Raw genomic sequence first — 57,671 nt, 5'->3', positions numbered from 1 at the left:
CTTCTATCAGCGACACACCCAAACGGTCTTTGACGCTGCCCCCTGGATTAAAATACTCTAGCTTGGCAAAAATGCGGCAGCCGTTCGGAATTTCACTGTGTGTCAATTCCAACAGCGGCGTGTTGCCGATCAACTGCTGAATTTCAGTAACATATTTCATCGTTATTCTCCTTAGATCGCTTCATCTGCGAAAACTTGGCGCCATTGGTCTTTTTTCTCCAGCATTTCACGTGCTAACTCTTTTGCCCCTTCAAGGCTATGGCTTGCAGCCCAACCGCATTGCACTTCGTTGCAGGCCGGCACTTCGTCTGCTTCGATAACGTCTTCTAATGTATTTTCCAAAATGCGGAGAACATCTTCATAATCGTCGTGATTGATGACAGACAAGTAGAAGCCAGTTTGGCAGCCCATCGGCCCAATGTCGACAATGTCTTCCGAATGGTTGCGGCTATGTTCAGCCATCATATGCTCAAGCGAATGAAGCCCAGGCATATCCATGTGTTCTTTGTTCGGCTGCTTGAAACGAATATCGTATTTGCGGATCGTATCGCCTTTGGCTCCAGTTTTTTCTCCTGCCAAACGTACATATGGTGCTACTACTTTTGTGTGGTCCAAGTTAAAGCTTTCAACATTCATTTTTTTCATCTAAATCGCTCCTTATTTTTTAGTTGCGTCAATCAGAAATACGTAATTGTTCATCCTCGACAATTTTACCGTAAACCCTGCATCCGTGGCCAGCTTTTCCATGACAGGAACCGTTGTGTAATATTCACGGTTCAAGTCCTCTACTAGATTAGCATGACCTCTTGTTTGTTCAAATGCAACGATTTCCTTTTTAGCACTCTCTGAAGCAAACAAGGTATCCGCAAAAACCACTTTACCGCCTGCCGGCAATTGCTCCGCATAAATTTTGAAAGCTTGTGCTTTTTCGGCATCCGTCAAGTGATGGAACGCGTATGAGCTGACAAAGCTTTGCGGTTTGATGCCTGCTTGAAATTCTAAAAAATCACCGTCAATGAGCGTCAGGTCCGCTAACTTTTCTGCCGTTGCTTTCCGCATGGCTTCATTTGGTTCAACGCCCACCACTTCCAGCCTTCTGGCCAAAAGTTTTTCGGTCAAATTGCCGGTGCCAACACCAAACTCTACAACCGGTCCAATTGTTGCATCAGCTACTGCCTGCAGAATCTCATTATATTTTACGAATACATCCCTGTACTCCTCGTCTTTTCCACTGACTGAATCGTCATACGTATGAACCCACTCATCAAATATTTCCACAAATTCTCTTCCCATAAAAATGCTCCTTTTTGTTTATATTCAACAAAACCAATAGAGTTACTCGGCTTTATTTATAACATATTGCGGCAGCAGTTTCAACTATATGAAACGGTTCTTGAATAGAGGTTTTCCAAAGGCTTTGCTGCTCAGATTCCGCAAAAAAAGCCAGGCTATTTGCGCCTGGCTTGCCGTTTCGGGCAATATCACTGAAGAATTCATTGATTCGAAAAGGAAGTTGGTATTTCTTTAGAAAAGATGGATGGAGCTCCGTTTACTTATATTTTGAGAATCGGTGGAACCTCTTCTTTTTTGCCGATGAGCGTCACCAGCAATTTTTCAAATTGCGGCAAGGAAACTTGGACAATTCTGCCCGTCAGCAAGGCGACCGCAATGGTTCCGATGCCAACAGGTCCCCCCAGCAGCCAGCCGAGCAACGCAACACCCACTTCGATGCCTGCCCGAACCACGCTGATGCTGAGCCCTGTTTTATTGACCAGCAGCATCATCAGGCTGTCCCGCGGTCCAGCACCAATTTTCGGCGATACGTACAAGCCTACGCCATACCCCGAAACAACAATGCCAGCTGATAAAATTAGGATTTGCCCGACCAGCGTCTGAATATCTGGAATGAGGAAATTAAAAATATCAATAAAAATGCCAACCAGCAGCATGTTCAAGAAGGTGCCAACTTGTGGGATTTTCCGTGTGAAGAAAGCCGTACAAGCGATCAGCGTAAAGCCAGCAATGACAGACCAGGTTCCGATCGTCAAACCGAAATTCAAATACAGCCCGACATGCAGCACATCCCATGGGCCAATGCCCAACTTGCTCCCTTTGATGGTCATGGTAAACCCAAGAGCCAGCACAACCAATCCGACAATAAAAAACAACCAGCGGTAAAACAGCGAACGCTTCATCCAAATCCTTCTTTCTTCTATTGTGATATGAAAAATCCACCCATTCAAAAAGAACGGATGGAAGCTTCATTGACTTGGCGCTGTCAATTCAGCAAATTGGCCATTTGTTACAGCTGTCAGTCTAGCTGGAGCCAGTTTAAGCTGCATGCCGATTTTGCCGGCAGACACGATCATTTCAGGCAATTGCTCAGCTTCGGCCGAAACAAAAGTCGGAAACGGTTTTTTCATTCCGACCGGCGAACAGCCCCCTCGGATGTATCCGGTCAATGATAGGATATCCTTGACCGGTGCCATCTCGATTTTCTTTTCGCCGACCGCTTTAGCTGCTTTTTTTAGATCCAGCTCTTCCACAACCGGGATGACGAAAACATAGGCCTGCTTCGATGCACCGATTGCCACTAAGGTTTTGTAGACCAGTTCGGCAGAAAAACCGATTTTAGCGGCAACGGAAACGCCATCCACTTTGCCGTCTTCCGTGCTGTAGTTGAGCAATTCATAAGGAACATTTTCTTTGTCGAGCATGCGTGCTGCATTGGTTTTTGCAATTTTCTTAGCCATGGCGAATTCTCCTTGCTTCGAAGTTCTTTTCTCCTCAGCATACCACCCTATTCAGTTTGGCCCAATAGCTTTTTCAGCGCATCCGCCATCGCGGTATTTTGCGGCGCCTCGTCTTGCTGGTTCAAGTATTTATTAACGTCTTTTTTATTGGCTTTGGATTGGCCGGATTTTTTGCGTTTTTCAAAGGCTGACAGTTTTTCGCGGTGTCCGCATTTGCAGACGAAAATCTTGCCGTCTCCTTCACCTTGCATTTCCAGCTTTTTGTGGCAATTCGGGCAGCGCGCATTGGTCTGCATCGCCACTTGTTTTTTGTATCCGCAGTCGCGGTCCTGGCAGACGTTCATCTTGCCGCGTTTGCCGTTGACTTCAAGAAGCGGTTTGCCGCAATCCGGGCACATTTTGCCGGTGATGTTGTCATGCTTGAATTTCTTGTCGCTCTTTTTGATGTCCGACACTGACTTTTCGGCAAAGGCGATCATTTCTGTCATAAATGCTTCTTTCTTCATTTGGCCTTTGGCGATTTTGGTCAGTTGCTGTTCCCAGTCGGCTGTCAGCTTCGGCGACTTCAAGTCTTCCGGGACAAGCTCCAGCAGTTGGCGGCCTTTCGATGTAATTGTCAGATCCTTGCCTTTTTTCTCAATCAAGAACGTATTGAACAATTTATCGATAACATCGGCACGCGTCGCAACCGTTCCGAGCCCGCCCGTCTCACCGAGTGTCTGGATCAGTTCTTTGGATTCGCCGCTCATGAATTGCGCCGGGTTCTCCATGGCGCCAAGCAGTGTTCCTTCATTGAAAAAAGCGGGCGGCTTGGTTTTCCCGTCAGTCAGGGCGATGCCTTTGATCGCCAGCTTCTGTCCATTTTCAAACGGCGCAAGCGTCGTATCGTTGTCGTCTCCTTCATCCTTGTAGATGCGTTTCCAGCCTTCATTGCGGATCGTGTTGCCTTTTGCCTGGAAGGTTTCCCCGCCGGCAGTCAGCTTGACCGTCGTTTGGTCATATTCGTACTGCGGGTAGAATACCGCAAGAAAGCGTTTGACGATCATGTCGTATAATTTGATCTCTTTATCGGACAAATCGTGCAGCGGCGGCGTTTCCTCTGTCGGGATGATAGCGTGGTGATCGGAAACTTTGGCATCATCAATAACGCCTTTTTGCGGCGCCACCGGATTTTTCAAAATCATCGCAGCCAGACTGCGGTAAGGTCCCATCTGCACGGCTTTGACGCGGTCTTTTAATGTATCGCGCATATCGCTCGTCAAATGCTTTGAGTCGGTCCGCGGATAAGTCACAATTTTATAGCGTTCGTATAGGCTTTGCAGCGTATTTAGCGTCTCTTTCGCCGACCAGCTGTAGCGCTTGTAGGCTTCTTTCTGCAGCTCGGTCAAGTCGAATAAAGGCGGTGCTGGCTGGCGTTTCGGCGAAATTTTGATATCCGTCACTGTTCCTTCATGCGTGTTCTGAAGTTTATCAAATAGGCGGTCGACTTTGTCCTTATCGAAGGATTGCGTCGAGTTGCCGTCCGTCCAGGTGAAGGCTGCCTTATCAGTGATGGCTTGCATTCCGTAATACGGCTTCGGCTGGAAATTGCGGATCTGTTGTTCGCGTTCGGCAATCATTGCAAGTGTCGGCGTCTGCACACGGCCAGTCGACAATTGCGCATTGTATTTGACGGTCAAAGCGCGCGTCGCATTGATGCCTACGACCCAGTCCGCTTCTGCACGCGCCACAGCTGCTTCAAATAAATTCTCATAGGCACGGCCGTCTTTTAGGTTTTGAAAACCGTCTTTAATGGCTTTGTCAGTAACCGACGAAATCCACAAGCGCTTCAAGGGTTTGCGCGTATTCGTTTTCTCCAGGATCCAGCGCGCTACCAGCTCGCCTTCGCGCCCGGCATCTGTCGCGATGATGACTTCGTTGACATCGCCGCGCTGCAAGAGCGACTTGACGGCATTGAACTGCTTCATCGACTGCTTGATCGGTACCAGTTTGAACGGTTTTGGAATGATCGGCAGCGTATCCATCTTCCATTCCTTGAAGTCATTGTCGTATTGCTCCGGCTGCGCATGCGTCACCAAGTGGCCAAGCGCCCACGTGACGATATACTGTTTGCCTTCCAAATACCCGTTGCCTTTTTGTTCGCATCCAAGAACGCGTGCAATATCACGCGCCACGGATGGCTTTTCTGCTAAAACGATTGATTTCATTTAGATTCACCCTCATTTCTGATGTGGTTATTGTAACATTTTCTGATTTTAAAGGAAAAAGATGCGGCAGAATTGTATTTTTTGTTCAATGGAACGCATTTGCACACCTGTGGATCGTATTTCAGAACTAACGGAACGTATTTCATTCGCAATGGATCGTAAAGCCAGCTTTTCCAAAATTAACTCAAAATATTCTTGATTTCATTCACTGGCAAGGCTATATTAATTTCAACTCTCTTGAAAGGAATGATGTTAATGCAATTGATTGAACGCCGACGCCCCAATATCCTTATCTATTTGGAAGCCCTGCTGGCCCGCACTCCTTCCTTTCATCCAGCCTATGCCGATGTGAAAGAAAAAGTGAGGACCTGGACTGCTGGCTATGCCGGCGAAACTTGGTTTGACCGGATGTGGCTCGATTATACGAGCGATGAAAATTTTAGAGTAATCCCTGATTATGTCACCACTTCTCATCAAATGGATGCCATCTGCGTCTTCTCAAAATTCATTGCCATCATCGAAATTAAAAATATCGGTGGAGTCATTGAAATGGACGGGACGACCCGTCAATTTACTCGTACATTGCACTCTGAATCAATTGGCATGAGAAATCCGGACGATCAGCTGTATCGCCATGAAAAAAAGATTCGGCAACTGACAAATTACAAAATCCCTGTTATCGGCATCGTTGTATTTACCAATCCCTCCAGCATCCTTAAACTCAAAGCTGTAGAACGACGAGTTGTCCACCTCTCCGGATTACCATTCGTATTAGATCAACTGATTGAACAGTACACCACCTATCCTTCATTTGACGTTCCTCAACTATGTGACCTTCTAATGGCTCATCAATGTCCTCCCGCACCCTATCAGCACGAATCCATACCCTACCCATTGCAAACTGGTGTTTTTTGTTCCGCCTGTTCTTTTTCGAAAATGGTTTATTCTCGCGATTTATGGCGTTGCCTGAATTGCAGCAATAGGCAGCAGGATGCTCATTTATTGGCATTGCAGGATTATCGCCTGTTGATAGGAAGCACGATATCCAATCAGGAATTCCGAAGGTTCACGGAGATGGAATCAAGATCGAATGCAGTGAAAATACTAAAGCGCTGCAGTTTCGAAACTGTTGGCACTCATAGAAGCCTCAGATATTTGATTCCCGAAATGGATTTGCGGAATAAAACCAAATAGGCAGCAAAATCGTATTTATGACTCAGTTGGTCGTAAATGAGTTGCAACGGATCGTATTTCCAGGCTAACGGAACATATTTTAACCACAGCGGATCATAAACCAAAAAACCTCCCACAAAGGGAGGTTTTCTCAATCAATCATGGATTATCCAGCGTTTCCTTCGACAAATGCGTGCTCATCTCGGCATATTGCACGAAGACGCGTGCCAATTCGCGCAGGCGGTTGTGGACGTCTTCGTTGATGATGGTGTTGGTGTCGTCGAAATGGCTGGTGTGTGTGTAGACGTAGTTCGGTGTCACCAGGCAGCGGAAGTAGTCGAGAATCGGCTTGAGCTGGTTTTCGATGACTAAGTGATGCTGATACGTGCCGCCATTTGCAACGATGGATACCGGTTTGTAGCGCATCGTACGCGGGTGCAGCATATCAAATGTGTTTTTCAAGACACCTGGAATCGATCCTTGGAAGATCGGCGACGCGATGATGTAGCCGTCTGCATCCTCAAAGCGGCGGACAATTTCCTGCATGCTGTCATTGTATTCGCCGAGCGGCCGCCCATCGACAAACTGATGGTCGTAATCGGCCAGCTTTAAAATCTTTAATTCCATTTCAGGAGCGAATTCTTGAATATAGGTTTGCACCTGCTCCAAAATGGCGCCGGTTTTGCTCCCGAGAATCGTTCCATCGACTAATAAAATCTTCATAATCCTATGTCCTCCTCAAAATGCGTGGAATACCAGTTATTTATGTGCCAAGCCGTATCATTGCATGCAATGATCCGTTTGTTTTCATCATAACAAACCCTGTTTCACAATACGCATCGAAAAGCTTAAAAGCGAATGATTTCATGCTTTAGTCTGAGTGGCGATTTTAAAGCGCTTGTTCTCCAGGCGCTCCTGCGTACGGTCCGATTGACGGGCAGGTGACGTAAAGCTGATGATTGCATCCCCGGGCTTGGGCTCGAGTTTATTGCTTTCAGCAAAAAATTCAATTTTGCCTTGTGGCCGTTGAACAAAGAGCGGGATGGTGTCATCCGTCCATTTTTCCAGAAAATCTTCGTAGCTGAACTGCTCTGTCAATTGCGTCTTGCGCATTGTGTAGCCCTGCTCGGCTTTTCTTTCCAGCTCATGGATGTTCCACTGGTCCCCGAACAAAGTCCGGCCGCTTAAAGAAGAATGGAAATCGGCCGGGTCCCCTTCATGAATAGCCGTCTGGTACAAGTTTGTACGCCCTAATTCAGGAACAAAATTATTAACGACCAGCGCGTTATAAGAATCGGTTTCCGTCGCAACAATCATCGTTTCATACGCTGTCATTTCCACTTCATAATCAGTATGCTCTGACAGGATCTCCCCTGCATAGGTCGTCAAACCGACTTGCCGCGCTCCTTGCAGGCTGCCCCAGGAAGGATCTACAATCATGACATTTTTATTGAGATCAGCCAACACTTCGCCAAGCTTTACAGCAAACCGGCTGGCGCCCACAATAATGATGCCCGGCTCTTCTGCACTAGCAAGACCGAGCTTCCTGCCCAGCCAGCCAATCGTAAAACCGTGCGCAATAACGGTAGAAAAAACCAGCGCAAAAGTCAGGGCCGTCAGCAGTTCTGCATCTGCAAATCCCGCCTCAAGCAGCACTCCCGAGAAATAACCGGAAACTGTCAATGCCACGATGCCGCGCGGCGCAATCCAGCCAACCAGCGTTTTCTCCTGAATCGTCAGGTCGGTACCGATTGTCGATAACCAGATCGACAGCGGCCGGACGACAAACAGCGTTGCCAAAACAAATGAAATGATTTGCCAATTGAAGATTTCAATCAACACATCAAGACTTAACGAAGCGGTCAGCATGACAAAAATACTGGATATCAAGAGAACCGAAATATTTTCTTTAAAATGGCGCATGTCATTGATTGAAGCAATGTTCATATTGGCCATGACCATGCCCATAGCCGTAACTGCCAAAAGCCCGGTTTCGTGCATGACCATATCCGACACCACAAACGTCAGCAGGACCACTCCGAATACCATAGGCGCTTTCAGAAATTCTGGAACCTGCCCCTTCTCGAACAACATCCCCATCAATCCGCCAGCACCGGCACCGAGCGCGACTGAAAACAAGGAAGCCAAGAAGAACAGCCCAAAAGCGGCCGCTGTTTCATCGCCAATTGCGAACAGCACGAACTGGAACGCGAACAAAGCGAGTAGCGCACCAAACGGATCCACAACGATGCCTTCCCATTTCAGGATTGCAGCAGGACGCGTTTTTAATTTGGCCTGCCGAAGCAGCGGCAAGATTACGGTAGGGCCCGTTACGATAAACAGTCCGCCAATGACAAATGCCACTGCCCACGATAAGCCAGCGATATAATGTGCCGCCAGAGACCCAACAATCCAAGCGATAAACGCACCCAGCGTAACAATTCGCAATATCGGCTTGCCAAAGGTACGGATTTCCTTGAAGTTCAAGTTCAGACTGCCTTCAAAGAGGATAATGGCGACTGCTAATGAAATGAAAGGATTGAACAGTTCTCCAAAACTTTCAGCAGGATCAATGATCCCCAGAATCGGTCCCACCAGGAGTCCGGCAATCGACATTAGTACGATTGCCGGAAGCTGAAGACGCCAAGCGATCCATTGAGAGAGCACTCCCAGAAAAATAATGAGCATTAAGTCGAATAATAAACTATCGATGGCTTGTCACGTCCTTTTAATCTTTTTTGGAATTATACAGGTTTTATATAGTGAAGGAAAATCGTTAAAGATTCAACTTTTGTGATTTTGTGTTACAATGATAGAAAAATAAGGGTGATTTTGTGAACAAGCAGGAATTGGAATACGCAATTGCTGAGCTTAAGATGGACTATGTCCGCCATCAAGGCGATATCGAAAAGCTCGAAACAACTGGACACGCCGGTATGGTGGAGAAAGCAGAATTGCGTCTGGAAAAAATGGAACTACAACTTGCGGAATTAAACCAAAAACTCGCGGATCTGTAACCGCGATTTTTTTTATGATATTGGAGGAATTTATTAAATGAGTTTATTAACAGTAGAAAAATTAAGCCACACGTTCGGTGACCGGACCCTTTTCAACGACGTATCGTTCCGGCTGGTCGAAGGTGAACATGTCGGATTAGTTGGAGCCAATGGCGTCGGGAAGTCGACAATGATGAATATTTTAACGGGCAAGATCATCCACGATGATGGGCGCGTTGAATGGCAGCCACGGACACATTACGGTTACCTGGATCAGCACACACAGCTGCAGCCTGGCCGCACAATCCGCGAAACGCTGCAGGATGCATTCCTGCCTCTATATATGAAAGAAGCGGAATTGAACGATATCGCCATGCAAATGGGCGATGCCGACCCTGAACGCCTTGAAGAGCTGCTTGAGCAGATGGCGGAAGCACAGGACGCTTTGGATGCCGGTGATTTTTATACATTGGATGGCAAAGTGGAAGAGATTGCGCGCGGATTAGGCCTTGATGCAATCGGACTTGACCGCAACGTCGAAGCTCTTTCAGGTGGACAGCGCACGAAGCTGCTCCTTGCAAAGTTGCTGCTTGAAAAGCCGAAAGTACTGCTTCTGGATGAGCCGACCAACTATCTTGACGAAGAGCATATTCAATGGCTCGTCAATTACTTGAAAAACTATCCGCATGCGTTCTTATTGATCTCGCATGATACGGAATTTATGAGCAGCGTCACCAGTGTCATTTTCCACTTAGAATTTTCGCGTTTGACTCGCTATACAGCTACTTATGAGAAATTTATTGAGCTTGCCGAATTGAGCAAGCAGCAGCATTTGGATGCCTATGAAAGACAGGAAGACATGATCAAGAAAACTGAGACCTTCATTGCGAAAAACAAAGCGCGTGCTTCCACAACCGGCCGTGCCAAGTCCCGCCAGAAACAGCTGGACCGTATGGACCGCATCGACAAGCCTGAAGTTGCAGCAAAACCGCAATTCGCTTTTAAAGAAACACGCAGCCCAAGCCGTTACGTGGTCGAAGCGGAAGCCCTTTCCATCGGCTATGAAAAACCACTCCTGCCCCCGCTAACGTTCATGATCGAACGCGGTGAAAAAATCGCGCTTGTCGGCATGAACGGCGTCGGGAAATCGACCTTGCTGAAAACAATGCTCGGCAAGATCAAGCCGCTTGACGGGGATGTTCTGCGCGGTGAGTATTTGACGCCAAGCTATTTCGAACAGGAAGTCAAAGCACCAACCCACACACCGCTCGATGAAATTTGGGCCGCATATCCAAGCATGGACCAAGGCCAGGTGCGTGGCGCACTTGCCCGTACCGGTTTGAAAAACGAGCATATCTCCCGTCCCATGACGCAGCTGAGCGGTGGCGAACAAGCCAAAGTCCGCCTGTGCAAATTGATGATGGAAGAAAGCAACTGGCTGATTTTCGATGAGCCGACCAATCACTTGGACATTGATGCAAAAGCTGAACTGAAACGTGCGATGCAAGCCTATAAAGGTACCATTGTTCTTGTAAGCCACGAACCTGAATTCTATGAAGGCCTGGCAACTAAAGTCTGGGACGTTGAAGAATGGATTTCGGCCGGCAAAACGGTACAATCATAAAATACAAAAATGCCTCTTCTGGTTTTCCAGAAGAGGCATTTTTTAATAGGTCGTCAGTTTAAATAGTTTTTGGAAGCCATAGATTCCTCGCTGCCAAAAGGTGAAATCATCTTGATATTCTTCTGTCTCCAGCGTGTATAGGGCATCTTCGTTATCCCACAGGCGATCGAAATAATTCTCCATGTCTTCAGTCAGTTCACTGTCATTTGGTGCTACAATCCGGATATTGCTTTCCATATTGTAATCGTTGAATGCTCGCTCCGTATAGTTGGTGGAGCCTCCGGAAATGACTGTTTCATCTGAAGTTTGGATCATAATTGATTTTGTATGGAACTGTCCGACAACGGCATTGTACCAGCGAACCTCCAGATGATCTTCTGATTCTGATAGCATCTCGTGGACTACTGGGCGGTTTGGCAAACCCGTTTTTTCATTGCCAAATGCATTTTCATTGGCATCCAGAATCAGACGGACATTTACTCCGCGATTGGCTGCGTCTGTTAATGCATTAACAACACTGCTCTCAGAGATATAGAACATCGCCAATTGAATAGAATCGCCTTCTGCCGTTTTCTCAATATCTGAAAGCAGAGCGTCCAACACTTTTCGCTCTGTCAAGTATTGCACCTGGTACTCTCCCTCTTGTTCAGCTGCTTCAACTCTAGGAAATTCAGGCCCTCCTGAAAACAGTGATACGGCTTCTTCCGCTTCCAAAATATCATTTAAAACAGGTCCACTGACTTTAAACGCCATATTGCCATGCAGCCCACTGGCATTATGGGGATTCGCTGAACTGATGATGGCTTCTTTTTCAGTAATGACCGCTTTTCGGTGATTGGCTTTGATGTTCATCATCTTCAAGTAAGAAGATACTGTTAAATCAGGGGCATCGCTCGACATCCCATTCGGCACCCAGCCTCTGCCGCCAGCGTCAAACCACTGAAAAATGACGCGGTAAAATCCGGAATACAACGGCGTCGAGTCACGAAGCTTGTCCAAATCTGTAGTGATGACTTCTACTCCTTCATCTTCCAACGTACCTAAAAACTGATTTTCATAAGATCCATAGCCGTAATTCAACGGATCGGTAATAAAGTAAATCGGAAAATCCGGATTTTCTTCTTTTTTATCCAACAAATGGTTGGTCAAAGTTTCCGCTACTGCTGGAAAATCGGTCTCCTGATCGTTGTAATTATCAAAAAGAAAAAGATCGATGACAACAAATTCTTCTGCCTCATCAATCATGTCGTAAATTTCATTGAATATCCGCAGTTCACTTTCTGTTTCGGTGCCTTCTTTATCTTGGGCATAAGACAAGTCATAAATCATTTCGATTTGTTCGATGGCATGAAGATCCCCTTCACTTGAAACGCCTTCTGGCAAAGGCTTAAACGTCTGCCATACAATAACTACAATATAGAGGAATGCCAGAATACCGACGGAGCCCATTACAATCCGTCTTCTTCTGCTCCAATCCTGGAACTTTCTCTTTTTCATCATCTTTCCCCCTCCTGTTTATTATAACCAGTAGGAGGATAAAATTCTTATAATATTTTCCATTAAAAAAACCAACCGGAAATCCGGTTGGTTTAAGTCGCTACCACATATTCACGCGTCCGGTCATCTTCCATCAGCATGTCTTTTAATCGCTGTTTTCCACGGAATAGACGGGATTTAACCGTGCCGATTGATACTTTCATCGCATCCGCAATTTCTATCAACGAATATTGATGAACATAAAAGTAAAGAATAGTGGTGCGGTAAATAGCATCCAGTTCTGAAATCTTGTGGCGAATCATGACAGAAACGTCCTGTTTCTCCAATAGTTCAGCAGCACCTGCTGAATCAGAAGGAATCAAATCCAGCAACGAGACATCCAAGCCTTCCGGCTGTTGAATCAAATGCTTGCTGCGTCTTACGTTTTTGCGGTAACGATCACGGAATGTATTCATGCAGATTGTTGTCAGCCAAGCTTTTACGTGATCTACTTCAGCAATAGAAGATTCGTAGCGTACAACTTTCAGCCAAACTTCCTGCATCAAATCTTCCGCTTCAGCTTTATTGCGTGTCAGTTTTAAACATAAATGATAGATGTACCGATTGTATTCTGTGTATAGCGTTTCCATGATCGTGCCCCCGTCCGTTCTGCTTGTCCAGCGAAGGCATTTTGCTTTCGCTTTCTCTTATAACCTTATATTGACGGAAGTGGAGCTTTCACTCTATCGCTTCTACTTTCATTTTCCTTACAAAGGTGTAATAAAAGGAAAAAATCCCCTGTCCCAAGACAGCGGATTTTCTATGCTAAAACTTCTTCTTTATGATCTATTTTCATAATTGTTAAGCGGACAATGCGGTTACGGTCCATTTCGTTGACTTCAACCTGAAGATTTTCATACGTAAACTGTTCGCCTTCATCTGGCACATGCCCCAATTGCTGCATGACAAAACCGGCAATCGTATCGTGATCGTTCGGCACTTCCACATTGAACATGTCGTTGACATCTTCAATTTCGAGGCGGCCATGGCATGACAGCAAAATATCCGTCAGCTCAAACACCAGTTCGTCGTCTTCTTCATCTGTCTCGTCTTCGATATCCTGGCCGATCATTTCCTCAATAATGTCTTCGTGAGTGACAATACCGAGTGTTCCGCCGTATTCATCCAAAATCACAGCCATATGCTTTTTCTTCGCCATCATCAGTTTAAAGACTTTTTCTACACTGACTGATTGAACCACAAACAATGGATTGTCGTCCATCAGTTCCTCCAGCGTCAAATTCGGATTCATCGACCATTCTATCAGCTTTTTCGAGTAAAATAATCCAACAACATTATCCATACTTTCCTCATAGACCGGGTAGCGCGTGTAGGAAGAATCCAGAATCAAATCACGTACCTCTTCATAAGTAGAGTCGAGAGCAATCCCCACTGTGTCGGTGCGGTGAGTGGACATGACATCCGATACATCTTTATGAGGGAAATCCAAAACCCCTTTGATGCGCTCAGATTCATCTTCCTCAAACGTTCCTTCAGTGGAAGCAATATCAACCATGGTACGCAATTCTTCTTTCGTCATGCTCGCTTCTTTCACTGTGCCTTTTGAGATAATGCGAATGAATATGTTTGTGAATTGCGCCAATAGCCAAGTTAATGGCTTTAAGATGACTACCAAGAAGCTGATAACAGGAAGCACAATATAGGCCACTTTATCAGAGAATGTAGCAGCAATTGTTTTTGGCAGCACTTCTCCGAAAATAATCAAAACGATTGTTAGAATAGCAGTGGCAAGTCCAACTTCCCATCCTCTTGTGATGGCAATGGTCGTCACCAATGTTGGCAGCATGATATTGGCAATATTGTTGCCGATTAAGATTGTCGTAATCATTCGGTCCGGCTTCGCAATTAACTTTTGCAGTTTCTGTGACTTAATATCACCCTGCTCTGCGCGAAGTTGGACCTTCATCCTATTTACTGCTGTCAATGCCGTTTCGCTTCCCGATAAGAAAAACGACATGAATAAAAAGATACCTAATGCTATAAACAATATTGTTTCCTCCAGTGTTATAAACACATAATTTTACGAACTCTTTCCGTATTCAACACTATACCATAGCCGATTTCCACTTGTCGAAAACCAAAACTTGGTATGTTATAATTTTTTCATACTCAAATTTAACGAATCGAGGGATCTAGATGAACGCTCAAGCCATAGACCAATACTTTAAAGACCATCGGGAATCACACCTGGAAGAATTAAAAATGTTTTTGCGCATCCCTTCTGTCAGCTCTTTATCCGAGCATAAAGCGGATATGCAAAAAGGAGCAGAATGGCTGATTGCCGCACTCGAAAGTGCTGGCCTGGAAAATGCTAAAATTGATAAGACCGATGGACATCCGGTGGTTTATGCCGACTGGCTCCATGCAGAAGGCAAACCGACAGTACTGATGTATGGCCATTACGACGTTCAGCCGGTGGATCCTCTTCACCTATGGGAATCAGCACCTTTTGAACCTCAAGTCCGCGACAACAAACTCTATGCCCGCGGTGCAAGTGACGACAAGGGCCAGGTTTTCATGCACATCAAAGCTATCGAGGCCCTTTTAAAAGTAGATGGCGAATTGCCGGTCAATATTAAATTGATCATCGAAGGCGAAGAAGAGATTGGCAGCCCCAACCTTCCGAAATATGTGGAAGAAAATCAGGAATTGCTGAAGGCCGATGTCATCATCATCTCCGATACCGGCATGCAAGGACCAGGACGGCCAGCTGTCTGTTATGGCCTTCGCGGACTTGCCGGCATCCAAATCGACATCAAAGGACCAAAAGGCGATTTGCATTCCGGACTATACGGCGGCGCTGTTCAAAATCCGCTGCATGCCGTTGTAGAAATCCTCCAGTCGTTCCGCGACCAGGAAGGATTGATCCAAGTAGAAGGGTTTTATGACGACGTCCTTGAAGTTTCCGATAAAGAGCGCGAAGAATTTGCGGCGCTTGAGTTCGATCTAGAGCATGAGAAAAAAGAAATCGGCATTGCAGAGGACTTTGGCGAGAAAGGTTATTCTTTCGTTGAACGTACGTGGATTCGCCCGACCCTAGAAGTCAATGGCATCACCGGCGGCTTTTCAGGCGAAGGCATCAAAACCGTCCTGCCTGCAGAAGCCAGCACTAAAATCACGTGCCGCTTAGTGCCAAATCAGGATCCTGATGACATTGTCGCCAAACTAAAAGCGCATGTGGAGTCCCACAAGCCAGCAGGAGTCACCGTTGAGATTTCTGAGTTTGATAAAGGCAAACCGTTCCTGACACCTTATGACCATCCTGCCATTCAGGCAGCTGGCCGCTCTTACGAGAAAGTCTATGGTGTGCCGACCGCGTTTACACGAATGGGAGGATCGATTCCGATCGTCGCCGCATTCGACGAAATTCTAGGTTTGCCTGTCGTCTTAATGGGCTTCGGACTTGCATCTGAAAACTTCCATGCACCAAATGAGCATTTCCATCTGGAGAACTTCGATAAAGGGCTTCGCGTCATCAGCGATTATCTTTTTGAAGCTTCTGAATTAAAATAGTCTTTTCCATAAAGGCCTTCCCGTTATGCAGGGAAGGCCTTTATGCTCTATTCATATTTCAAAACAAGGGGGATTCCTAATGGTCGTTTACTGGCTGCTTTCGTATGTTATCGGGAATTTTTTGACGGCATGGTGGATCGGCAAATGGAAAGGCATCGATTTGCGGCAACAGCGCAGCGGCAATCTTGGGGCCAGAAACGCTGGCGCCACTCTTGGCAAATCAGCCTTTCTGCTGACCTTTCTCGGTGATGCCGGAAAAGGCGCACTCGTTGTCTGGCTTGGCTTTGTTTTTGATTTTTCTATTTGGGAAATAGCTGTGGCTGGGTTGGCCGTCATCTTGGGGCACTTATTCCCTTTCTGGCTCAAATACAGAGGCGGCAAAGGAATTGCGGCTTTTGTCGGTGTAAGCTTTTGTTTAACACCCGATTTGTTTTTGGCGATGTTCATCCTGTTTTTCGCATTTTTCCCCTGGTTTAAGAGTGCGACTTTATCCATGCTTGCCAGCTTTGCAGGCTTTATCGCCATGTCAGTCATTCTTCAAGTATGGCTCATTACCTGGCCGTTAATTGCAGCCATTATTATTATTGTGATTAAGCACAAAGGGGACATCGAAGAATCGTTCAATAGCCGGTTTCGCTCACCTTCTGTCTAGAAAGTGCAGTTTATTCGACTATTACTATCGCTAAAATATTATACATGTTATAGTTTTTATAATCTAACTATTCTAAAAAAGGGGAGTTTTTGTATGAAGAAACCGATTGCATGGGTTATAGATACGACAGGATTTGTAACAGAGGAGTTTAAAGCACATCCGGACGTTTATATTGTTCCATTAAATATTCATTTCGGTACTGAAGAATTTATTGATGACGGTGTGGATTTGACGAATGATGAACTTTATCAGCGCATTAAAGATTCCGCTGATTTCCCTAAAACCTCGCAGCCCTCAGCTGGGAAATTTTCGGAACTGTACGACAAACTGAAAGAAGAATATGAATGTGCCATTGCTGTGCACGCTTCTGCAAAACTCAGTGGAACAATCGCTTCGTCTACTGCAGGTGCTGAAATGAGTGAATTCAAGGTTTATGCCGTCGATTCGCTGGCATTGTCTTACGGTTTATCCGGCTTGATCGAGCGTGGCTTAAAGCTGCAGGAACAAGGAATTGGAGCAGAAGAGATTGCGCAGCGGCTTGAAAAGGAAACTGCGGATTTCCGGAACTATATATTAATTGGCAACCTTGCACAGCTTTATAAAGGCGGCCGAATGAGCGGCGCCCAGTATTACCTGGGCAGTTTGCTGCAGATCAAACCGATTGTCCAACTTACCCCAGAAGGTGAACTAAAGCCCATCGATAAAGTGCGGTCACATAAAAAAGCGATTCAGTATTTGATCAACCACGCCAAAAAGGATTATGAGGAGCACGGAGTCCGGAAATTCCAAATCATGCACGGACATGTGAGCAATGAAGCCGAAAGTCTTAAGCAGGAAGTACTGAAAGAAATGCCGGATGCTGACATTTTAATCGGCGATTTAAGTTCTTCGCTTGCTGTCCATGCAGGAGAAGGCACTCTCGCTTTCCAGTGGCGGCGGGAAGCTTTGTAGAATCCTTCTATGACTAATGATGGATAAAGTTATTTAGTTTTCAGACTTTTCGGCTGAACTCATTGGTCCTGACCGGATATTACACCTTTGTTCTGCTACAATAAGAGTAGAAGAATGATGGTGAGGTGGATTTAATGCAACATGTGGAACGAGAGCTTACTGAATTTGTAAAACTTTGTGATGCAAGAGGCCAATTAAATCCAAAAGCTATTGGATATGCTAAACAGCCACTGGTGGAAAGCAACCTAAGCGGCAATTTTATGCGCAAGAAAAAATGGAATTACTGGTGTGTCTTTGGGGATGAAATTTTATTTTCAGCAACAATTTCCCATCTGGATTATGCCACTGTCTGTTTTGTTTATTTCCTTAATTACGAAACGCAGCGTTTTTATGAGAAAACCGTTGTGATTCCATACACGCGCCATGTGAAATTATCTGAAAATGCATTGGATCCCTGCCATTTCCGCAGTGATTCCATGACCATCGAGTCCATTTTCAGTCAGGATGCAACACATTTAACCGTCAGCGTCAAAGAGTTTGACGGCGAGGACCTGGAAGCAATTCTGGTTATTTCACACCCCGAGGATTACGAATCCTTGAACGTGGTCGTTCCATGGAATCGCCAAACCTTTCAGTTTACAGGAAAGCATACTTCGCTTCCGGTCACGGGAATGGTCAAAATAGGCAGCCAGCGTTTTGAATTTGAAAAACTGGACAGCTTTGCTGTATTGGACTATGGGCGCGGTATTTGGCCTCGGGAATCTCTCTGGAACTGGGGAATGGCTTCTCAGCGTTCACTTGGCAAAGTAATCGGTTTGAATTTAGGTGGGAAATGGACAGATGGCACTGGAATGACCGAAAATGCTTTTTTTGTGAACGGCAAGATGACGAAAATCCATGAAGATGTTCTTTTTCATTATGATCGGGAAGACTTTAAAAAACCGTGGCTGGTCCACAGTAAATTTTCCGATGATGTCCAGCTGACATTCTCCCCTTTTTTCGAGCGTGTATCCAAAACAGATGTGCGGCTCGTCAAATCGGAAGTCCACCAGCTTTTCGGCTATTATGACGGTTATGTCCGTTACGCCAATGGCAAAAAACTAAAAATCACCCGTCTTCTCGGTTCTATTGAGGAGCATTATGCAAAATGGTAATACGAAAAGCCGAATTGGAATCCTCCAATTCGGCTTTTCATATTATTATAGAAATTTTAAGAAATCGCTTTATAATGCTGCTTTCTGCGAGCTAATCTACGTATAGAAGACTGATTCTTCATTTTTCCTCATAAGATTCTTTTAACTCAAAATGTGCCAGCATCTTTTCCGGATGATCAGTAAAGATGCCATGCACACCAATTTTGTGCAATTCTTCTGCGTAGTTTACATCGTTGACTGTATAAACATAGACAATAGCACCTTTTCGCAGTGCATCGGTGGTCATTCTTCTGAAAGCCGATGGCAGAGATATGTGAATTCGCTTCGTGCCAATGACACGTGCGTAATCATAGACATCCACCAGCACTTCAAAAGTCAAAATGGCGCTTTCCACTTGTTTTCCTTGCACCAGCGACTGTACGTCTTCATGATTAAAGGAAGAAATCAGCACACGATCCGTAAATCCACGTTTTGCTGCCAGATCAACTACTTTGTCAGCTAAGCCATCATAAGGAAACACATCTGTCTTTAACTCGATATTCAGCCTGTGATTGGTTTCTTCAAAAATATCGAATATTTCGTCCAAGGTCGGAATTTTTTCATCGCTCCATTCCTCAGAACGCCAGGATCCACAGTCCAATTCTTTGAGTTCTTTTAAAGTCATGTCTTTCACATAGCCTTTGCTGTTTGTGGTGCGATTGACTTTTTCATCATGAATGACGACAATCTCGCCGTCTCTCGTTAAGTGCACATCAATCTCGACACCTGTAATCGGCAATTCAGCCGCCGCCTGAAAAGCCGCAATTGTATTTTCCGGATAGGTGCCTGAGCAGCCTCTATGCGCGTAAATTTTCACAAAACCCCTCCTAAATATCAGTCCGTATTTCCCAAAGCTCCGGGAAAAAGTATTGATCTAAAACTTTTTTCAAATAATTGACTCCTGATGAGCCGCCAGTGCCTTGCTTAAAGCCTATTACCCGCTCTACAGTCTTCATATGGCGGAAGCGCCATTGCTGAAGCCAGTCTTCGATGTCCACTAATTTCTCTGCCAGCTGATAAAGCTCCCAATGCGCATCTACATCGCGGTAAACCGTCTTCCAGGCGTCGCGCACGCTTTCGTTGGATTCATAGACCATGCTGACATCCCGCTTCAACACTTCGTCGTCGATGGCAAACCCGCTTCGGGCCAGTTTTTGAATCGCAGCATCGTAAAGTCCTGGCGCGTTGAATGCTTGTTCAAGCTCAGCATGCAGCGGCGCATCTTTTTCATAGATCTTCAGCACATGCTTGGTTTTATAGCCAAGAGCAAATTCGATCATGCGATACTGATAGGACTGGAATCCGCTGGCATTACCCAAATCATCGCGGAATTCCATATATTCAGCAGGCGTTAATGTCGACAGAACGTCCCATCCCTGGATAATTTGGGACTGGATCCGCGACACCCGCGCCAATTGCTTGAACGCCGGCTGCAGGTCATCTTTATGAATATTATCGATGGCGGCCCGCAATTCGTGCAAAATCAGTTTCATCCACAGTTCAGAGACTTGATGGATGATGATGAACAAAGTTTCATCATGGTGTTTGCTGACTCCGTCCTGAGCTGTCAACAGCTTGTCCAGATGGAGATAGTCACCGTAGGTCATGCTTTCCTTAAAATCTGTTCGGATGTTCTTTTCGGATGCTGCGGCGATGTTTTGCCCATTTTCGTAGTTGTTCATCAAAGTCGCTCCGTTCGTTCTCGGCTTTGGCTCTGCTGCTCTCAGTTGATACCTCTTCTATAAACGGTTGACTAAGCACTGAAATCCGGGAAACACTAAGTATAAGCTATATGAATAGATAAAATTAGGCAATACTTAATAAAACCGATGCTTCTGCTGCTTTACTCTTTACACTGTGCCATGTTTCCAGTAGGAAATGGTTTGTACCCGCCGGAAGCCCGATCCCTCATAGATATGCAATGCTTGATTTTTTGTTTCAACATCCAATAGGATTTCTTTCAGCCCGCGTTGAAACGCCAAATTCCGGCTCCATTTCAAGAATTGTTTACCGTAGCCCTGGCCCTGCTGTTCGGGATGGATGGCAAAAGCCGTCACCCACAAGCTCTTCTCTTCGGTTACAAGCGTTGCAGTGCCAATCAGCTGCTGGTCTTTCTGAAGCAGCCAAATCTCTCTTTCCGGATCTATCATATTATGCTCCATAATTGGCAAAACCGAGTCATCAAACGCAGCTGTCAACAGCTCCGCCAATTCTACTGCTTGTCCCGCATATGGAACCAATGCTAGGCCGTCAGGCAGGCTGTCGTCTGGCAAAGGCTCTGCAGAAAGCAGGATTTCATTAAAATCCGGGCAATATCCGATGCTTTCCATAAATGCAGCGATGTCCACCCCATTGACGAAAGCCACCAACTCGCTTTCCGCCTGCCGCTGAGCCAACGCATGAGAAACACCATCTGCCAAAGCTGTTCCGAGTGACAGCCTGCGGTAATCCGGATGAACAAAAAGCGACCACTCGTAATGATGCAGCCCCACCATATCGGCAGCAGCGGCAAAACCGATCAACTCTTCCTGGCCTGTGTAAGCAATAACGGCAAATCCTCTTGCAGCTGCTGCTTTCCAAAGAGAAGGGTGAAGGACCGTTTTATGCTCAGCCGGCAAGCCGTCCAGCAACTGCTCCATGTCGTTGGCCGTTTGTTCATCTAGTGGAAATGAAACGATTGATAACGACAAATCCATCTTGCGACCTCCTATTCTTTCCCATTCTGTTAAAACAGTATGGGGAACTCCATAATATATAGCACCTATCACCAACTGCTTCCTTGTCTTTTATCCTATCATAGAGCGGCCCAAATCGGTATGAGACAAAAAATGTGCCGAATACCAAAAACCTGCTCCGGATTTCCGGAACAGGCCTTTGGATCTCACTGTAATATTGCTTTTACAACTTTGCATCTTCCAGCATATTGGCGTAAATGCCGTTCTCATTCAACAACTGCTGCTGCGTACCCAATTCGACCAGCCGACCCATTTCCATGACCAATACCAAATCGGCTTTTCGCACCGTATTCAAACGATGGGCAATAACAAAGCTTGTACGCCCCGCCATGAGCCGCTCCAACGCTTCCTGTATCTTCAATTCAGTGACGGTATCGATGCTGCTCGTTGCTTCGTCCAGCAGCAGAATGACGGGATCCGCAATCAACGCACGGGCGATCGACAGCAATTGCTTTTGGCCTTGGCTGATCATCGATCCGTCGCCAGTCAGAATCGTGTCGTAGCCATCTGGCAGCTTTTCGATAAAGTCATGCGCGTTGGCCCCTTTTGCCGCCTTCACCACTTCTTCATCGGTTGCATCCAATTTGCCGTAACGGATGTTGTCGCTGACAGTCGCTTCAAACAGGAATGGATCCTGCAGCACGAAAGCGATTTGTTTACGCAATGTTTCACGTGGCATTGCGGCAATCGGCGTGCCGTCCAGACGGATCTCGCCTTCATTGGCGTCATAAAAGCGCGCCAATAATTGCATGATGGTTGTTTTCCCAGCTCCGGTTGCCCCTACAAGTGCTGTTGTTTGGCCAATGCCAACGGAAAAACTGACGTCGCGAATGGTCCAGTCTTCTTCTGCCCCTTCGTATTTAAATGAAACCTGATCGAAAACGACTTCGCCTTCCAACTGTTTATCCTCATTCAAGACCAGGTCGTCTTTCTCCTCTGTCTCATCCATAATCGAGAAAACCCGTTCAGCGCCGGCTATTGCAGACAATACTGTATTAAACTGATTGGCCAAGTCGTTTAACGGACGTGTAAACTGCCGGGAATACTCGGTGAAGATGACAATAACGCCGATCGACACAGAACCATTGAGTGCCAGGATTCCCCCAACACCCGCTACAATGGCAAAGCTTCCATTGTTGAGGAAGTTCATCACTTTCGGAATAAACCCGGCATAGGTCCATGCCCAAAATCCGGCACGGCGAAGCCGCTCGCTTTTTTCACGGAATTCTTCCATGACGCGGGGTTCCTGTGAAAATGCCTTGACGATTTTCTGGCCGGAAATGGTTTCTTCGATCATGCCGTTCAGCTCGCCAATCGCTTTTTGCTGTTCTTTATAGAGCCGCCCTGTACGCTTGGTGATCCATTGAATCGAGATGTACATGAGCGGAATGATGATTAAGGTCAATAAAGTCAATAACGGACTTAATGTCAGCATGACAATGGCCGTACCGGTCAACGTCAAAATGCTGGAAAACACTTGGATAAACGACGTATTCAATGTTGCAGAAACGTTTTCAATATCATTGGTCATTCGGCTCATCAATTCTCCGTGCTGCCGCTTGTCAAAAAACGTTACCGGCAATCTCTGAAGATGCGAAAAAAGCCGTGTCCGCATGCGGAAAATCACTTGCTGGGCGATTCCCACCATCCAAAAGTTCTGCAAATATAAGGAGACGGAATGGCCAATGTAGACCAATATAAGCCACAGCACAACGATTCCCATCCCATCGAAACTCTGCGGAACAATATATTCATCAATGATAAAGCCAATTAAATAAGGACCAAGCAACGCTAAAGCCGAGCTGACAAAGACCAGCGCCAATACGACAATCAACAAGAAGCGCTGTTCGTCGACCAGCTTCCAAACTTTTAATAAGGTTGATTTCCAGTTTTCAGCACGCTCAGACTTTTTCTCTTTCTTTTTGTTCAAATCTTCTTTTGTCAAAATCGGTTCATGTCCGAAAGGGCGGCGAATGGCATCAAACATATTCATCAACCTCCTCTTCTTGTTGGGACATGGCAATCTGGCGATACAGTTCTGAGCTCTTCAACAGCTCTTCATGAGTTCCGTAAGCCGAGATGCTGCCATCTTCCAAGAGCAGAATGCGGTCAGTTCTCATTGCCGTCCGTATTTTTTGAGTCACTACAAGCATCGTTGCCGCTTCCCGGTCCAGCTCTTCCCAAAGAGCCGCTTCGGTTTTGACATCGAGCGCACTTGTGCTGTCATCCAAAATTAAAATGGACGGTTTGCGCACCAGGGCACGGGCAATTGACAAACGCTGTTTTTGGCCACCCGATAAATTGACGCCTTTTTGTCCGACCCGGGTAAAATAGCCTTTTGGAAAACGCTCCACCGTTTCGTGGATCTGCGCTTTAGCCGCTGCGTCAGCCAATTCTTCCTGCACGACTTCATCTTTTCCCCAGGACAGATTATTGGAAATCGTTCCGGTAAAAAGAAGCGACTGCTGCGGAACAATGCCGATTGTTTTACGCAGCGCACGCAGTGACCAGTCTGTGACATCTCTGCCGTGCACCGATACCGTACCTTCAGTGGCGTCGTAAAAGCGCGGCAGCAACTGCAGCAAGGAAGACTTCCCAGAGCCTGTTGCTCCCATGATGGCCAGTTTTTCATTGGCCTTCAAATGGAACGAAACATCCTGCAGCACAGGCTGTGAACTTTCAGGATATGTGAATGATACATGATCAAACCGCACTTCTCCGCGGCGGAGGGCTTTAACCTCTCCGATTTCGTCTTTTTCACGAATATCTTCTGCCAGCAGCACTTCTTCAATCCGTTCAGAAGAAGCCTTCGCACGGGCAAAAATCATGATGATAAAGGAAAACATGGTAAAAGCACCGGTCATGCGCATTGCATAGTTAACAATGGCGACCAGTTCACCAATCTGCGCTCCCCCACTGCGAATTTCAAATGCCCCGAACCACAAAACGGCCAATAACGATAAGTTCATGCCGAATAATAAAATCGGCAAAATGATTTCCATGATTCTGAAGGCTTTTACCGTATCGATCTTTAAAGAATCCGCTACTTCAGAAAAGCGGTTCGCTTCATATTTCCCGCGGAGATAAGCTTTGATCAGACGCACTGCCTGCAGGTTTTCCTGGACAATGCGGTTGACGCGATCCAGGCGTTTTTGGACAAAACCAAAATAGCTGACGCCTTTTTTGACCATGACGTATAGAAAAATGAGCAGAAACGGAAAGACGATGACCAAATAGAAGGCCAATTTTGGATTGACGACAAACGCCATAATCATGCTTCCTACTACGAGCAAAGGCGCCCGCAGCATAATCCGCAGCCCCATGTAGAGGACCTGCTGGACCATCGTAACATCACTGGTCAACCGCGTAATCAAACCCGAAGCCGGGAATTTATTGAACATTGCCAGTGAAAAGGATTGGATCCGTCCGTAAAGGGCCTGTCGAAGATCAAAAGAGAAGCTTTGCGATGCGTGCGCAGCAAAATACGAATTGACGATCCCTGAAGCAAATGCGATGACGGATAAAGCCATCAAGACGATTCCTAATTGAATGATGACGTCCTGGTCCCTTTCCACAATTCCTTGGTCGATAATGCTGGCAATGACCAACGGCTGCAGCAATTCAACCGTCAATTCCAGAAGCATTAAAATCAACGCGATAACGATGTAAAATTTATATGGTTTAGCGTATGAAAATACCGTTCTCATGGAAATGCCTCCTAAACGTTTCGAAACTCGAACCTTTGTATAGAATAGTATGCCATAATTTTCAGATATCGAATAGGAATTTCTATTTTAAACCAGAAAAACGATGCCTCTTTGGGAGACATCGTTTTTCATAGATTGATCCTTACATGTTGAACTAAAGAAACGAGATTTTATTCATCGCTTCGGCCAGGGCTTTCGCGAGAGATGGCGTAGATTGAAAGCAAGCCTAAGTTTTTCTGATATGTTCATAAAAGATATGGAAAAAATCAGTGGAGACTCCCGCGGGGTCTATTGCTCTTAGCCCAAGGAATGGAGAATAATATAAGACGTTTCTATACCTACTCCGCCTCCAGCTTATTCTTTTTCGGATTGCCGGCCAGCGATAGCCAAGTGACAAAAATCAACATAGCCAGTGCACCGAATAATTGAACCGGCGACAAAACCTGGCCAAACCAGAACATGGAAATGACCATCGCGGTCAACGGCTCTAGTGATGACAGGATGCTGGTTTCAACGGCGGTAATGTAGCGCATGCTGCTGAGAAACAAGACGAAAGCGGCTGTTCCGATGACGATGATGGCCAGGATTGCGCCAATCACCGGAAGTTCGGTGAGGATCGGCCATTCGTCTGAAAGAAAAATTGGGTTTACAAGTCCGAGAAAAATGCCGCCAAAAAGCATCGACCAGCCGACCACGAGCAACACTCCCCATTCCTGCATGAGGCGCGCAGGATATAAAGTATAGAAAGTAAAAGCCAGACCTACCAGAATGCCCCAGAAAAATGCTTGTCCACTGATGATCAGCTGATCGGGTCTGCCATTGGTCAGCAGCAAAAACATTCCCCCCAATGTTCCAGCCATACCGATTATTTGATAGCTTGGCGGAATTTTTTTGTGAGTGATGGAAACAAACAAAATAATATAGACAGGAGCCAAAAATTGCATCAAAGTCGCTACTACGGCGTTGCTTGCTTCAATTGCGGCGACAAAGCTGTACTGGACGCCGAGCATTCCCAGTATGGAGAAGATCAGCAGCGGGCGAATCCAGGTTTTATTGCGGAAGATTGCTGTGACGCGGACACCTTTCAGCTTCAGGAACAAGAGCAATAAAAGACCCGCCACGATTAAACGGATGGTTAAAAGAAACGGAACGGAAATGCCATAGATCTCCATAGTCCATTCCATTAAAGGTCCCGTGGCTCCCCATAGCATGGCCCCGATTAATATCATGGAAACTCCCTTTAAACGTTGCATGCTCCCCACTCCTTTCAATAGAAAAACCAATCCCGAAAGATTGGCCTGTAATTATTTAAAATGATAGGTTCAACATTAACCCCACATAAAAACTGATGATAAATCCAACACTTAACAACAATGACAGCCAGGCATTCAGCTGCCGGTAAAAACCTACCAGCATCAAAGCCAGCAACAGCAGGCTAAGCCCCATCAAGAGCGAGCCGTTTAAGGTCAAATCCAATCCTGCTGCAAGCGGAATGTACAAAGGGCCTGCCAATTCTTCAATCAACCACCCGCCGCCTTCAATCCTCAGCGTATCATTAACATCGTGAGGCGGTGCCTGCTTGCTCATAAAAGCGGTAAAGATAAAGACGATCAGCAGCAGGATGCTTTCTACTTTCAGCCAAGCCTGCTGAAAAACTTTTTGCTTATTGAGAAATCCGTTGATCAAAGCTGCCATCAGCACCGGTATAATGCTGAGATGCTTTAGCAGGAGCAACTGTCCATAAGGCAAAGCCCAGGAATTGGCGTAATCGGCTGGAGCCACAAAAAAGAACATGATGACAACTCCGCTGCCGATTACTGCTGCTACACAGAAAAATGCAAACGGTGTGAACCAGGCCAAAAACCGCGCCCAGTTCATCCCTTCTTTTGCAAACCATGCCACGTGAAGCAGCACACCAGCCCACATAGCCATAAAAAGAATGTGGATGGAGTGCAGTGCAAATCCAGCCCACAGGTCAAGAGTCGAAATGTGGCTGTAGAATCCGACAGTCAGAATCAGCAGGAACAAATAAAGCGCCTGGATATAACGGCTGCCCCCCAAATAAATGGTTATAGCCAGGATGATTCCGAGCAGCAAGGTGATCAGCCATCCTTGACCAACGCGAAATCCAGTAATGGCATTCAGGTAAGATTCGCTCCACCCCTGGCTGCTTTGAAGAAATACAGCCAGTTCATAGACCGGACCAAATGACAGAAAAATAATTCCAGCTGTGCTGAGCAGCAGCAAAACCTTTGAAGTGGATAGCCTCGGTTTCCGGTCCTCGGGCACAAATTGCAGCACAACGGAACCCGCCAAATATGAAAAGGCAATATACAGCAAGACATCGGCAAATGCAGTGAAAAATGTCATTTTTTCTTCATCAGCAATTTATAGATTCCGAAAATCACTAAAGCAGCAATCAGCACAAGCACACTGGTTACGAGCAGGTTGCTGCCTTCTTCAGCTACTTCCGGCGCTGCCCCTTCCTCTGAAGCCGACACAGACTGTTCTGCTGGCTCTTCAGCTTTCTCTTCTGCCGCCGGAGCTGTTGCCGGTTCTTCCTCTGCCTCCACAGAAATACTAAAAGCAATTTCTCCTTCGATGGGATGGCCGTCTTCCCCAATAATGTTCCAAAGAATGCGGTAGTTTCCATTAGCCAATGGTTTACTAAACTCACCAGTCATCGAATCTTCGGCTACCGTGATGCCGTCAAATTCTAATGTTCCGCTTTCTCCTTCGATTGTCATTGTGCTGCCTTCTTCAATTCTTGTCCCAAAAACCAATTGCACCTCATCCAAAGCTTCGGTAACAGTTTCACCTTCTGCCGGTGTCGATGACATTAAAGTTGTATGCGCTTGAACCGAAAAAGGGAAAATTAGTATCAGGGATAATATTACAAAAAATTTATTTAACATTTTCTTACCTCTATTTTCATATGATTTATGCCTATTCTCTCACGATTGTCAAGGAAAGGATAGTGAAAAATCCATGAATTTCCTTTAGAGATTATTTTGAAAAGGATGACGATAGACCTTTTCTTCTCTATAATGAAAGTACACTACGGTTAAGGAGCGTCAAAGAATGAGCGAATTGCAAGGTAAATTAGCTGACACCCTCGTTTTTAACCATATTCCTTTCCCCATCATCATCTTAGACCAAGACGGCTTGATTGCATGGTGCAACCAGCATGCCGAGCACGTTTTTCAAATAGAGTCCGAAGCGGTCAAAGGCCAGCTTTCTCCTTATATGAATCCTGAAAAAGCAGCGTTAAGCAAGCATTCATGGGAAAAACTTCTGCATACTGAGGAACCGGTTAAATTTGAAGATGTGGAAATAGAATTGGGCGATGGAATAAAGGCCTATACAACAGTTGTAGCCAAGTCCTACACTTCAAACAATGAACAGTTCGTCATGACGATCTATGAATTGGATGAAGGCGATGAAGAGGGCTCTGCCCCTAAAGAATTAAACCATTTGCGCAATGGTTTGGACGACTCTTTCATGCTGCTTTATTTTGATCAGGAATTTTTGATTACATATGCGAATCCCTTATTTTTAAAATTGAGCAAGTGGACGCCAAAACGGATCTTAGGCAAGCCGGTCTGGCACATGTTTGGAGATGGTGAAGCGGATGTCAAATTTGTCGATTCCATTCTATCCACGTTAAGAGAAGGCAATGTCTGGAACGGCGAAGCGAAAAAAGTGAAAAAAGATGGCGAAGTTTATTGGGTTGATCTGACAGCCATCCCTATGCAGCTTTCCACCGATGATACGTATTACATTTTCCTGGAAAAAGATATAACTGCCAACAAAAAAGCCCAGCAGCATCTCGAGGAAATCGCCTTTATCGATCCGGTAACAGGGTTAGAGAACCGGCACCGTCTTGAGCAAGTGGTCAATGAATATATAGAAGAAGGACGCCATTTTTCCTTCATTTTTCTGGATATTGACCGTTTTTATACTTTGCGGGATGTGTCAGACACAGACACTGAAAACGAATTGCTCATCGAATTCACGAAACGGCTGCGGATGTATTTTTCCGACTCCATTATTACACGCGCCGGGCTGCACGAATTTGCTTTGGTGACACCGTTGAGCAACTGGTTTATCGAAGGCTTTCTTCATTACCTTAAGCAGCATCCGATCTATCTGCAGGGTACGGCGGTGCCAATGACCATCAGCGGCGCCATCACCAAATATCCTGAAGACCAGCAAAGCTTTATGCATTTGATCAAAGCTTCTTATGCCACCATCAAAAAAGTAAAAGATCGGGGCGGCAGTGCCATTTCTGCGCTGACATCCGATGACCATGAACGTTTGAATCGCAAAGCTCTTATCGAAAAACGGCTGATCTATGCATTGGATCGCAAAAACTTGCAGCTCCTGTATCAGCCGCAGGTAAACTTGAACAACGGCAAAGTTGAACGAGTTGAAGCTTTGGTGCGTTGGACGGATTCAGAAATCGGCGTAGTTACACCCGATGAACTGATTCCCATTGCAGAAGAAAATGGTCTGATCAATGAAATCGGCAGCTTTGTCATTGAAACTGCCTGCAAGCAATTGAGTGATTGGGAATCTAAAGGCATTGATCTGCAAATCAGCATCAACTCTTCCATCCGTGAGTTCCGAGACAAGGACATGGCAAAAATGCTGCTCGATCAGTTAAAAATCAATAATTGCAAAGCCAGCTCATTAATGATTGAAATCACTGAGAAATTCGCTCTTGAAGCCGAGGCTGAACGTTCAATCATGACTCAGATGAAGACACTTCACCAAGAAGGCATAAGTTTTGCATTAGATGACTTTGGAACTGGCTACGCTTCGTTCCGCTATATGCTTATGCTGCCAATATCTTCATTAAAGATAGATCAAATGATTATTCAGTCCATCACCAAGCAAGAAAAAATACAAAAGTTGATCAACGGTATGATTCAGTTTGGGAAGTCGCTTGATTTCCAAGTAACAGCTGAAGGCGTTGAAACCAACGAACAATTTGAACTACTGCGCGCCATGGGCTGCGACAGCCTGCAAGGCTACATTATCGGCCATCCGATGAATGCTGCAGACCTGGAAAAGTGGCTGGGGTAAACAGAAAAGCGGAAGCTGCCATATAGCCCCGACAAGCGCTGGAAGCCTTATCGGTAATGGCGATCTTTGCCATTGCTGATAAGGGTGAAGCGACTCGAGGGGCTGGCAGCTGGAGCTAGACAACACAGAAAAGCGGAAGCTGCCGTTTAGATTCGACGGGCATAAGACGCGCTGGCGAAGCGGCATGTTTTTAGCCGCACAGCCAGAGTGGCTTATGACCCTAGAATCTGGCAGCTGGAGTCTGGACAAAGAAAAGCGTAAGCGCCCAATCGCAGAAGCTAACCTAAGATCGCGACTTCCTGTCGCAACGGTTATCTGACCCGCATCCCGCGGCCCCTAGAATCTGGGCGCTGAAGCTAGACAACACAGAAAAGCGCATAAAAAATGGGTCTGACAAACAAGAATTACTCTTGTGTCAGGCCCATTTTTCTTTGTATTCTTTTTGCCTGCCGCTTGAAGAACAGCTGCATCAGCACTTCTGCAAAGACCAGTCCCATCGCAACCGCGCCTGAAATCATCAGTGCTTCAGATGCAAATGCAATAGCTTCCAGGTAATTATGCTCAACAATATTTCGCATCGCGTTATAAGCCTTGCTTCCAGGCACCAACGGAATAATTCCGGCGATGCTGAAAATGATCATCGGCATCCGAAATTTCTTAGCCAGCAAATGTGCCACAATTGAAACCACAAATGCTCCGGCAAAAGAAGCTTGTACGGAATCTTCGAAGACAAGGAAGAACGTGCGGTAGATGAGCCATCCGCTCATGCCGACTAGCCCACAGCTGATCAATGTTCTGCGCGGCGTATTGAAGATGACGCCGAATGCGCCAGCTGCCAAAAAGCTGAGAAATGCTTCCAATGGCCAGTTCATCCGATCTCCTCCTTAAAATGATAAAACTACCGCGATCCCGGCACCAATAGCGAACGCTGTTAAAAAAGCCTCTGCCCCTTTAGACAACCCAGACACAAAATGCCCTGCCATCAAATCCCGTACTGCATTGGTAATCAAGAGCCCCGGAACAAGCGGCATGATTGAGCCGATGATCAGGGTATCCAAATCTGTCGCGAATCCGGTATAAACCGCTATCGAAGCCAGTATTCCGACCACAAAAGAGCCTATAAATTCGGCAAATATCTTCACCCGTGTTTCTTCGAGAATGGTCTCGACTATGATAAAACCGATACCGCCAAACACAAAAGCAAAAGGAAGATCAATCCAGCTGCCCCCCAATAGGATCAGGAAACAGCCACTTGCTACTGAAGCTGCTAAAATCTGCAGCCATATATTGAATCGATAATTGGTTTGATCAATAATCAGCAGTTCATCGTAAGCCTGCTGCACTGTATATTCTCCGGCCACCAATTTCCGGGAAACGGAATTGACAAGTGCTACCCGTTCAAGATCGGTACTCCGGTTATTAATACGGACAAATCGTGTCGCCAGCTCTTCACTCGGAGAAAACATGATGCCTGTCGGTGTCACGAAGCAATGAGAGTTTACCATATTTTGTGAAACGGCCATTCGGATCATTGTATCTTCCACGCGGTAAGTTTCGGCACCGCTTTCCATCATGATTCGGCCAGCCAGCAAAAAACAATCCAACGCGAGTTCACGCCTGGTCTCTCCTATTTGTGTCACATGTTTCGCCCCTCTCGCAGTCGGTTTCAGTACCCATCATAACGCACATGGACAAAAAATTAAACGCCCCGACTCTGCGGGGCGTTTAATGGACTGCGAATTATGAGCCATTATGGCTTCAGTACAACTTTTGTACAGTTGTCCTGATGGTCATTAAAGATTTGATAAGCATCACTGGCACTTTCCAATGGCACAATATGTGAAATGATTTCGCGCGGATCAAATTCTCCATTTTCGATTTTTTCATACAGCATCGGCATCAAATGGATCACTGGAGCCTGCCCCATCTTCATGGTGACATTCCGTTCAAATATATTGCCTAGCGGGAATTGGTTATACGTCAATCCGTAAACTCCGGTTAACTGGATCGTCCCAAACTTGCCAACAGCATCTTTTGCGATGTCAATGGCACTTAAAGTACCACCCTGAAGCATCAATTTTTGCTGAACCGCTTCTGACGGTGATTTTTTGCCGTCCATTCCGACACAGTCGATGACAACATTTGCTCCACCTTGCGTGATTTCGTGGATCAGGGCACCTGTATTGTCATGCATGCTGAAATCAACAATTTCAACATTGTTCATTTTTTTGGCAAGTTCCATTCTGTATGGAATTTCATCAACTGCAATTACGCGGCTGGCACCTTGCATCCAGGCAAACTTTTGCGTCATTAATCCAATTGGGCCGCATCCAAGGACAACGACCGTATCACCTTTTTTAACGCCGGCATTTTCTACACTCCACCATGCGGTTGGCAAAACGTCTGACAGGAACAACAGCGATTCATCTTCCAGTTCAGAGGATTCTGGAATCAACAGAGGCATGAAATTTCCGTAAGGCACACGCAAATATTCGGCTTGTCCACCTGAATAATCACCATAGCGTTCCGTCAAACCAAAATACCCGCCGGTGTCAAAATGAGGGTTGTCATTTGAGTTGTCACATTGGCTTTCCATTTCGTTGCTGCAGTAAAAGCATTTCCCGCAGCTGACGTTAAAAGGAAGAACGATACGGTCCCCTTTTTTTACTTTGGTGACATCGGGTCCCACTTCTTCCACAATTCCCATTGGTTCATGTCCGATTACCGTGTCTTTTGTTGTCGGCAATGCACCTTGATAAATATGCAAATCCGTACCACATATAGCAGTTGAGGTGATTTTTACGATGATATCATCTTTTTTCTGGATTTCAGGATCTTTTACATTTTTTACCTGCATATTCTTTGCTCCTTGAAACGTTACTGCTTTCATCGATATCCCTCCAGTTATAGTTTTCAGAATACTCATCAACTTCCCTATTTTTGCTAATTAAAAACATAAAAAAAAAAGAGGCACCTGTAAATATGCCTCTTGCTGCTATTTATCAAATGTCATACTGCTGATTGGTTCAAAGGTTTCCAGGCTGTAGCTTTTGATTTCACCATTTGCTACTGTGTACAGTTCTTCCCCAATATATAGAATTCGCTGTATCGCGGTATTCCAATCTTCGTATTGATCATCAGTTTGTTCAATCAAACTGGCGGCTTGGGAAATCCCATCTGGAGTAATGGTGTAAATCAACGCGCCTTCACCATCAAAATCTATATAATCACCGGCAGTTTCTTCATAAAGTGCTGCTGGAAAACCAAACAAGTTCTTTTCCTGATGCGTAAACAAAGCTTTGTGATCGTATTGAAGCGTCGAGTATGTGCCAGGCCCTCCGATAATCTCCGTATCTTTTTCTACTGGAGCTGCAAAATCGCTGACATCGAATAAGGAGATTTTCATGCCGCCTGTCACGACGCGCGGTTCTCCATTCTTTACAGGCACCAATTTCGTATCATAGCCAAAACCGATTAAATGTTCCTCGTCCAACGGATGCAGATAATTTGAGAAGCCCGGAATCTTCAGTTCTCCAAGCACTTGTGGAGAGGAAGGAACCGAAACATCGATGACAAAAAGTGGATCGGTTTCTTTAAAGGTCACCATATAAGCCTTATCTTCGATAAAGCGGGCTGAATAAATCCGTTCGCCAGGTGCCAAATCTTCTACCGACCCCACTTGATTCATTTGCCCATCCAGAACAAATAGGTGGTTTTTTGATGGAGAAGTCACATCCCACGCAATCCCTTCTGTCGTTGCTGCACGGAAATAACCATTGTGTTCATCCATCGAAAACTGATTGAGCAAAGAACCAGTAATTTGTGCAGAAGCCAAAAATTCAACCGCAGTACCATTCAAACCGAATTTAAACACTTCCGTATTTGCCTGCTGCGGCATCCAAATTGCCATTTCACTGTTGCCGCTCAGTTCGTCATCGCCTAATGGAACATAGGCAGAGGCCGTCAAATAAAGATTTTCTTCATTCATATAAAGCTGTTCGCTGCCGCCTAAAAATCCTTCCGTCGAGACATCGTTGGTTTCAGGAACAGCCAAGTCAATCGTCGTGATGACACTGTAGCTGCCTTCCATGGTCCCCGGCAGAATTGCGATGCTGTCATAAGAAATAGGCTCAAGTTCTCCACCGTTTTTTGAGTCGTAGCGATGCGGACGCAGTTCCGGTTCGTCCTGTTCTTCCAGAATCCAATAATCCGGATAGACACTGGTCACAAAATAAAGAACATTACTGCTCAGCCTTGCGCCGCTCAAATTTCCTTCAGCGCCGAATTCACGGATCAGCTGAGGCGACTCAGGATTGCTGATGTCATATAAGTAAACGGTTGTCAGGCCCAGATATGGCTGCTGGCTGCTTGGCAGATGCCAATCGTCCATCGGCATGGCGGAATAGCTGCTGCCCAGGATGATCAGTGTATCTCCCGATAGAAACAGCTGCTGCGGATAGGTTTCCTGTGTAAAAGGCAATTCCGCGGCGACAGCCATTTCCTCGGGATTCCGTACATCTGAAATCATCACGCGCGATTCGCTGATCGAGTAAATATATGAACCATCTGTCTTTACTAAATCAGCTTCATCCACTCCCTCCACCTGATTGTTGGTGGTTGAATGGTCGCCTCCCACCCCTTCACTTTCGCCAGATGCAGAGTCAGCGGATTCTGCAGTTTCTTCTCCACTTTCAGCAATTGTGCCCCCGTATTGCTGGTTGTTCTGCTGCATTTCCATCAGCTGTGCAAAATAGTTCCGCAGCTCTTCTTCATCCGTAAGCTGCTCTAATTGATCCTGCACAACAAATGAAATTTCAGTACTGACCAAACTTTTCATGAAGTTGTTTTTTAATGCTGCTCTTTTCACATGCAACTGGTATTGGCCGGTGGCAATTTCAGGTATTTCCAATGTCTTGCCATTTTCAAGGATGATCATTTCCACATCGACCCGTCCACCTTGTGCATCTGTGAGATAGACATCGCCTTTATCGATGGCATCCTGCTGGAGCGAGGAAGAGAAGTTGGCTTTCCAGCCCTGCTCGGCTAAAGCGACAGACGAAGCGCTTACCGATACTTTGTCGTTAAAAAAGACAAACGCGAGACCTATTAAAATAGCTGCGATCGCGGCAAAAGCCCAAACTTTTTTCTTCTTCACGATGCTTCACGCCCTTTCAGACATCCCTTTTCCCATTAGACCCAGAAGCAACCGAAAAGTTACAAGCATTCACTTGAATTTTTTTAAAGTTTCCCGAAAAACCTCTTGAAATGCTTCCGGAGATTTCCCGGTCCTGCCGCCTCCCTGAGCAAACTGGGCGTTCCCTCCCCCCTTGCCTTCAGTCAATGCCAGAAGGCCTTTCAGCACTTCACGCATATCACCTGGTGCCTGTTCACCTTTGGCGCATACCAGACGCATATCACCTTGAGAAGAACTAATGAACAGCAGGGTCGCTTCTGCATGCTGACCGATCACTAGACGGGCAAGCTGCTGCAGTTCCTTGACTGGACGCTCTTCGAAAACTCGTTCGATCACGCCATTGGCCGGAAAGATTGATGCAGCTTCGAGGAGTAACACATGTTCCTGAAGATTCTTGATTGTTTTATTGGCTGCTGCTTTTTCAGCCAATAAGGCTTTGGCAGCCTCCGGCAACTGAGCAGCCGGCGCATTCAATTGGACGACTAATTTGTCTGTGGTTTCCATCAAAAAGTTAAAATGTTCCAAGGCCCGCGTACCACACAAAAAATAAACCCGCATGCCGCTTTTGGCTTTTTCTGTAGAAATGATTTTCAATAAGCCGATATCTGCTGTATTCTTTGGGTGAGTGCCTCCACAGGCATTCACATCGATGCCGTCGATTTCCACCAGGCGAATATCTCCTGCCACTGCCGGCGGCTTTCTCAGTTGGAGCATTTTCGCCTCGCTGTCCGTGATCCAGCGAGTCCAAATGGCCAGGCGTTGGCTGATCAGCTGATTGGCCCGATTTTCAACATCTTTCAGCTGAGCATTGGTTGCAGTATCCAAGTCCAAATCGATGGACACCCGTTCTTGCCCTAAGTGAAAACTTTGGGTCTTAAAGCCGTACATATCTTCCAACAAAGCGCTCAACAGATGCTGGCCTGCATGCTGCTGCATATGATCCCATCTTTTATCCCAATCCACTTGGGCGGAAAAACTTTCTTGAGGCAGCTGGATATCCGTATAATGGCGTATCTCGCCTTCAACGGTCTGGACATCCACTACTTTGGCAGACCCGATTTTTCCCGTATCCGCCGGCTGGCCTCCTCCTTCAGGGTAGAAGCAGCTTTGATCCAATACAGCATAAGGGCCGCTGGCGTCTTTTGCACTGCGAAGCACTTGCACATGTGCTTCTGAAATTTCCGAATCCTGATAAAACAGTTTCATTGTCATATCGACACCTCATTTTTATTAGTCCAGTTATTACGCTGGTTTCGATTGTTTACAGAATTACCGTTAGTGGAATTGTAGAAGTAAATAGAAGTTACAGGAGGGCACACAAAATGCCTAAGTTCAATCGTTCCGTATTATTGTATAACGGCAATGCCGGAGCGTCTACGATAGACGCTGTCCTGAAGCTTGCTGTTCCCCACTTGGCCGAAGCATCCAAGTCACTCGAACTGATCCAAACCGCTTCGCCCGAAGAATTCGAAAATGCTTGCCAGACCACCGCAACATATGCCGATATTTTATTTATTGCCGGAGGTGACGGGACTGTCCATTCTGCGGTCCGTGCGTTGTCCAGCCTCCCGGCAGCTCCGCCAATCGCCATTATTCCAAGCGGCACCTGCAACGATTTTGCACGCACTTTGAATATTCCGTTGGACTTGGATTTGGCGTCGTCTGAACTCGTCAACGGCGAAATCAAAGAAATCGATACAGGAAAAATCAATGGCGGTTCGTTTCTTAACTTTGCTGGAATCGGTCTGATTACCGATGCATCTTCCAATATCGATCCGCATCTAAAAGACCGATATGGGAAACTCAGTTACTTTATGAGCGCGCTGCAATCCATGCGGCAGGCCACTCCATTCTCGGTCTATTTGAAAATCGATGGCATCAGCTATGCTGAAGAAGGAGTACTGGTGCTTGTCATGAACGGCAAATCGATCGGCACCCACAACTTTCCGCTCTCGACCATCGACCCGGCAGATGGCCTGTTGGATTTGTTTATCATTCAAACGTCTTCACTGGCTGCATTGCGGGAATGGTTTTCACTGTCCCAGCCCGGGGTTGCAACAGAAGAACTGGAACACATCACCCATTATCAGGGCCGGTCCATTTCCATCAAAACTGATGAAGAGCTGGATGTTGATACCGACGGCGAAATCTACTTGAAAACTCCCTTGGAGATCGAGATTGAACCACGCAGATTGAAAATGCTCGTTCCGAAAAAAGTGGTAGAATTGATTTAAACGGCAAAAAGGATGGTTCCTGTCGGAGCCATCCTTTTTTATTTTTTAGAAGCAATGCATTAGTTTTGCAAAGCCGAACGGTGGATGGTTTCTTTAATATCGACACCACGTTTTGCCATCTCTGCTATATATTCCTCACCGGGTACGATCATTTCTGGAGGATAGGCACCCTGCTTGTCGATCGTTCCGTTACCAATCATCTGCGCCACAGCGGAAATGGTGTAAGCCGTCGCCTGTGCCATTGCCGTAACACCTGTGGCAGGATCTTTCACGGTCACCATATTGTATTCATAACTGATTTCTTCTCCTGCTTTCACACCCGTTACAAACACCCGCAAAACGACGGCATCCTGCTTATCACCCAGTTCCGTTATCGGTTCGAGCACCGCTTTTAACACTGAGCGGAGCTTGACTTCATGTCCGTCCACTTCCACTTTTTTTGTCCGGTCTGTAAAGCCCAGGTCCACCAACAGCCTGAACTTTTCGGCGTGGCCTTTATAGCGTAAGGTTTTGTACTCCAATGAATTTACATCACTGAAAGTATCAGTCAAAGTCGACGTGCCGCCGGATGTATGGAAAGCCTCCAGTTCACCAAAGCCTTCAAATTCCACATGCTCGATTTCAGATAAAGACTCAATCTCCAGCAGCCTGCCGCCGCGAATCACATATGATTTGTCGGTATAATGATCAAAAACGCCTTCCAGTGAAAAAACATGATTATATTCCAGCGGAGGTTCAGGATGGACAGGAATGCCCCCGACAAATAACCGGATGTCAGATACTTGATCGAGCTTGCTGGCGCCATACCCTGTAAGGATATTAATCATTCCCGGTGCTACGCCCAAGTCAGGAATCAATGTGATGCCTTTTTGCTGAGCTTGCTCATGCATGTCAAGCACCGCTTCTGTCGCACCTCCGATATGTCCGCCCAAATCCACTGCATGGACACCGCACTCGAGCGCAATGGCTGCCACTTTTTCGTTGAAGCTATAGAACAGGGCGTTGATGACAATGTCCCCTTTCGAAATAGCTGCTGCCAATGCCCTATCATCACTGGCATCCAGCTCCAGCACTTCAACTTTGCTGCTGCCGAGCTGCTCTCTGAACTGTTTCGTCGGAATGACATTCCGGTCCGCTAAAAAGACCTGTTCAACAGCATCATCTGCAACCAGGTCGCGTGCCACCTGTTTTCCCATCAAACCAGCACCTAATACGACGATTTTCATCTTCCACATCCCCTTTCGCCATTAAGTTTCATTATCGATCTGTGCACGCTGCAATTTCCCACTGTAGTCGACATAGACACTCTTCCATTCAGTAAAGACATCCAGTGCCGCGACACCTGAATCGCGATGGCCGTTGCCCGTGCCTTTTGTTCCGCCGAAGGGAAGGTGAATTTCGGCGCCTGTCGTCCCTGCATTTATATAGACGATTCCAGTATCCAAATCGCGCTGTGCTTTAAATGCCCGATTGATGTCAGCTGTATAAATTGAACTGGACAGTCCGTATTTTACGCCATTGTTTACTTCAATCGCTCTTTCAAAATTTGCTACTTCTATAATGGACACGACCGGTCCAAAAATTTCTTCCTGGGCGATGCGCATGTCTGGCGCCACATCCGTAAACAATGTCGGAGCGTAATAGTTTCCTTGGTCGTAAATGCCGCCTGTCAAAATTTCGCCGCCAACCAGCAGTGTTGCTCCTTCTTTTTTCCCGATTGCGGTATACGAATGAATTTTTTCAAGGGCTTTGCGGTTGATGACCGGTCCTACTTTGATTGATTCATCCGTTCCGTCTCCAATCGTCAACGCTGCCATCTTCAACAACAGACGTTTTTGCAGTTCCCCTTTGATATCTGAATGGGCAATAACGCGGCTGCAGGCGGTACAGCGCTGTCCAGCGGTTCCAAAGGCACTCCAGAGAATCCCTTCAACTGCCAAGTCCAAATCAGCATCATCCATGACGATCACCGCATTTTTGCCGCCCATTTCGAGCGATACTTTCTTCAAGTTTCGTCCACCCGCCTCAGCCACTTTACGGCCGGTTTCTGTTGAGCCGGTAAATGAAATAACACGGACATCCGGATGCTCAATCAAAGCAGTACCCACTTCAGCACCCGCACCGAAGACGACGTTGGCGACTCCATCTGGAAGGCCGACTTCTTTGAATATCTTTGCCATTTCATAGGCCATCATCGGCGTTTCGGTGGCGGGTTTCCAGATAAAGGTGTTTCCTGCCACTATTGCCGGAAACGATTTCCAAGTCGCTATTGCTACAGGGAAGTTCCAAGGAGTGATAAGCCCCACCACACCTATGGGAGAGCGGATGCTCATCGCAAACTTGTCGGCCAGTTCCGATGGCGTTGTTTCACCGAACAAACGCCTTCCCTCACCCGCCATATAGTAAGCCATGTCTATGCCTTCCTGAACCTCGCCGCGCCCCTCTTCAATGACTTTCCCCATTTCTTTCGTCAGCACTTGAGCAAGTTGCTCTTTTCGTTCTTTCATCAGGCGTCCAATTTCATATAAATAATCCGCACGCCTAGGTGCCGGTACTTTCGCCCATATTTTTTGTGCTGCGTGTGCCGCTTTTACCGCCAGATCAACATCTCCTGCGGTTGACATCTGTACCTGTGCCAGCTCTTCTCCATTTGCCGGATTCAAGACAGATCTGAATTCCGCTTGTTCGGCATGCTGCCATTGCCCATTCACAAAATTAGTCAGTTTCATGATTTTCCCCTTTCATCCAACATATTTTGATAGCGCTTTCATTACCATTATTCCACAGATAGTCCGGAAAGTCCCCGGAGATTTCTGAACTATCTGTTTTTATTTTCCGGTAAATAATCTCATGCCATTTATGTAAGTTGAACTAGTGATTTTCACCAGCCAACTTGCTTTCAATTCACTCCATTTCTTAGATTGCGCGGTGATTGGCTGGCGGTTTAAAAATGATGACTCCTAAGTTCTACCTCTTAAGATTGAAATTAAGCAGAACTGCATCCATTTACTTTGAAGAACCCAAAGTGGTTATAGAACCTCTTATTTTTACTGTTAGGAGACAAAAACAATACATTTTAGCGTCTTTTTCCATAAACTATTGACACTGACGGTGCGTTATAGTGTATTTTAAAGAGAGAGGTGATTAGATTGTACAAAGTACAAGAAGTAGCAAGAATAGCAGGCGTCAGTGTACGGACTCTCCATCACTACGACAGCATTGGTTTATTGAAACCATCAAATATTGGAACTAACCGCTACCGCTATTACAATGGGGAAGATTTAAAGTTGCTCCAGCAGATTTTATTCCTGAAAGAATTGGACTTTTCGTTAAAAAAAATACAGGAACTTGTGGCTGATGGTTTTGATCGAGAGTATGCATTGTCTCAGCACATCGAGTTGTTGGAACAGAAAAAACAGCGCATCGAAAACCTGATCCAGAATGCAGAACGCACGCAGCTGGAACTTCAAGGGTTGCAAAGCGTGACGGATGCGGAACGTTTTTCCGCGTTCACCAGCAGCAAAGCTGAAGATTTAATTGCAAGATACCAAAAAACTGGCATCAGTACACCTATACTTGAACAGAAAGAAGTTTCCCAGGCTGCGCATATCTTCGGCGACGATTCAGCTGTTGCTGTCGCCGTGGCTCCGGTAGAAACCGCTGTATCCGAAGTACCGGCTCCAGCAGTTAGCGAGCCGGTCAAACCTGAAAAAGAAGAAGAAGATTTGGAAGAAATCAACCGTGAAGGAGACCGTATTTACAATACAGTCGCCAGTTTGATGCATCTTCCACCAGAAACGCATGCCGTCCAACAAGAAATGAAAGCTTACTACACCCTGTTGAATCGATTCTACGACTGTTCGCCGAAGATGTTCCGCGGCCTTGGCGACTTGTACGCATCAGACAGCCGTTTTGCTGACAATATCGATCAGCACGGCCAAGGCTTGGCTAAATACTTGAAAGAGGCAATGCATGTCTACGCAGAAGGGTTACAGGATGCGTGAACTCATCGGCCCGTGCAGCAATTGCGGTAAAGATGTCTATTGCCGCGATGGATTTCTCGACGGAGTTTATCTAGAAGGAGAACTGGTCTGTTTTGACTGCGAAGAACAACAAGATGAACTGACGCAAAAGTAAATCTTTTGCGTTTTTTCTTTTCCTAAAAACATGGAGTTTTCATATCAATGACTATATAATTAGCCCATTAACTATGACAACGAACCGGAAATGAGTGATATCAAGATGTCTTTGCAGCGAAGGATTTTTTTATATGGAGCCCTATTCGTAGCCTTCATTATGATTTCGGCTGGGTTGTCGTTTTATTTTACGATTTCAGAAGCCATTGAAGAACAAATGGGAAAACGTGCTTTGAATATTGCTGTTACCACTGCCGATCGTCCAGATATAGTGCAGGGTTTTGCTGTTGATGATCCTCATGCTTCACTTCAACCAATCGCTGATGAAGTACAAAATCAGACAGGCGCTGAATATGTAGTTATCGGCAACGCTGAAGGAATCCGTTACACCCATCCCCTAGAAGATCGCATCGGCCAGAAAATGGTCGGCGACGATAATGAACGTGCTATTTTGAAAGGCGAATCTTATATTTCAGAAGCAGTCGGTTCGTTGGGTCCCGCTCTGCGAGGAAAAGCACCTATAGTTGATGAGCAAAATAATATAATCGGTGTTATTTCAGTGGGCTTTTTGAAAACAGACATGACTTCTATTTTTTTGCAGTATGCAGACTCTATTATAGTTATTGTGTTAATTGCAATTGCTATTGGCGGAATCGCTTCAATGATTCTGTCCAAAAACATTAAAAAGACATTATTTGGTTTAGAACCTGCAGAAATTGCAAGTTTATTCATAGAAAGAAATACACTGATCGAATCTGTAAGAGAAGGCATCATAATGGTCAATAAAAGTGGTGAAATCACAATGGCTAATGCGTCCGCCTATGAAGTTCTGTCTTTGCCGAAAGAAAAAAACCTTATTGGAAAGTTGATTGACGAAGTTCTGCCTAATACCTTGCTCCCTCAAGTCCTGTTGACAGGTGAACAGCAATTCGATCGTCCCATGACAATCCGCGGCAAGAAAACAATAGTCAACCGCATCCCAATTCTTATTGACAATGAAATTGCTGGAGCGGTTTCCAGTTTCCGATTGCAGTCAGACTTGGATGGTTTGCGCAATGAGCTGACACAAATTAGGCAATATGCCGACTTACTGCGTTCGCAGACTCATGAACATCATAATTTCCTCTATACTATTTCCGGACTGATTCAATTGAATTCACTCGATGAAGCGATGGAACTCATTCATGACGAAACAAAAGAACAGCAGTCACTTGTTCAGTTTATCGCAAATCGGCTGCAGGATCCGTTGCTTGGCGGAATTGTCATTGGCCTTTTTAACAGGGCGCGGGAATTGAAAGTGAAGTTTCTTCTCGATGAGGACAGCTACTTGGAAAAGCTTCCATCCTATCTTGAAAAAAGTTTATTTGTATCGATTCTTGGCAATCTTGTAACGAATGCCTTCGAGGCCGTTGAATACCTGCCTGAACATGAACGGTTGGTCAGACTTCTTTTTGTCGATAATGGCCATGAAATTTTAATTGAAGTCGAAGATACCGGAAAAGGACTGGATCCTTCCATCCTGCCCACTCTTTTTAAAGAACGGATCTCCACAAAAAACGGCGATGACCGCGGGTATGGGTTAGTAAAAGTTCAAGAAAATGTTCACGATTTACAAGGAGAAATAACCATGGAAAACGGCGATTTTGGCGGTGCTCTGTTTATTATTTCCATACCGACTGGAGGAAATGAATATGATTGAAATTCTAATTATTGAAGATGATAAGCGAATTGCAGATATACACAAGCGATTTATTGAGAGAATCCCAGGGTTTCAAGTAGTAGGTGCTGCACACAATGGCGATGAAGCGAAAGATTGGATACAGGTATTAAAACCGCAGCTGATTTTGCTGGATGTATTCCTGCCGGATATGAAAGGTACTGACCTTTTGCCGTATATAAAACTGGAAAGCCCTGAATCCGATATCATCTTTATCACAGCTGCCTCCGAAACGGCCATTGTCAAAAAAGCTTTTAGAGCCGGAGTTTCCGACTATATGCTCAAGCCTCTCACTTTTGACCGTTTTCAAAAAAGCCTTCTTGACTATCAGTCCAAAAGAGTATCTCTTGAAAAATCAGATTCTTTGAATGAGCAATCCATAGAGCAATTGTGGAATAAAAATCATGAACCTTATATGGAACAAGTTGTTACACCAAAAGGAATCGATCCGAGTACCATGATTAAAATAAAAGAAAAGTTGAATGATTCATCAACCGGGATAACGGCCGAAGAAATGGGGGCTGCTTGCGGCATGAGCCGTTCAACCGCCCGCCGCTATCTCGAACACTTGACAGCCGGCCAGGCAGCCAAGGCTGAATTGCTTTATGGCACGATTGGAAGACCCGAAAGACGGTACTTCCCTGCCCCGTGAACTTTATGAACAGTATTATCAATATGTACAGTATCCACCTTATGACTAGAAACATCGAATTGGGCATATATTCTGATAAGTTTAAGACAGCGCTGAAAGCGCTGTCTTTTTACTATTATAAAAGGGGATGAATTATATGTTGAAAAAAATGATTTCCGTTTCTCTTGCCGGTATTTTAGCGGTTGGCCTTGCTGCTTGTTCGTCTGAAGAAAGTTCTCAAGCCAGTAACAATGGTTCACCTGATTATCCTGAACGCGGATTAACCATCGTGGCACCTTCTGGAGCTGGCGGAGGCTGGGATTTGACTGCGCGGTCTATTGCAAAAACGATGAATAACTCAGGCTTGATTGAAGAGCCGATCATGGTCGAAAATAAACCGGGTGGCGGTGGAGCTGTCTACATGGCAGAATATGCAACCAAAGAAGTCGATAATGACTACATGCTCATGGTGAAATCTCCACCGATTCTCATCAATAACAGCAAAGCTGAAGGAAATAGTCCATACGGTTACAAAGATACAACCCCACTTGCCCAATTGACACGCGATTACGGTGCGATTGTTGTTCGCGCGGACTCTGAGTTTCAGACATTGACTGATGTACTCGATGCTGTAAAGGCTGATCCTACAGCGGTTACATTCGCCGGTGGTTCTGCTCCCGGTTCAATGGATCATCTGGTTGGTATTTTGCCGGCTTTTGAATACGGCATCGATCCAAAATCAGTGAAATACGTTTCTTATGATGGCGGCGGCGAAGCCGTTGCTGCATTGCTTGGAGACAATGCGGATGTCATCGCAACCGATGCGTCTACGATTGGAGAATACATGAAGTCCGGTGACGTCCGCGTACTGGCAGTAAGTGCTCCTGAACGCTTGGAAGGCGAGCTTAGCGAAATCCCGACATTCAAAGAAGAAGGCATTGACACTGAATTTACAATCTGGCGAGGCATTTTCGGACCTAAGAATATGTCAGACAGTGCATACAAATACTGGTCAGAAAAAATAGAGGAAATGTCTGGCAGCGAAGAATGGAAGCAGGAACTTGAACAGAACGGTTGGCAAAGTGAATACAAAAACGGCGAGGATTTTGAAGAATATTTAAAAAATCAAGAAGAGTTGATTGTTGAGTTGTTGACTGCACTTGATATGCAAAAATAATTTAAAAAACGGCTTCGGCCGTTTTCTAATTTAAGAGGAGTGAAAGACTATGAGTAAAACCTTCGATCGATTTGCTGGCATTATTTTTTTATTGATTGGCCTTTTATTTGTCATAGAAAGCCAGCGAATATCCGAGAGTTCCTACGGTTCAGAAGTCGGGCCAGACATCTTTCCGATCGGGTTGGGAACTATATTGATTCTCTTAAGTGCACGATTACTTTACGAAACTTTCCGCTATGAAGCAGTTATTAAGAATGAAGAGTCCATTAAATACAAAAAGTTTTTCATCATTTTTATCAGTGCTGTTCTATATGCTGCTCTCTTAGAGCCGCTTGGCTATGTCATTACAACATTCTTATTTCTGGTCATAGCATTTCAAACGATGGAAAGCGGAAAATGGCTTCAAACATTGGTCATTGCCACTGCATTTTCATTTGGTGTCTATTATCTTTTTGCCGAGTTTCTCGGCGGTTCACTCCCGGGATTCCCAGAATTTTAAAACGAAAGGCGGATGGCCATGAGTACATTACAATTTTTAATGGATGGATTCAGCATCGCATTCCAGTGGCAAAACATTCTCTTTGCCTTTGTAGGGGTCCTTATTGGAACAGCAGTTGGCGTATTGCCGGGTATTGGCCCGATGAGCGGCGTAGCCCTCCTTATTCCAGTGACCGCAACAATCACTTCCGGCATGCCGACAGAAGCTGCAGCGGCAAGCTCCATCATCTTATTGGCTGGAGTCTATTACGGAGCCATGTATGGCGGTTCGACTACATCGATCCTTCTGAACACGCCGGGAGAATCTTCTTCCGTTGTCACAACGCTTGACGGATACCAGATGGCGCGTCAAGGCCGCGCAGGAGCCGCTTTATCGATTGCCGCAATCGGTTCATTTGCAGCGGGTATTGTATCTTTGATTGGCCTTGTACTATTGGCAGAACCTCTATCCAATATAGCCCTCCAGTTCGGTCCTGCTGAATATTTCTCGCTCATGTTGCTCGGGCTCGCTGCAGTAAGCGGATTGGCCGGGAAGTCCATGACCAAGGCATTGATGATGACCGTGTTCGGATTGATGCTTGGAACAATCGGCATCGATGCTGTTTCAGGTATTGCACGGTTCACTTACGATTTGCCGATCCTATATTCCGGCCTAGAGTTTCTGACAATCGCAGTCGGATTGTTTGCACTGGGCGAGGTATTTAAGACCATTCTAGAACGTGAACACGAAGATGGTACGATCGCAAAAATCGGCAGGATCCTTCCTACTAAACAAGATCTGAAAGACAGTGCAAAACCGATCATGCGGGGATCTCTTTTAGGGTTCTTTATCGGCGTGCTGCCAGGTGCAGGAGCAACTCTTGCCTCTTTCTTCTCCTACATTGCCGAGAAAAAATTCAGCAAAACTCCTGAGAAATTCGGCACAGGCGCAATTGCAGGTGTCGCAGGTCCTGAATCAGCCAATAATGCTGCATCAGGCGGCGCTATGATTCCACTCTTAACATTAGGCATTCCTGGATCTGGAACTACCGCTATCTTAATGGGAGCACTCATCATGTACAATATCCAGCCTGGCCCATTATTATTTGATGATCATCCTGAAGTGGCATGGGGACTCATCGCCAGCATGTTTGTCGGCAACTTAATGCTATTGATTTTGAATATGCCACTGGTTAAAGTATTCGCCAAAATAATCGAAACGCCAAAAAAATATTTATTGCCAATCATTATCGCAATTTCTTTCTTTGGGGTATATGCAGTCCAGTACACAACATTTGACCTCTTCCTGTTGCTTGCTTGCGGAATTCTAGGTTATTTATTGGTTAAAAACGACTTTCCTGTTGCACCACTCGTTTTGGCTCTAGTGTTAGGGCCAATGATTGAAAACAACCTGCGCAGAGCTTTAACTATTTCAAATGGCGATTTCATGATTTTCTTCACTAAACCATTGTCTTTGATCCTGCTTATCGTTGCTGCCGCTTGGTTGCTGATTCCCTTGCTTCTAAAATTTAAAGGCCGCACTATTGTTTTGAACGAAGAAGACTGACGGACTATATCTCATGCAATACAAAAACGCCTCCAAATATATGGAGGCGTTTTTGTATTAGATTGTTGTCGTTTCTTTCAACGCATCCAAACGTGCCTGTACATCTTCCCCAGTCAAGCCATGCTCAAAGGCATAGCGGTTGCGCGGGTGCTCGCGGCATTCATCTGAACATGAGCGCATGTACTTGTGCTCGTTTTCTTCAGAAGCCAGGATTTTCGCATTGCATTCAGGATTTGCGCAGTTTACGTAGCGTTCGCAAGGTTCGCCTGTAAAGTGGTCTTTACCGACAATTGTATGCTCCAACTGGTTCACCGGTACGGCAATGCGCTCATCAAATACGTATAATTGGCCGTCCCATAGGTCCCCTTTTACTTCAGGGTCTTTACCGTATGTTACAATGCCGCCGTGTAATTGGGCAACGTCCTCGAAGCCTTCTTTTTTCAGCCAGCCTGAGAATTTTTCACAGCGGATGCCGCCTGTACAATACGTCAAAATTTTCTTGCCTTCAAATTGTTCTTTATTGTCACGGATCCATTCCGGCAAGTCGCGGAAATTTTCGATATCTGGACGGACCGAGTTGCGGAAATGGCCAAGATCGTATTCGTAATCATTTCGTGCATCCAAGACAATAGTGTCCTGTTCCTGCATCTGTTTGTAAAATTCTACCGGCTCTAAATAAGTGCCTGTCAGTTCGTTCGGGTTGATGTCTTCTTCAAGCCCAAGGTGAACGATTTCTTTTTTCGCACGGACGTGCATTTTTTTGAATGCATGGCCTTCAGCGGCATCAATTTTGAAAACGATGTCCGAGAAGCGCGGGTCGTTTTTCAACAGTTCCATATAAGCTTCTGTCTGTTCGGTGGTTCCAGAACACGTGCCATTGATTCCTTCTTCGGAAACAAGGATGCGTCCTTTCAGCTCAAGCTCTTTGCATGCCGCCAAATGTTCAGCTGCAAAAACCTCCGGATCTTCAATCGGTGTATATAGATAGTATAGTAATACGTTGTGTGTATGATTTTGCATGAATCATACCTCCTATTTCTCAATTTGTTTCTGCACCAGAAAAGGCAGCAAAAACCTCAATCATTTTACAATAAATAACGCTAAACTACAACTCCAGCCAAAAAGGAAAGCGGCAGGATTCCCGATAAACCCATTTTCTAGATCTTTCACTGGCTTTTACCATATACCAAAAAGGCAGCTGCACCCGCAGCCGCCTTTTCTCCGCCATTCAGCAGACTCTGTTTTTTACCGATCGGTTTTCCAGACAAGCTTTGATCGCTTCGGCATTCAGTGCCATCATCTCCAAGCGTGTTTGGATCGTTGCGCTGCCAATATGCGGCAATACCGTCACATTCGGCAGCGTCAGCAGCGGATGGTCAAGCGGAACCGGTTCCTGTTCAAAAACATCCAAGCCGGCTCCCCAGATTTTTTTATCTTTCAACGCTTCGTATAACGCGATTTCGTCAACGATGCCGCCTCTTGCCACGTTAATCAGACAGGCAGTCTCTTTCATCAATGCCAGTTCGTCTGCGCCGATCATCCCTTTTGTTTCCGGTGTCAACGGCGTCAAAATCACCACATAATCCGAAATCTTCAATAATTCCTCGAATCCGGCATAACGCACGTCTTCCAGGCTTCTCCGGGTGCGGTTATGATACAGCACATCCATTCCAAAGCCTTGGGCACGGCGGGCCACTGCTTCACCTATCCGTCCCATGCCGATGATGCCGAGTGTGGCGCCTCCAACATTTTGTCCGGCCATGCCCATCGGCGTCCAGGATTTCCATTCTCCCGAACGTACTGTTTTCTCCGCTTCGATGATTCGGCGAGCTGTAGCCAATAATAAAGCAAAAGTCAGATCTGCCGTGGATTCCGTCAACACATCGGGCGTATTGGTAACCGTCACGTGGTGTTTGCGTGCCGCTTCCAAATCGATGTTGTTGTGGCCCACAGCAAGATTCGTGACAATCTTCAAGTTGGGGGCAGCTTCAAACACTTCGCTGTCTATCTGATCGGACAGCATGGTCCAGAGCGCATGCGCTTCTTTTGCTTCTTCAAGCAATTTTTCACGTGGTGCGGGGGTATCTTCTTCTGGCCACATCCGGACTTCATATAGTTCTTTCAGTCCAGCTATTGCCTGATCCGGCAGTTTTTGTGTGATAAATACGATCGGCTTCATAGACATCCTCCATCCTTTATTATTCCATAATTATAACAACTTAAAAAACTGCCGGCAATTGCCAGCAGTTTCCTGTTAGTTCCGCACTCTTATTTTTTTGAAATAATACCAGACAGCAGCTATCGCCAATAAAACAATCAAGGCATAGACCATATTGGAATAGAGCTCCATTTGATGCATAATCTGTTCTCTGTTCTCGCCCACCGCTTCGCCGACAAACACCAAGACGGTATTCCATAACAGCGTACCGAGTGTGGTAAAGCTTATAAACAGCCAAAATTTCATGTTCGACATACCGGCAGGAATGGAAATCAGGCTGCGCACCAAAGGGATCAAGCGGCCAAAAAACACTGTCCAAACGCCAAAGCGATCAAACCAGGCATCCGCTTTATGTATATCCGTCTTTTTCACACGCAGCCAGCGCCCGTACTTGTCGATGATTCTCTCCAGCCGTTCAACATCCAGCAGCAAGCCGACGCCGTACAATATGACTGCTCCAAAAACTGAGCCAGCGGTTGATGCCAATATTACTCCCGGTATGGTCATAGTCGTCGTCGTTGTCATAAAGCCTCCAACCGTCAAAATCACTTCTGATGGAATCGGCGGAAACACATTCTCGAGCATAATAAGCAGGAATATGCCGAAATAGCCATACTCCGACATCACTGAAACAATCCAATCTTCCATGTAAACTCTCCTTTTAAGAAGTCGGCCGGAATCTCATTGTGACCGACCACAATTCAGAACGGCTGCCGATACGCAGCGGCGGTCCCCAAAAACCAAATCCTGAAGACACCACAAAATGGGTTTTTTCTATCAACCGATACCCATAATCCAATTCAAAAATCTTTTTGGTCAACAAACGATTTGGCCACATTTGACCTTTATGAGTGTGTCCGGACATATGAAAATCCGCTCCTAGTTCGGCCGGCGTTTTTAAATCGGATGGTGTATGGTCCATCACAATCCATGGCAATTTGCCTTTTACCGGCTGTAAATCAAGAAGCGAATGCCGGTTTCCGTTCGTCCGGTCTTCACGCCCCGTCAAATAGAAACGATTTGCCACCAGAATAGTTTCATCTCTCAGGATATTTACACCCGATTTTTCCATCAGCCGAACCAATAAAGAGATTTTCTTCCCGTAATATTCATGATTTCCTAAAACACCGTATACACCAAGTCGAGGCTTAAGCTGTTCCATAACTTCCCCCATGCCGTAGCGTGCATACCAAATCGGGTCATCATCCACCAGATCGCCTGCTAAAAAAATAACATCCGGATCAAGTGCATTGGTCTTTTCCACGAAACGCTTCAAATGGTTCTTGCCCGATAAAACACCTAAGTGAAAATCGGAACCGATCACCATATGCAGAGGCTCCGCCGCTTCCCCGTCGACTGTAACTTCCAACTTGCGGACAACGGGACTATAGGCCAAATACGTTCCAACGAAGAACAGCAACAGCAAAATCACTGCCACCGCACAACCGATCAAGAACAGATCATCTTGAAAATCCACCAGCAGCACAATGATATTCGCCACAGGAATCAGCAAAACGGCATACTGTAAAAATGCAAACCAATACGAACCGAGAATCGTAAAGCCAAGCCATCTATGGCCGATTCGCCCAATGATATAGCTAAAGGCGAGAATCAGCCAAAAAGCTGTAAAAAGCCATGGATTCAGACCGTCAGCAAAACTGTTCAGCCAGGAATATACCGTCCAGCCAAGGTATGTAACCAGCGTTGTATAAATCAGTAAGGCACCACCGATGCCTGCAAATAGTTTCATAGAAAAAGCGCCTCTTTCTTCTTTTAAGATGGACCATATATGAAGGGTTCAATGTTTTCAATGTGGTAAAAAATATTATAGCATTCTATTTGTAAAATCTGCGCAACTGAACTCTTGAAAATCCACAGTTCCCGATTGAACGGCTGTAGATGGTTCTACGCCCCAGGTCCTAGTAAAAGATGCAGTCAGAGACCGTATTGAAAAATACGTCCGCTTAGTATGATTAGGTTAGAAATTGAGAGGAGGAAAACAATATGAACAAGTTTTGGTTAATCACCCTCGGCATCATTGCCGGAATCGTCGCCCTTTCCAATTTGGGACCCATCATTGGCTTGGCAGTATCACTACTAGTCGTCTACGCAGGGGTGCATTACTACTTAAGAAGCATCTCGGCATTGGCAAAATTTTGGTGGGCTTTTGTGGGAGTCCTTGGTGGACTTGCAGCCATCTCCAATGTGCCGGCTTTGATCGGCGTCGCTGCCCTTGCCGCTCTGTGGATGATCTATCGCCAATGGAATGGCCAAAGCGTTTCGGTCACAGCAGTAAAAGAAAGCGATCCATTTACGAATTTTGAACAGCAATGGAACAAACTAAACAAATAAGGGGGAAACAACAATGACAACTTTATGGGACCGTTTCAAATTTGCCGTGGCAACCGACTTGGATGCTGTCGTCGCAAAAAAAGAGGAAAAAAATCCACTCGCTTTGTTGAACCGATACATCACAGAAGCAGAAAATCAGACCACCGCTACCGGAAAATGGGTGGAGCGCCAAGCTCAGCTGAATGGTAAGCTGGAGAAAGAACTGACTGAAGCTTCCGCTATGCTCGATAAGCGCCAAAATCAGTTGAACCTGGCACAGTCCTCAGGCGAAGCCGACCTTGCTGACTTTGCCGCTATGGAAGTCGACGCTTATGCTGCCCGGGTTGCAGCGCTGCAGAACAACTTGGATGAAAACATTGCTGAACTGACCGGCCTGGAACACCGCTACGAAGAAATGAAACATAAAGTGAAAGACATGAAAGTGAAACAGCTTCAACTGATGGGCAAGGAAAATGCAACGCGCGCCCATCATCAGATGGATAAAGTATTGAGTCCGGAACTTGTTGCCGAACGCATTGGCTCTTTTGACGACATGGCGTCCTACATTACAACACTTGGCGCTAAAGTTGAAGAACGGCACGAACGTTCAGCAATGGAACGACGTCTGGAATCTTTAGAAAAAAACAGCGCAAACCAAAAGGAAATTGTTTAAACTGGAGTGAGAAGAAGTTTTCTTCTTCTCATTTTTTCTGATACAAAGAAGGAGGCAAAAGCCATGCAGCACTTTACAACAAACAGACAAGCATTTTTCCTGCTGAGCGCTTTATTACTAATATTCGTCGAAGCTGCCTTTTTCGGAAACGGCAGCGTGTTTTTGATCCTTCTTGGTATCGGAACAATTTACTATGCTCTGAGAAATAACGTCAAATACCGCCGTTCTTATTTTTGGACGGGTGCCTTTCTTATCGGCGTTTCCATTTTGTCGATGTGGAGTTTGAGGCTGATGGTTTTTGGGCTGGCCATTTACCTTCTGCTCCGCCTATGGAAAGGTGAAGAGTGGCTGCAGACAGCGCCTTTGTACGGCTCCACCGATAAAGGCTTGATTCAGAACAAAGTGATGGCCGCCCAAAGTACGCCAATCGAATCTTATGAATGGAAAGACATTCATGTGCAAGGGTTTATCGGCGATATTCTGGTGGATACTACTCACACCGTGCTGCCGAAAAAAACTTCGCTCATTTCCATCCGGCAGGGTTTTGGAAAGGTACAAATCGTAGTGCCGTACGAAGTTCCTGTACGCGTCTATTATTCGACATGGCTGGGAGAAGCCCGTTTTTTCAACGGAGAAAGCCAGCGCATTCTTAATGGCACCATCCACGTTGAAGATGGCTATCCAACAGATGAAGGCAACAGGGTCGAATTGGTCGTTTCCATAACCACTTGGATGGGGGATGTCGAGGTGATTCGCAGATGAGGCAAATCCTCCCGCGCAGCCTGTTTTTTATATCGCTTTTCGCATTGATCGTCTTCAGCATTCTTTTTGCATTGCTTGGCTTGCCGGCAGTCAACAGCTGGTCTGTTCTATGGGAAGATTTTATTGCCGGATTGCCGTTGGGCATTTGGCTGCTTGTTTTGATGCTTGCGCTGTCCGTCGGCATCTCCTGGTGGACCGAATCCCTGTCACGCTCTAAAGTGCAGGAAATCGAAAAAATCTTTCAGGCCCTTCTGCGCAACGAAGACAAGACGGTTGTCCAAGCTGCCCAAATGAAAACCTTGCCGCACAATTTGTCCAATTCCATCCTAAAACTGCAAAAACTGTTGGAATCGCAGCGCAAAAGCTTGACCCGCATTGCCAATGAACGGGCTGAAACGCAGGATCAAATCATTCAGGAACGGCTAATCATGGAACGGCAACGTCTTGCCAGAGAACTTCACGATTCTGTCTCCCAGCAGCTTTTCGCCGCTTCGATGCTGCTGTCATCGATGACCGAAAATGAGGACGTGCAGCCAGGATTATTGCAGACTGAGAAGATGGTCCAGCAGGCTCAGCTGGAAATGCGGGCATTGCTGCTGCATTTGCGCCCAGCTGCTTTGCATGATAAGAGCCTGCGTCAAGGACTGTTTGAGTTGGTCAGTGAACTGAAGGAAAAAGTCTATTTTACGATCGAGCATAAATTGGAGGAAGTTCCTTTGCAAAAAGGCGCTGAAGATCATCTGTTCCGTATTGCCCAGGAAACTTTGTCCAATACGCTGCGCCATTCCAAAGCGACTGAAGTCCATATACTGTTTGTCGAACGCGATAACTTCGCAATTTTGCGCATCCAGGACAACGGTGTTGGGTTTGAAAGCGAACAGTCCAAATCGACTTCCTATGGCCTGAAGCATATTGAAGAGCGTGCCATCGAAATTGGCGCGACCAGCAAAATTGTATCGGTCCCTTCTGAAGGAACGATTGTGGAAGTAAAAGTCCCGATTGAAAGGAAGAAAACCCATGATTCGAATCTTATTAGTGGATGACCATGAAATGGTACGTATTGGCGTTTCCGCCTATCTCCAGTCCCAAAAGGACATGGAAGTTGCCGGTGAAGCAGCAAATGGCCAGGAAGCCGTTGAAATGGCGTTAGAGCTGCGGCCTGATCTGATTTTAATGGATATGGTGATGCCGGTCATGAATGGAGCGGAAGCGACAAAAGCCATTATCGACCAATGGCCGCAAGCGAAAATCATGATTGTCACCAGCTTCCTGGACGATGACAAAGTCTATCCGGCTCTTCAAGCGGGAGCCGTCAGTTACATATTGAAAACGTCAAAAGCCTCACGGATTGCCGACTCCATTCGCCAAACCATGGATGGTATGCCTGTTCTCGAACCCGAAGTCATGACTAAGATGATGAAACAGATGCGCCATGAACGCGTCCTGCACGATGAACTGACCGACCGGGAGATGGAAATCCTTTTGCTGCTGGCTGCTGGATTGACCAACCAGGAAATCGCCGATCAATTATTCATCGCCTTAAAAACAGTCAAGACGCATGTCAGCAACATCCTGGCAAAACTGGAGGTCCATGACCGGACACAGGCAGTCATTTATGCTTTTCAGCATCGACTCATCTCGCCGCCTAAATAGAGCCAAAAAAATGCCGGACAGCTTATATGCTGTCCGGCATTTTTACTTAGACATTCAGTTTTCGCAGTTCAACCCGCCGAATTTTGCCTGAAGCAGTTTTCGGCAGTTCATCCAAAAATTCGATGACACGCGGATACTTATAAGGTGCGGTAATTTCCTTTACGTGATCCTGCAGCTGTTTCACTAACGCTTCTTTGTCTGGGAAATCGTCTGGATTACGGAGTACAACATAAGCCTTGACAATATTGCCGCGAATCTCATCCGGAGCTGCCACAACTGCACATTCCTGAATGGCCGCATGTTTCATGAGCGCATCCTCGACTTCAAAAGGTCCGATTGTATACCCCGAACTGATGATAATGTCATCACTTCGTCCTTCAAACCAGAAATAGCCATCTTCATCACGCGTGGCCTGGTCTCCGGTTAAATACCAATCTCCCCGGAACGCCGCTTTGGTCCGCTCAGTATCACGGTAATATTCCCGGAATAGGGCCGGACAATCACGATGAACGGCGATATCCCCAACTTCTCCGACAGCAGTCGGTTTTCCTTCATCATTTATGATATCCACTGGATTGCCCGGTGTCGGTTTGCCCATCGATCCCGGTTTCACTTCCATCTCCTGCAGCGTTCCGACAAGCAAAGTGTTTTCCGTCTGGCCATAGCCGTCGCGGACGTTGATGCCAAATGCCTGCTGGAATGCCTCAATAACTTGCCGGTTCAGGGGTTCCCCTGCAGATACTGCAGATCTCAATGCCGGCAGTTTGTGTGAACTCAGGTTCTCCACTTTCGCCATGATGCGATATTCTGTCGGTGTACAGCAAAGGACATTAATATCTTCTTCCTTCAATAGATCCAAGTATTTTAAGGCATCAAAAGGTCCGTTATAAACAAAAGCCGTTGCTCCAAGTGTAATCGTCGACAGGAATGGACTCCAGATCCATTTTTGCCAACCAGGGGCGGCAGTGGCCCATACCATGTCGCCGCTTTGGACGCCCAGCCATTTTGTTGCAGCTGTCCGCACATGCGCATAGCCCCACCCATGGACGTGTACCACGCCTTTCGGATTGCCGGTAGTGCCGGATGTATAAGACAAGAATGCGGTATCTTCACGATGCGTCGGAACAGCGTCGAAATCCGGCGATTCTTTTTCTGCCAGCTCTTCGAAAGATTGCCAGCCTTTTTCTATTCCGCCAACGATCAATTTATTGTTCAGCGCATCCAGCTGTTCATCGATCGAGTTGGTTTCCGCGGTGGTTTTGTAATGTGCCACCACTCCTTTTGCGCCTGAATGGTGCATTCGGTAAATCAAGTCTTTTTTTCGCAGCATCTCTGAGCATGGAATTGCGACAATTCCAGCACGCAGGCAAGCTAAATACGTAATATAGGCCTCTGGAATACGTGGAAGAATGATCAGCATGCGATCACCTTTCTCAATGCCCAGCTTCAGCAAAGCCTGTGCGTATTGATTCATTTTACCGACCAGTTCTTTGTACGAAAGATCTTCCCTATTGCCTTCGCCGTCCAACCAACGAATCGCCAATCGGTCACTTTCTTCTTTGTATTTCTCCAACTCCGAAGTGATGTTATACTGCTCCGGGGCAATTAAATCCTTGAATTCCATATGATAGCCTCCAATCTATTTTCTTCACGCTGGCGGGATGATTAAGTAGTAGACGCTCGCTAGAAAAACGAATGCCGCTAACGCCGCCAGATAAGCTTTAGCAGCAGAAAAGTTTTGGGTGGTTTTAATAATTTTGGCACAGACCAGGTACATCCAGATCAGACCAACTGCCAGCAGTACATAAACCAACGGATGCCCGTTTCCAGCATTCGCTAAGTACGGGGCGCCCAATAAGCCTGGCAGCAGCGCAACCGGAACTGCCCGATTGATGTCACGCAGCATCCCTTTTCCGCCTAGTCCCCTTGAACCCGCCCAAAGCAACAGTGCCAGACCTATTTTTGTGATAAAAGCCATCAGCATCCCGAAAAGGATGAAAATTGCAGGAACAATGAAATTTTGCAGCAGTGCTGAATCGAAACTCGCTATGTATGAGGCATTTGACGCGATTGAAATCGCGCCATAGCCTAAGCCAACGATGAACAACAGCAGGTTGCTCATCCATTGGGTTTTCGGCAATTCTAAAAATGACCGAAAAGATGAATCATTTAATGCCACCATTTTTCCGACCATTTTACTCACCCTTTCTTTCATTCCTTACATCCCCCAAGGCATTAAAGCCCATATCGCGATAGCAGCTGAAACCACTACCGTCACTCCAGCGCCGATCGTGCTGTTATAGCGATATGATTTGATATCTTTCCAACCGTGGATGCGTTCAATCAATTCAATATCCGATTGCTTGGTCAGTTTATTTTGAAGGCCAGGCATACGGTTGGTGATGTAAGAAACGACAATCAGCAGGATAAAGCTGATTGGCACGGCAAGCATGGCACCCGACAAGCCCATTCCGTCTGTCACTCCGTGCCCCGTCAAGACGATACTCGGGAATACGAATGGCGATACGATGATGTAGATGGCACCACCGACTACAGAAGCGGCAATGGCGCCGAATTTATTGGCTTCTTTCCACCATACTCCTACGATGATCAGCGGCGCGTTCGTGACCCCCGCTAATCCGAATGCCCAGAGGATGCTCACAACCAGGAAGGCAGGCGGTTCAATCGCCAATAGGATACTGACCAAGCCGCCTGCGAAAATTGCGATAAAGCCAATTCGCAAACTTAAACG

General features: G+C 46.0%; 54 protein-coding genes (2 of these 54 only partly in view). 21 read left to right on the top strand and 33 right to left on the bottom strand.

The features are described from left to right. The 6 genes from QOZ98_RS05255 to QOZ98_RS05230 form a co-directional block, all read right to left on the bottom strand. Nucleotides 1–160, bottom strand: partial view of a PLP-dependent cysteine synthase family protein gene (locus tag QOZ98_RS05255; RefSeq protein ID WP_308786444.1) — the start only. Its footprint begins 776 nt before the window's first position; the window shows 160 of its 936 coding nt (coding positions 1–160); the start codon lies at nucleotides 158–160; its stop codon lies off the left edge, out of view. 11 nt (nucleotides 161–171) lie between these two features. Further along, on the bottom strand, nucleotides 172–645 hold the full coding sequence (locus QOZ98_RS05250; RefSeq protein ID WP_308786443.1) for an S-ribosylhomocysteine lyase: 474 nt from the start codon (nucleotides 643–645) through the stop codon (nucleotides 172–174). A gap of 12 nt (nucleotides 646–657) precedes the next feature. Then, nucleotides 658–1,293 carry a class I SAM-dependent methyltransferase gene (locus QOZ98_RS05245; RefSeq protein WP_308786442.1) on the bottom strand — a complete coding sequence of 212 codons (636 nt, stop codon included), beginning with the start codon at nucleotides 1,291–1,293 and terminating at the stop codon, nucleotides 658–660. Nucleotides 1,294–1,553: 260 nt separating this feature from the next. Beyond that, nucleotides 1,554–2,195: a YczE/YyaS/YitT family protein gene (locus QOZ98_RS05240; RefSeq protein WP_308786441.1), complete on the bottom strand. Its 642-nt coding sequence runs from the start codon at nucleotides 2,193–2,195 to the stop codon at nucleotides 1,554–1,556. Between the two features lie 66 nt (nucleotides 2,196–2,261). Then, the gene (ybaK, locus tag QOZ98_RS05235) at nucleotides 2,262–2,753 is read right to left on the bottom strand and encodes a Cys-tRNA(Pro) deacylase (RefSeq protein WP_308786440.1); all 492 of its coding nucleotides are present in this window, start codon (nucleotides 2,751–2,753) and stop codon (nucleotides 2,262–2,264) included. 47 nt (nucleotides 2,754–2,800) lie between these two features. Next, nucleotides 2,801–4,960 carry a DNA topoisomerase III gene (locus tag QOZ98_RS05230; protein ID WP_308786439.1) on the bottom strand — a complete coding sequence of 720 codons (2,160 nt, stop codon included), beginning with the start codon at nucleotides 4,958–4,960 and terminating at the stop codon, nucleotides 2,801–2,803. A gap of 255 nt (nucleotides 4,961–5,215) precedes the next feature. On the opposite strand from QOZ98_RS05230, the gene QOZ98_RS05225 reads away from it, so the two are divergent. After that, complete coding sequence (locus QOZ98_RS05225; protein ID WP_308786438.1) at nucleotides 5,216–6,154, top strand: nuclease-related domain-containing protein; 939 nt, start codon at nucleotides 5,216–5,218, stop codon at nucleotides 6,152–6,154. A 138-nt stretch (nucleotides 6,155–6,292) separates the two neighbouring features. On the opposite strand, the gene QOZ98_RS05220 is transcribed toward QOZ98_RS05225, so the two are convergent. Continuing rightward, entirely contained in the window at nucleotides 6,293–6,856 is a 564-nt protein-coding gene (locus QOZ98_RS05220; protein ID WP_308786437.1) for an NADPH-dependent FMN reductase, read from the bottom strand. 141 nt (nucleotides 6,857–6,997) lie between these two features. Then, entirely contained in the window at nucleotides 6,998–8,821 is a 1,824-nt protein-coding gene (locus QOZ98_RS05215; RefSeq protein ID WP_308786436.1) for a cation:proton antiporter, read from the bottom strand. Between the two features lie 146 nt (nucleotides 8,822–8,967). Here QOZ98_RS05215 and QOZ98_RS05210 point away from each other — a divergent pair, with 146 nt between their 5' ends. Further along, a complete protein-coding gene (locus QOZ98_RS05210; RefSeq protein ID WP_142827060.1) occupies nucleotides 8,968–9,150 on the top strand; it encodes an SE1832 family protein in 183 nt (60 codons plus the stop codon). Between the two features lie 37 nt (nucleotides 9,151–9,187). Beyond that, the gene (locus tag QOZ98_RS05205) at nucleotides 9,188–10,753 is read left to right on the top strand and encodes an ABC-F family ATP-binding cassette domain-containing protein (protein WP_308786435.1); all 1,566 of its coding nucleotides are present in this window, start codon (nucleotides 9,188–9,190) and stop codon (nucleotides 10,751–10,753) included. A 42-nt stretch (nucleotides 10,754–10,795) separates the two neighbouring features. Here the strand turns inward: QOZ98_RS05205 and QOZ98_RS05200 are convergent, their stop codons facing one another. From QOZ98_RS05200 to QOZ98_RS05190, 3 genes are all read right to left on the bottom strand, one after another. Beyond that, nucleotides 10,796–12,250 carry a phospholipase D family protein gene (locus QOZ98_RS05200; protein ID WP_308786592.1) on the bottom strand — a complete coding sequence of 485 codons (1,455 nt, stop codon included), beginning with the start codon at nucleotides 12,248–12,250 and terminating at the stop codon, nucleotides 10,796–10,798. A 92-nt stretch (nucleotides 12,251–12,342) separates the two neighbouring features. Next, nucleotides 12,343–12,879 carry an RNA polymerase sigma factor gene (locus QOZ98_RS05195; RefSeq protein ID WP_308786434.1) on the bottom strand — a complete coding sequence of 179 codons (537 nt, stop codon included), beginning with the start codon at nucleotides 12,877–12,879 and terminating at the stop codon, nucleotides 12,343–12,345. Between the two features lie 170 nt (nucleotides 12,880–13,049). Next, complete coding sequence (locus QOZ98_RS05190; protein WP_308786433.1) at nucleotides 13,050–14,297, bottom strand: hemolysin family protein; 1,248 nt, start codon at nucleotides 14,295–14,297, stop codon at nucleotides 13,050–13,052. Nucleotides 14,298–14,446: 149 nt separating this feature from the next. Here QOZ98_RS05190 and QOZ98_RS05185 point away from each other — a divergent pair, with 149 nt between their 5' ends. From QOZ98_RS05185 to QOZ98_RS05170, 4 genes are all read left to right on the top strand, one after another. Further along, nucleotides 14,447–15,823, top strand: coding sequence for a dipeptidase (locus QOZ98_RS05185; protein WP_308786432.1), 1,377 nt, complete (start codon nucleotides 14,447–14,449; stop codon nucleotides 15,821–15,823). 79 nt (nucleotides 15,824–15,902) lie between these two features. Next, a complete protein-coding gene (locus QOZ98_RS05180) occupies nucleotides 15,903–16,475 on the top strand; it encodes a glycerol-3-phosphate acyltransferase (protein WP_308786431.1) in 573 nt (190 codons plus the stop codon). A 93-nt stretch (nucleotides 16,476–16,568) separates the two neighbouring features. Then, on the top strand, nucleotides 16,569–17,426 hold the full coding sequence (locus QOZ98_RS05175) for a DegV family protein (RefSeq protein WP_308786430.1): 858 nt from the start codon (nucleotides 16,569–16,571) through the stop codon (nucleotides 17,424–17,426). Nucleotides 17,427–17,560: 134 nt separating this feature from the next. Then, nucleotides 17,561–18,580, top strand: a complete 1,020-nt coding sequence (locus QOZ98_RS05170) for a DUF2804 domain-containing protein (protein WP_308786429.1) — start codon at nucleotides 17,561–17,563, stop codon at nucleotides 18,578–18,580. A gap of 118 nt (nucleotides 18,581–18,698) precedes the next feature. On the opposite strand, the gene QOZ98_RS05165 is transcribed toward QOZ98_RS05170, so the two are convergent. The 8 genes from QOZ98_RS05165 to QOZ98_RS05130 form a co-directional block, all read right to left on the bottom strand. Then, a complete protein-coding gene (locus tag QOZ98_RS05165; protein WP_308786428.1) occupies nucleotides 18,699–19,436 on the bottom strand; it encodes a glycerophosphodiester phosphodiesterase family protein in 738 nt (245 codons plus the stop codon). A gap of 10 nt (nucleotides 19,437–19,446) precedes the next feature. Then, on the bottom strand, nucleotides 19,447–20,301 hold the full coding sequence (kynA, locus tag QOZ98_RS05160) for a tryptophan 2,3-dioxygenase (protein WP_308786427.1): 855 nt from the start codon (nucleotides 20,299–20,301) through the stop codon (nucleotides 19,447–19,449). Between the two features lie 168 nt (nucleotides 20,302–20,469). Continuing rightward, entirely contained in the window at nucleotides 20,470–21,315 is an 846-nt protein-coding gene (locus QOZ98_RS05155) for a GNAT family N-acetyltransferase (RefSeq protein ID WP_308786426.1), read from the bottom strand. Between the two features lie 202 nt (nucleotides 21,316–21,517). Next, a complete protein-coding gene (locus QOZ98_RS05150; RefSeq protein WP_308786425.1) occupies nucleotides 21,518–23,341 on the bottom strand; it encodes an ABC transporter ATP-binding protein in 1,824 nt (607 codons plus the stop codon). Then, entirely contained in the window at nucleotides 23,334–25,061 is a 1,728-nt protein-coding gene (locus QOZ98_RS05145) for an ABC transporter ATP-binding protein (protein ID WP_308786424.1), read from the bottom strand. The genes QOZ98_RS05150 and QOZ98_RS05145 overlap by 8 nt, the downstream gene beginning before the upstream one ends. 338 nt (nucleotides 25,062–25,399) lie before the next feature. Continuing rightward, complete coding sequence (locus QOZ98_RS05140; protein ID WP_308786423.1) at nucleotides 25,400–26,314, bottom strand: DMT family transporter; 915 nt, start codon at nucleotides 26,312–26,314, stop codon at nucleotides 25,400–25,402. A 55-nt stretch (nucleotides 26,315–26,369) separates the two neighbouring features. Further along, nucleotides 26,370–27,431, bottom strand: coding sequence for a copper resistance D family protein (locus QOZ98_RS05135; protein ID WP_308786422.1), 1,062 nt, complete (start codon nucleotides 27,429–27,431; stop codon nucleotides 26,370–26,372). Continuing rightward, a complete protein-coding gene (locus QOZ98_RS05130) occupies nucleotides 27,428–27,976 on the bottom strand; it encodes a copper resistance CopC family protein (protein ID WP_308786421.1) in 549 nt (182 codons plus the stop codon). Before QOZ98_RS05130 ends, QOZ98_RS05135 begins: the two co-directional genes overlap by 4 nt. Before the next feature lie 166 nt (nucleotides 27,977–28,142). Between QOZ98_RS05130 and QOZ98_RS05125 the strand changes: the two genes are divergently transcribed. Continuing rightward, nucleotides 28,143–30,149 carry a bifunctional diguanylate cyclase/phosphodiesterase gene (locus QOZ98_RS05125; RefSeq protein ID WP_308786420.1) on the top strand — a complete coding sequence of 669 codons (2,007 nt, stop codon included), beginning with the start codon at nucleotides 28,143–28,145 and terminating at the stop codon, nucleotides 30,147–30,149. Nucleotides 30,150–30,553: 404 nt separating this feature from the next. Here the strand turns inward: QOZ98_RS05125 and QOZ98_RS05120 are convergent, their stop codons facing one another. The 5 genes from QOZ98_RS05120 to QOZ98_RS05100 all read right to left on the bottom strand — a co-directional run bounded on the left by QOZ98_RS05120 (nucleotide 30,554) and on the right by QOZ98_RS05100 (nucleotide 36,555). Continuing rightward, nucleotides 30,554–31,021: a threonine/serine exporter family protein gene (locus QOZ98_RS05120; RefSeq protein WP_142827042.1), complete on the bottom strand. Its 468-nt coding sequence runs from the start codon at nucleotides 31,019–31,021 to the stop codon at nucleotides 30,554–30,556. Nucleotides 31,022–31,033: 12 nt separating this feature from the next. Continuing rightward, nucleotides 31,034–31,789: a threonine/serine exporter family protein gene (locus QOZ98_RS05115; protein WP_308786419.1), complete on the bottom strand. Its 756-nt coding sequence runs from the start codon at nucleotides 31,787–31,789 to the stop codon at nucleotides 31,034–31,036. 110 nt (nucleotides 31,790–31,899) lie between these two features. Next, nucleotides 31,900–33,039: a zinc-dependent alcohol dehydrogenase gene (locus tag QOZ98_RS05110; RefSeq protein WP_308786418.1), complete on the bottom strand. Its 1,140-nt coding sequence runs from the start codon at nucleotides 33,037–33,039 to the stop codon at nucleotides 31,900–31,902. Between the two features lie 105 nt (nucleotides 33,040–33,144). Further along, nucleotides 33,145–35,304, bottom strand: coding sequence for a beta-propeller domain-containing protein (locus tag QOZ98_RS05105; protein ID WP_308786417.1), 2,160 nt, complete (start codon nucleotides 35,302–35,304; stop codon nucleotides 33,145–33,147). 69 nt (nucleotides 35,305–35,373) lie between these two features. After that, the gene (locus tag QOZ98_RS05100) at nucleotides 35,374–36,555 is read right to left on the bottom strand and encodes an alanyl-tRNA editing protein (protein ID WP_308786416.1); all 1,182 of its coding nucleotides are present in this window, start codon (nucleotides 36,553–36,555) and stop codon (nucleotides 35,374–35,376) included. A 110-nt stretch (nucleotides 36,556–36,665) separates the two neighbouring features. Here QOZ98_RS05100 and QOZ98_RS05095 point away from each other — a divergent pair, with 110 nt between their 5' ends. Further along, nucleotides 36,666–37,577 carry a diacylglycerol/lipid kinase family protein gene (locus QOZ98_RS05095; protein WP_308786415.1) on the top strand — a complete coding sequence of 304 codons (912 nt, stop codon included), beginning with the start codon at nucleotides 36,666–36,668 and terminating at the stop codon, nucleotides 37,575–37,577. A gap of 59 nt (nucleotides 37,578–37,636) precedes the next feature. Here the strand turns inward: QOZ98_RS05095 and QOZ98_RS05090 are convergent, their stop codons facing one another. Both QOZ98_RS05090 and QOZ98_RS05085 read right to left on the bottom strand, forming a co-directional pair. Next, entirely contained in the window at nucleotides 37,637–38,803 is a 1,167-nt protein-coding gene (locus QOZ98_RS05090) for a saccharopine dehydrogenase family protein (RefSeq protein WP_308786414.1), read from the bottom strand. A 21-nt stretch (nucleotides 38,804–38,824) separates the two neighbouring features. Further along, nucleotides 38,825–40,306 carry an aldehyde dehydrogenase family protein gene (locus QOZ98_RS05085; RefSeq protein ID WP_308786413.1) on the bottom strand — a complete coding sequence of 494 codons (1,482 nt, stop codon included), beginning with the start codon at nucleotides 40,304–40,306 and terminating at the stop codon, nucleotides 38,825–38,827. 420 nt (nucleotides 40,307–40,726) lie between these two features. Here QOZ98_RS05085 and QOZ98_RS05080 point away from each other — a divergent pair, with 420 nt between their 5' ends. The 7 genes from QOZ98_RS05080 (at nucleotide 40,727) to QOZ98_RS05050 (ending at nucleotide 47,282) form a co-directional block, all read left to right on the top strand. Next, nucleotides 40,727–41,581, top strand: a complete 855-nt coding sequence (locus tag QOZ98_RS05080) for a MerR family transcriptional regulator (protein ID WP_308786412.1) — start codon at nucleotides 40,727–40,729, stop codon at nucleotides 41,579–41,581. After that, a complete protein-coding gene (locus tag QOZ98_RS05075) occupies nucleotides 41,574–41,714 on the top strand; it encodes a hypothetical protein (protein ID WP_308786411.1) in 141 nt (46 codons plus the stop codon). Before QOZ98_RS05080 ends, QOZ98_RS05075 begins: the two co-directional genes overlap by 8 nt. A gap of 159 nt (nucleotides 41,715–41,873) precedes the next feature. Next, on the top strand, nucleotides 41,874–43,412 hold the full coding sequence (locus tag QOZ98_RS05070) for a sensor histidine kinase (RefSeq protein ID WP_308786410.1): 1,539 nt from the start codon (nucleotides 41,874–41,876) through the stop codon (nucleotides 43,410–43,412). Further along, on the top strand, nucleotides 43,405–44,082 hold the full coding sequence (locus QOZ98_RS05065) for a response regulator (RefSeq protein WP_407676698.1): 678 nt from the start codon (nucleotides 43,405–43,407) through the stop codon (nucleotides 44,080–44,082). Before QOZ98_RS05070 ends, QOZ98_RS05065 begins: the two co-directional genes overlap by 8 nt. Before the next feature lie 136 nt (nucleotides 44,083–44,218). Continuing rightward, a complete protein-coding gene (locus tag QOZ98_RS05060) occupies nucleotides 44,219–45,238 on the top strand; it encodes a Bug family tripartite tricarboxylate transporter substrate binding protein (protein ID WP_308786408.1) in 1,020 nt (339 codons plus the stop codon). A 49-nt stretch (nucleotides 45,239–45,287) separates the two neighbouring features. Beyond that, nucleotides 45,288–45,737 (top strand): tripartite tricarboxylate transporter TctB family protein, encoded by a 450-nt coding sequence (locus QOZ98_RS05055; RefSeq protein WP_308786407.1) that lies wholly within the window; start codon nucleotides 45,288–45,290, stop codon nucleotides 45,735–45,737. 18 nt (nucleotides 45,738–45,755) lie between these two features. Next, nucleotides 45,756–47,282 carry a tripartite tricarboxylate transporter permease gene (locus QOZ98_RS05050; RefSeq protein ID WP_308786406.1) on the top strand — a complete coding sequence of 509 codons (1,527 nt, stop codon included), beginning with the start codon at nucleotides 45,756–45,758 and terminating at the stop codon, nucleotides 47,280–47,282. A gap of 57 nt (nucleotides 47,283–47,339) precedes the next feature. On the opposite strand, the gene trhO is transcribed toward QOZ98_RS05050, so the two are convergent. The 4 genes from trhO to QOZ98_RS05030 form a co-directional block, all read right to left on the bottom strand. Further along, nucleotides 47,340–48,302 (bottom strand): oxygen-dependent tRNA uridine(34) hydroxylase TrhO, encoded by a 963-nt coding sequence (gene trhO / locus QOZ98_RS05045; RefSeq protein ID WP_308786405.1) that lies wholly within the window; start codon nucleotides 48,300–48,302, stop codon nucleotides 47,340–47,342. A gap of 208 nt (nucleotides 48,303–48,510) precedes the next feature. After that, entirely contained in the window at nucleotides 48,511–49,461 is a 951-nt protein-coding gene (locus tag QOZ98_RS05040) for a 2-hydroxyacid dehydrogenase (RefSeq protein WP_308786404.1), read from the bottom strand. Nucleotides 49,462–49,536: 75 nt separating this feature from the next. Then, a complete protein-coding gene (locus QOZ98_RS05035; RefSeq protein WP_308786403.1) occupies nucleotides 49,537–50,148 on the bottom strand; it encodes a DedA family protein in 612 nt (203 codons plus the stop codon). Between the two features lie 13 nt (nucleotides 50,149–50,161). Then, complete coding sequence (locus QOZ98_RS05030) at nucleotides 50,162–51,250, bottom strand: metallophosphoesterase (protein ID WP_308786402.1); 1,089 nt, start codon at nucleotides 51,248–51,250, stop codon at nucleotides 50,162–50,164. A 254-nt stretch (nucleotides 51,251–51,504) separates the two neighbouring features. Here QOZ98_RS05030 and QOZ98_RS05025 point away from each other — a divergent pair, with 254 nt between their 5' ends. The 5 genes from QOZ98_RS05025 to QOZ98_RS05005 all read left to right on the top strand — a co-directional run bounded on the left by QOZ98_RS05025 (nucleotide 51,505) and on the right by QOZ98_RS05005 (nucleotide 54,919). Then, nucleotides 51,505–51,852 (top strand): lmo0954 family membrane protein, encoded by a 348-nt coding sequence (locus QOZ98_RS05025; RefSeq protein ID WP_308786401.1) that lies wholly within the window; start codon nucleotides 51,505–51,507, stop codon nucleotides 51,850–51,852. 13 nt (nucleotides 51,853–51,865) lie between these two features. After that, complete coding sequence (locus QOZ98_RS05020) at nucleotides 51,866–52,504, top strand: PspA/IM30 family protein (RefSeq protein ID WP_308786400.1); 639 nt, start codon at nucleotides 51,866–51,868, stop codon at nucleotides 52,502–52,504. Nucleotides 52,505–52,567: 63 nt separating this feature from the next. Continuing rightward, nucleotides 52,568–53,266, top strand: a complete 699-nt coding sequence (gene liaF / locus QOZ98_RS05015; RefSeq protein WP_308786399.1) for a cell wall-active antibiotics response protein LiaF — start codon at nucleotides 52,568–52,570, stop codon at nucleotides 53,264–53,266. Continuing rightward, a complete protein-coding gene (locus QOZ98_RS05010; RefSeq protein WP_142827021.1) occupies nucleotides 53,263–54,309 on the top strand; it encodes a sensor histidine kinase in 1,047 nt (348 codons plus the stop codon). Before liaF ends, QOZ98_RS05010 begins: the two co-directional genes overlap by 4 nt. Next, nucleotides 54,284–54,919: a response regulator transcription factor gene (locus tag QOZ98_RS05005; RefSeq protein WP_308786398.1), complete on the top strand. Its 636-nt coding sequence runs from the start codon at nucleotides 54,284–54,286 to the stop codon at nucleotides 54,917–54,919. The genes QOZ98_RS05010 and QOZ98_RS05005 overlap by 26 nt, the downstream gene beginning before the upstream one ends. A gap of 46 nt (nucleotides 54,920–54,965) precedes the next feature. Here the strand turns inward: QOZ98_RS05005 and mbcS are convergent, their stop codons facing one another. The 3 genes in view from mbcS to QOZ98_RS04990 are tightly spaced (at most 24 nt apart) and all read right to left on the bottom strand, a layout consistent with a single transcriptional unit that may run on beyond the window. Further along, nucleotides 54,966–56,543 carry an acyl-CoA synthetase MbcS gene (gene mbcS, locus QOZ98_RS05000; RefSeq protein WP_308786397.1) on the bottom strand — a complete coding sequence of 526 codons (1,578 nt, stop codon included), beginning with the start codon at nucleotides 56,541–56,543 and terminating at the stop codon, nucleotides 54,966–54,968. A 24-nt stretch (nucleotides 56,544–56,567) separates the two neighbouring features. Beyond that, entirely contained in the window at nucleotides 56,568–57,134 is a 567-nt protein-coding gene (locus tag QOZ98_RS04995) for a YIP1 family protein (RefSeq protein ID WP_308786396.1), read from the bottom strand. 3 nt (nucleotides 57,135–57,137) lie between these two features. Further along, a protein-coding gene (locus QOZ98_RS04990) for a solute symporter family protein (protein WP_308786395.1) crosses the window boundary here: on the bottom strand, nucleotides 57,138–57,671 show its end. 1,116 nt of this gene lie beyond the right edge of the window; 534 of the gene's 1,650 nt are visible here — the last part of the coding sequence; its start codon lies off the right edge, out of view; its stop codon occupies nucleotides 57,138–57,140.

Origin of the sequence: Planomicrobium stackebrandtii (genome assembly GCF_030814955.1) — a bacterium.
In the GTDB taxonomy this organism is placed as follows: Bacteria; Bacillota; Bacilli; order Bacillales_A; family Planococcaceae; genus Planococcus; species Planococcus stackebrandtii.
This window is presented reverse-complemented; position numbering and strand designations above follow the sequence as displayed.

Coding starts and splice junctions, on each gene's coding strand:
- QOZ98_RS05250 (WP_308786443.1), bottom strand. CDS start 645: ATGAAAAAAATGAATGTTGAAAGCTTTAACTTGGACCACACAAAAGTA.
- QOZ98_RS05245 (WP_308786442.1), bottom strand. CDS start 1,293: ATGGGAAGAGAATTTGTGGAAATATTTGATGAGTGGGTTCATACGTAT.
- QOZ98_RS05240 (WP_308786441.1), bottom strand. CDS start 2,195: ATGAAGCGTTCGCTGTTTTACCGCTGGTTGTTTTTTATTGTCGGATTG.
- ybaK (WP_308786440.1), bottom strand. CDS start 2,753: ATGGCTAAGAAAATTGCAAAAACCAATGCAGCACGCATGCTCGACAAA.
- QOZ98_RS05230 (WP_308786439.1), bottom strand. CDS start 4,960: ATGAAATCAATCGTTTTAGCAGAAAAGCCATCCGTGGCGCGTGATATT.
- QOZ98_RS05225 (WP_308786438.1), top strand. CDS start 5,216: ATGCAATTGATTGAACGCCGACGCCCCAATATCCTTATCTATTTGGAA.
- QOZ98_RS05220 (WP_308786437.1), bottom strand. CDS start 6,856: ATGAAGATTTTATTAGTCGATGGAACGATTCTCGGGAGCAAAACCGGC.
- QOZ98_RS05215 (WP_308786436.1), bottom strand. CDS start 8,821: ATGCTCATTATTTTTCTGGGAGTGCTCTCTCAATGGATCGCTTGGCGT.
- QOZ98_RS05205 (WP_308786435.1), top strand. CDS start 9,188: ATGAGTTTATTAACAGTAGAAAAATTAAGCCACACGTTCGGTGACCGG.
- QOZ98_RS05200 (WP_308786592.1), bottom strand. CDS start 12,250: ATGAAAAAGAGAAAGTTCCAGGATTGGAGCAGAAGAAGACGGATTGTA.
- QOZ98_RS05195 (WP_308786434.1), bottom strand. CDS start 12,879: ATGGAAACGCTATACACAGAATACAATCGGTACATCTATCATTTATGT.
- QOZ98_RS05185 (WP_308786432.1), top strand. CDS start 14,447: ATGAACGCTCAAGCCATAGACCAATACTTTAAAGACCATCGGGAATCA.
- QOZ98_RS05180 (WP_308786431.1), top strand. CDS start 15,903: ATGGTCGTTTACTGGCTGCTTTCGTATGTTATCGGGAATTTTTTGACG.
- QOZ98_RS05175 (WP_308786430.1), top strand. CDS start 16,569: ATGAAGAAACCGATTGCATGGGTTATAGATACGACAGGATTTGTAACA.
- QOZ98_RS05170 (WP_308786429.1), top strand. CDS start 17,561: ATGCAACATGTGGAACGAGAGCTTACTGAATTTGTAAAACTTTGTGAT.
- kynA (WP_308786427.1), bottom strand. CDS start 20,301: ATGAACAACTACGAAAATGGGCAAAACATCGCCGCAGCATCCGAAAAG.
- QOZ98_RS05155 (WP_308786426.1), bottom strand. CDS start 21,315: ATGGATTTGTCGTTATCAATCGTTTCATTTCCACTAGATGAACAAACG.
- QOZ98_RS05150 (WP_308786425.1), bottom strand. CDS start 23,341: ATGTTTGATGCCATTCGCCGCCCTTTCGGACATGAACCGATTTTGACA.
- QOZ98_RS05145 (WP_308786424.1), bottom strand. CDS start 25,061: ATGAGAACGGTATTTTCATACGCTAAACCATATAAATTTTACATCGTT.
- QOZ98_RS05140 (WP_308786423.1), bottom strand. CDS start 26,314: ATGCAACGTTTAAAGGGAGTTTCCATGATATTAATCGGGGCCATGCTA.
- QOZ98_RS05135 (WP_308786422.1), bottom strand. CDS start 27,431: ATGACATTTTTCACTGCATTTGCCGATGTCTTGCTGTATATTGCCTTT.
- QOZ98_RS05130 (WP_308786421.1), bottom strand. CDS start 27,976: ATGTTAAATAAATTTTTTGTAATATTATCCCTGATACTAATTTTCCCT.
- QOZ98_RS05125 (WP_308786420.1), top strand. CDS start 28,143: ATGAGCGAATTGCAAGGTAAATTAGCTGACACCCTCGTTTTTAACCAT.
- QOZ98_RS05120 (WP_142827042.1), bottom strand. CDS start 31,021: ATGAACTGGCCATTGGAAGCATTTCTCAGCTTTTTGGCAGCTGGCGCA.
- QOZ98_RS05110 (WP_308786418.1), bottom strand. CDS start 33,039: ATGAAAGCAGTAACGTTTCAAGGAGCAAAGAATATGCAGGTAAAAAAT.
- QOZ98_RS05100 (WP_308786416.1), bottom strand. CDS start 36,555: ATGACAATGAAACTGTTTTATCAGGATTCGGAAATTTCAGAAGCACAT.
- QOZ98_RS05095 (WP_308786415.1), top strand. CDS start 36,666: ATGCCTAAGTTCAATCGTTCCGTATTATTGTATAACGGCAATGCCGGA.
- QOZ98_RS05090 (WP_308786414.1), bottom strand. CDS start 38,803: ATGAAAATCGTCGTATTAGGTGCTGGTTTGATGGGAAAACAGGTGGCA.
- QOZ98_RS05085 (WP_308786413.1), bottom strand. CDS start 40,306: ATGAAACTGACTAATTTTGTGAATGGGCAATGGCAGCATGCCGAACAA.
- QOZ98_RS05075 (WP_308786411.1), top strand. CDS start 41,574: ATGCGTGAACTCATCGGCCCGTGCAGCAATTGCGGTAAAGATGTCTAT.
- QOZ98_RS05070 (WP_308786410.1), top strand. CDS start 41,874: ATGATTTCGGCTGGGTTGTCGTTTTATTTTACGATTTCAGAAGCCATT.
- QOZ98_RS05065 (WP_407676698.1), top strand. CDS start 43,405: ATGATTGAAATTCTAATTATTGAAGATGATAAGCGAATTGCAGATATA.
- QOZ98_RS05060 (WP_308786408.1), top strand. CDS start 44,219: ATGTTGAAAAAAATGATTTCCGTTTCTCTTGCCGGTATTTTAGCGGTT.
- QOZ98_RS05055 (WP_308786407.1), top strand. CDS start 45,288: ATGAGTAAAACCTTCGATCGATTTGCTGGCATTATTTTTTTATTGATT.
- QOZ98_RS05050 (WP_308786406.1), top strand. CDS start 45,756: ATGAGTACATTACAATTTTTAATGGATGGATTCAGCATCGCATTCCAG.
- trhO (WP_308786405.1), bottom strand. CDS start 48,302: ATGCAAAATCATACACACAACGTATTACTATACTATCTATATACACCG.
- QOZ98_RS05040 (WP_308786404.1), bottom strand. CDS start 49,461: ATGAAGCCGATCGTATTTATCACACAAAAACTGCCGGATCAGGCAATA.
- QOZ98_RS05035 (WP_308786403.1), bottom strand. CDS start 50,148: ATGGAAGATTGGATTGTTTCAGTGATGTCGGAGTATGGCTATTTCGGC.
- QOZ98_RS05030 (WP_308786402.1), bottom strand. CDS start 51,250: ATGAAACTATTTGCAGGCATCGGTGGTGCCTTACTGATTTATACAACG.
- QOZ98_RS05025 (WP_308786401.1), top strand. CDS start 51,505: ATGAACAAGTTTTGGTTAATCACCCTCGGCATCATTGCCGGAATCGTC.
- QOZ98_RS05020 (WP_308786400.1), top strand. CDS start 51,866: ATGACAACTTTATGGGACCGTTTCAAATTTGCCGTGGCAACCGACTTG.
- liaF (WP_308786399.1), top strand. CDS start 52,568: ATGCAGCACTTTACAACAAACAGACAAGCATTTTTCCTGCTGAGCGCT.
- QOZ98_RS05010 (WP_142827021.1), top strand. CDS start 53,263: ATGAGGCAAATCCTCCCGCGCAGCCTGTTTTTTATATCGCTTTTCGCA.
- QOZ98_RS05005 (WP_308786398.1), top strand. CDS start 54,284: ATGATTCGAATCTTATTAGTGGATGACCATGAAATGGTACGTATTGGC.
- mbcS (WP_308786397.1), bottom strand. CDS start 56,543: ATGGAATTCAAGGATTTAATTGCCCCGGAGCAGTATAACATCACTTCG.
- QOZ98_RS04995 (WP_308786396.1), bottom strand. CDS start 57,134: ATGAAAGAAAGGGTGAGTAAAATGGTCGGAAAAATGGTGGCATTAAAT.